The sequence below is a fragment of the Sphingomonas sp. UYAg733 genome (assembly GCF_054057355.1).
In genome coordinates this window covers 112,677-169,190 of sequence record NZ_JBSRZE010000005.1, presented here as the reverse complement: position 1 = coordinate 169,190, position 56,514 = coordinate 112,677, and the positions used below count along the sequence as shown (strand labels likewise).

Genomic DNA, 56,514 nt, shown 5'->3' with positions numbered 1-56,514 from the left:
TGCCTCGCTTCCGTCATTCCCGCGCTATCGCTCAGCGTTCGTCGTCTTCACGATCTCGGTATTTCGGGGTGGTGGCTGCTGATCTGGTTTGCACCGCTCATCGGTCAGATACTCGGCGGATTATTGTCGCTGATAATTATCTTCATCCCTTCGCCTGGCGGCGAAAACCAATATGGCTATGACCCTCGTGATCCGGCCGCGCCGGACGAAAACGAGGAACTCGACCGCATATTCGCGTAAGTGGAAGTCGATTTTTCGTCCCGTCACAAACGCTCGAAATAAAATGAACAGTGTTTAATTCAAATATTGAACAGTGATGAATTCATGCTATGATTGCGTCCGACACTGAAAATCGCGCCGCCGTCCATCTGTTGCCGCCCGTTAAGTTTTCGCCGCTACCCACCGTCCAAAGGGGAGTAAGAGCATGTCCGCACCAGATCTGTCGCTGCTGAGCAAACGCCGGTTCGGGCCGTTGTTCGTCGTGCAGTTCTTCGGCGCGTTCAATGACAATCTGCTCAAATTCGCGATGCTCTTCCTCGCCAATTTCACGATCTACAAGGCGGCGCCGGAAAAGGCCGAACTGCTCGCGACGATCGCGACCGGGCTGTTCATCCTGCCCTATTTCCTGCTCTCGGCGCTGGCCGGGCAGCTTGCCGACAAATGGGACAAGGCGGGGCTGGTACGCGCGGTGAAGTTCGCCGAAATCGGCATCATGGCACTGTCGCTCGCCGGTTTCTGGTTCCAGTCGGTGCCGGTGCTGCTCACCTGCCTGTTCCTGATGGGCGTGCATTCGACCATCTTCGGGCCGGTTAAATACTCGATCCTGCCGCAGCATCTCGGCCCCAATGAAGTGATGGGCGGCACCGGGCTGATCGAAGCCGGCACGTTCCTCGCGATCCTTGCCGGGCAATTGCTCGGCGGCGTGATCCCGCCCTGGGAGGCTGGCTTGGTCGCGACCGGCGTGGCGGTGCTCGGTTTCCTCACCAGCCTCGCCGTGCCGTCAGCGCCGGCAGTGGCGCCGGACCTCAAGATCGAGCGCAATATTTTCAAGGGCACCTGGGAGATACTCGCCGCGGCGCAGGCGGGGCGTGGCGTGTGGCTGGCGATCCTCGGGATCAGCTGGTTCTTCGCGGTCGGCGCGATCCTGTTGTCGGAATTCGCGCCGCTGGTCAGCGGCACGCTCGGCGCCGGCCCGCACGTCGTCACGCTGTTCCTGCTGGTCTTCTCGGTCGCGGTGGCGATCGGATCGCTGGTGGTCAACAAGCTGCTCGGCGGTCAGGTGTCGGCGCGATATGTGCCGGTCTCCGCGCTGGCGCTGTCGATCTTCCTGATCGACCTGTGGATTGCCACGCGTACCTTCACCATCGTCACGCCCAATGCCGATGTGCATGCATTCCTCGCCACGGCGGGGAGCTGGCATATTCTGTTCGCGTTGGTCGGCATCGCATTTTCCGGCGGCATCTTCATCGTGCCGCTTTACGCCATTCTGCAGACGCACAGCGCGCCCGAGAAACGGTCGCGCATCATCGCCGCGAACAACATCGTCAACGCGGTCGTCACGGTGCTGCTGGTCGCGGTGGTCACGGTGCTGCTCGCCAATGGCACCAGCGTGCCGGGGGTGATCGGCGCGACCGGCTTCGCGACGCTGGCGATCGCGCTGATCTCCTGCTGGCTGCTGCCCGAAACCATATTCAAGGCGATGATCCGCGGCCTGCTCGTGCTGCTTTACCGGGTCGAGGTGCATGGCACGGAGAATATGCCGCAGCCGGGCGAGCGCGCGGTTGTCGTGGTCAACCACGTCTCCTTCCTCGACGGGCTGCTGCTCGCCGCCTTCCTGCCGGGCAAGCCGACCTTCGCGGTCCATACGCGCATCGCCCAGGCATGGTGGGTCAAGCCGTTCCTCGGCATGTTCGACGCCTTCCCTGTCGATCCGACCAACCCGATGGCGGCCAAGGCGATGGTCAAGGCAGTGCGTGAGGGGCGCACGCTGGTGATCTTTCCCGAAGGACGCATCACGGTGACCGGCGCGCTGATGAAGATTTTCGATGGCCCCGGCATGGTCGCCGACAAGGCCGACGCGCCGATCGTGCCGGTGCGGATCTCGGGCGCGCAATATTCGCCCTTCTCGCGGCTCAAGGGCAAAGTCCGGCTGCGCGCCTTCCCGAAGATCGAGCTGACCATCCTGCCGCCGCTGCGCTTCGACGTGGAGGGCGATACCGCGCGCCAGCGCCGCGCCGCCGCCGGACGCAAGCTGTACGACGTGATGAGCGATATGATCTTCGCCACCTCGGACCTCGATCGCACGCTTTATCAGGCGCTGATCGATGCCAAGGACATCAATGGCGGCCATGCGGAAATCGTCGAGGACGTGAAGCGCGATCCGCTGAGCTATGGCCGGCTGCTGACCGGCAGCCTCGCGCTCGGCCGCCCGTTCGCGGCGCTGACCAGGCCGGGCGAGGCGGTCGGCGTTCTGCTGCCCAACGTCAACGCCGTGGTGGTGAGTTTCTTCGCGCTGCAGGCGATCGGCCGCGTGCCGGCGATGCTCAATTATACCGCCGGGCTGACCAATTTGAAGGCGGCGTGCACTGCGGCGGAGATTCGCACGATCCTGACCGCGCGCGCCTTTATCGATCAGGCCAAGCTGGGCGAGGCGATCGCTGGGCTTGAGGCGGCGGGCATCGCGATCCATTATCTCGAGGATATCGGCGCCGGTATCGGTCCGTTGGACAAGCTGAGGGCGCTGGTCGCGACGCGCTGGGCCGGGCGGTCGCATCGGCGTCACCGCGTTTCGCCGGGTGCTCCGGCGGTGATCCTGTTTACCAGTGGATCGGAAGGGCTGCCCAAGGGCGTCGTGCTGACCCACCGCAATCTGCTTGCCAATTGTCTGCAGCTTTCGGCGCGCATCGACTTCAATCGCTCCGACGTGGTGCTCAACGCGCTCCCGGTGTTCCACAGCTTCGGCCTGACCGGCGGCACGCTGCTGCCAATCCTGTCGGGGGTGAAGACGCTGCTTTATCCAAGTCCGTTGCACTATCGCATCGTCCCCGCGCTCGCTTATGATTCGAACGCGACAATCCTGTTTGGCACCGACACCTTCCTGTCGGGCTATGCGCGGATGGCACATGGGTATGACTTTTATTCGCTGCGTTACATCTTTGCCGGCGCCGAACGGGTGAGGGACGAGACGCGCAGGACTTATGCCGAGAAATTCGGCCTGCGCATCCTCGAAGGTTATGGCGCGACCGAGGCCGCGCCGGTGATCGCGGTCAACACGCCGATGCATTTCCAGGCCGGATCGGTCGGCCGCCTGCTGCCCGGTGTCGAAGCGAGGGTGGAGCCTGTGCCGGGGATCGAGGAGGGCGGGCGCCTGTCGATCCGCGGGCCGAACATCATGGCCGGGTATCTCAAGGCCGATGCGCCGGGCGTGTTGCAGCCGCCGGCCGATGGCTGGCACGACAGCGGCGACATCGTGACGATCGATGCCGCCGGTTTCGTCACCATCCGCGGCCGCGCCAAACGCTTCGCCAAGATCGGCGGCGAGATGGTCTCGCTTCCCGCGGTCGAGGGTTATGCGGCGAAACTCTGGCCGGCCGACGAGCATGCCGTGGTGACGCGCCCTGATGCGCGAAAGGGGGAGCAATTGGTTCTGTTCACCACCCAGGCCGGCGCGACCGCGGCGGCGTTCCAGTCATGGGGCCGCACCAACGGCGTGCCCGAACTGGCCATCACGCGCGACATCCGCATCGTCGCGGCACTGCCGGTGCTAGGCACGGGCAAGCTCGATTATGTGACGATGGAAAGCATGGCGGCGGAGCGCGCTGACGCGTTGGATCCTGGAACCGAACCCTGACGATTGGCAGTGAACGATCTCGATCCTCACCCGCCGACTTGCCGCATGGTCACTGACGGCTTGTTCGAACACCGTCGCTATAGCGAGCGGCCGCCGCGCGACGAAGATGTGTTGATCGTATGCGGGCGCGACTATCGGCCGATCCTGCAGGCCCTCGGCGCGTGGGGCAGGCGCTATTTCGGGGAACGGGAGCTGTCGCAACTGGTCGGGGCGGAAAGCGGGCGGGGGAATCGATCCTGTCGTGGTGGATCGGATCAGCGGCCAGCTGACTGACGGTCTGCACTGGTGGCCGGGCACGGCGGACCAGCTCAGCCGCCCATCTTCACGATCATCGCCCACTCAGCCGCGCGCACCGGGCTGACCGACAGTCGCGATTGCCGCAGCATTTCCATGCCCGCAAGTTTCGGCTCCGCCTTCATTGTCGCCAACGTCACCGGTTTGGCCAAAGGCTCGATCGGCTTGACCGCGACGGAGACCCAGCGCGCCTGGTCGCCATCCTGTCGCGCGGTCCGCGTCACCTCGACCATACCGACCGCCGCCTTGTCCTTGCCTGAATGATAGAACAGCGCGCGGTCGCCGACTGCCATCGCCTTCAGGTGCAGCGCGGCGGCGGGGTTGCGCACGCCGGTCCATTCGGTCTGTCCCTCGGTGAGCAAATCGTCCCAGCTATAACTGTCGGGTTCGGATTTAAGCAGCCAATATGCCATGCGATCCTCCACAAGCGTCCAAGGGCCTGATGCCAAGCTAAACCCCCGCTTAACACGTCATTCCGGCTCGGTTCAGCCCGACTCGATTATTCCATGCAACAAGCTGGGTGTTGCCGCGTTTTGGCACCGGCGAATAGCTTGGTTGATCTGAGGAGGTCGAAATGATGAATATGATGAAGAAGGCCGTGCTCGGGGCGACGTTGGCCGCTACCGCGTTGACCGTTGCCGCGCCCGCCGATGCGCAGCGTTATCGTCGCCATTATTACCATGACAATAACGACGCTGGCGTGGCTGTTGTCGCTGGTATCGCCGGCCTGGCGATCGGCGCCGCAATCGCATCAGACAGCCGCCGCGACCGCGAACGATATTATGACGACCGCGGCTATGATTATAATTACGACGACGGTTATTACCGTCAGCGCGGTTATTATCCGAACGACGGTTATTACGCTTATCAGTACCGCGATAATTACGCCCGCTGCCATGTCGAACGGCGCTGGGATCCCTATTATCGTCAGCGCGTGCGGGTTCGGGTCTGCAACTGATCCGGCAGTTATGAGATCGACGGCGGTGCGGGTAACCCCGCGCCGCTTTCATATGGGCTGGCATCCGGATCGATTTTGCGTCAAAGCCCGCCGCCATGACCGACACTCCACCAGACCGCCTGTCCTCCAGCCCGCGCAGCCCATTCTTCGACGAAGAAAAGCTGGCGCGCGGTATCGGCATCCGCTTCAAGGAGCGAGAGCGCCATGACGTCGAGGAATATTGCATCTCCGAAGGCTGGATTCGCGTCGCGCTTGGCAAGAAGGTCGACCGCAAGGGCAATCCGCTGACGCTGAAATATAGCGGTCCGGTCGAGGCGTGGTTCGAGCGCCCCGCCGAAGGGACTGAGGACTCGCCGGAAGCTTAAATCCGCCCGGGCAGCTGGTCCAAGCGCGGCAATTTTCATCATTACCTGAACTGGCCGCTGGCTCCGCCATCGGTCGCGGTTGATGCAAAATAGCCACGCCGCAGCGAAATCGCTGCAGCCAAGTTGCCACTCATTGCCGGCGCTTTTAAGCTCTCTCCATTCCAATGTCGCGCTGCGGAGACAGCGCGCATTCAGGAGAGGGAATAACCATGACTAACCGACCGGAAAATAAGCTGAAGACGCGGCTAGCTATTGGCGCCGCAATGATCGTTGTATTTGCAGCACCGGCTTATGCACAGGAAGCCCCCCAGGATAATAGCGACGATATCATCGTCACGGCAACCAAGCGCTCGATGTCGATCCAGGACGTGCCTTTCTCGATCAATGCGCAGACGGCCGAGGATATCGAGCGCGCTCATGCGAATTCGCTGGAGGATGTGTCGCGCAATGTCGCGGGTCTTGCGGTGCAGAATCTCGGGCCGGGCCAGAGCCAGGTGGCGATCCGCGGCGTTTCCGCCGGCCAGGTCGCGCGCGATCAGCCGGGCGTGAAGGAGCAGGTCGGCGTCTATCTCGATGAATCGGTGATTTCGCTCTCGCTGTTCACCCCGGACCTCGATCTGTTCGATCTCAATCGCATCGAAACACTGCGCGGGCCGCAGGGTACCCTGTTCGGATCTGGCTCGGTCGGTGGCACTTTGCGCTATATCACCAATCAGCCGCGAACGGACCGGGTCGAGGGCAAGGTGGAAGCCAATATCAACGTCGTTGGTGAAGGCGATGTCGGCGGTTCGCTCAAGGGCATGATCAATCTGCCCTTGTCGGATAAAGCCGCGTTGCGTGTGGTCGGCTATTATACCCGCTATAGCGGCTTCATCGATGCATTGCGACCGGGTGGCAAGGTCGATGAGAACGTCAATGATGGCTGGCGGGCCGGCGGACGCGCTTCGCTGCTGCTCGAGCCGATCGACGATCTCAAGATCACGCCGCGTGTGGTGTATCAGAAAATCCACGTCAACGGCTTCAATCGACAGGAAGTCTATAATCTCTTTGCCAACCCTTACACCACCACTGCCGGCGGACGGCCGCCGGTAACGCTGCAGGAACGCCAGCAATACCTGATGCTCGACGAAAAGTTCGAGGATAGGGTCCTGCTGGGCGACCTGACGATCGAGGCCACACGCGGGCCGGTCACCGTTACCTCGGTCACCAGCTATACCGACCGCAAGATACTGGTCAGCCGCGATGCCAGCGCGCTCACCAACAGCGTCTTTATCGATGTCGGTTTTGCGCCGGCAGGGCAGGCGCTGCCCTCCAATCTGGTCGACACCACCAAGGTGAAGCAATTCACTCAGGAGCTTCGCTTTGCTTCGAACGATAGCGGCCCGTTCCAGTGGCTCGTCGGTGGCTTCTATTCGTCCGTGGACCGCAAATATGCGCAACGCCTGCCCACGCCCGGCACCGACGCATTCGCCGATGCGCGGTTCGGTGCCGGCTTTTCTCTCTCGCAACGCAACGGATTTGCGGCGGATTCGCCCTATAACGCCGATATTCCCTATAAGCTGAAGCAGCTCTCGATTTTCGGCGAAGCGAGCTACGCGCTGACCGATGCGCTCAAGGCAACGCTTGGCGGCCGCTATTATACCTTCAATGAAGAACGGGTTTTCAAATCGGGCGGCTTCTTCACCAATCTCGACAATAATCGCGACAAGACCTCTTCCGAGGGCTTCTCGCCGCGCGCCCTGGTGAGTTTCGAGGCGTCCAAGAGCGTCACGTTCAACGCGCAGGTGTCGAAAGGCTTCCGGCTCGGTGGGGTGAACGACCCGCTCAATCTTCCGCTGTGCAGCGGCGGTGCGAGCGGCCCCGATGCCGCGACCTTCGGCAACCGGCCGCGCTATGACGATGAATCGCTGTGGAACTATGAAGGCGGGGTCAAGACGCGTTTTGGCGGGATCACCTTCAACGCGGCTGCTTTCTATACCGACATCAAGAATCTGCAGGTGACGGCGGACGCTGGAAGCTGTTCGTCGCGTGTCGTGTTCAACGTGCCCAAGGCGCATACCATGGGCGTTGAGGCCGAGTTTTCGATGAGGCCGGTCCAGGGGCTCGAATTGGCGCTTTCAGGGAGTCTACTCCGGTCTGAATTCGATTCCACGCTGGCCCGTCCCGATGGTTCGGTGATTGAGGGGATCAAGGACGGCAACCGCTTGCCGTCGGTGCCAAAGTTCCAGCTTTCGGCAAGCGCAAATTACAGCTTCCCGCTGGGCGCCGAAACCGAAGGCTATATCGGTGCGAGCTTCCAGCATGTGGGCAGTCGCTTTACGCAGCCCGGCGACCAGGAAAACAACCCGCGCAGCTTCGTGCATGGCCTGCCCTTTGGAGGTGCCCCGGCGAACGCAGCAACGGTGGTTGATCTGGAATTACCCGAATATCAGCTCGTCGGCCTGAGTGCGGGAGTCAATCTGCCGAACGATCTCGGCGTGTCGATCTATGTCAACAATTTGCTCGACGAAAATCCGCTGCTGTCGTTCGATCGTGAACGTGGCGGCCGCGCCCGGCTCGGCTTCGCCGTGGGCCAGCCCCGCACGATCGGGGTGACCGTTCGCAAGGGATTCTAGCGCGCGATCCGCTGGATTGGACCAGGTTTTCCGATGTGATCATCTCCACCGCCATCCCCGCTTTCGCGGGATAACGGTGGAGATGTAACTTTGTTCTGAAGGTAAAAAGGCACCGATAAAGCGCCGCGTCGATGTCCCTGGCGCGACGTTACCGCCAGGCGAACGCCACCTGCGCATCCGCCTCGATCGCTTTCATAGCCGACCGGTATGGTCCCGGGCCATAGCTGATCCGCGAGACGCCGGCATCGGCTAGCACCGAGGTCGAGGGCACGCCGGGAAACGCCATGATGTTGACTGGTAGCTCGACCGCATCGCACAGCCGCGCGATCAGCGCCGCATCGGTGAGGCCTGGCGCGAAGAAACCGCTAGCACCCGCCGCGGCATAGGCTGCGGCGCGCTTGATCGCGGCATCGACCATCACCTTGTCGTGTGTATCCTGGCTCGCCTGCAGGAAGATGTCGGTCCGGGCATTGATGAAGAAGTCCGCGCCGGCCCCTGTGCGCGCCGCAGCGATTCGCTTGATCTGGACGGGGATCGAGTGGAGCTTGTTCTTGCCGACGATCTGGTCTTCGAAATTGCACCCGGCGGCTCCGGTGGCGGCGAGCCGCGCGACATTGGCCGCGACATCGTCGGGTTTGACCGCATAACCGCCCTCGAAATCGATCGTCACCGGCAGCGACACCGCCCCGGCGATCCGCGTCGCGCTGGCCAGTACGAATTCGAGCGGCAGGGCCTCGCCGTCGTCGAACCCTTGCGCGGCGGCGACCGACCAGCTGCCAGTCGCGATCGCCTTTGCACCGGCCCCTGCCACCGCACGTGCGCTGCCGACGTCCCACGCGTTATATAGAATCAGCGGGTCGCCGGCGACGTGCAGCGCAGCAAAGGTCAGTGCTTTCGACATAAGGATGCGACCCCGGAGTTGTTTCTCGCGCCTTAGTGGACGAACCGCGCGACCACGTCGCGATAGCTTCGGCTCACCTTGACCTGCGCGCCCGACCCCAGCACCAGGAAACATTCGCCGTTGGTGTGCGGCTTCACTTCCTTGACCAGATCGAGATTGACGATGGTCGAGCGGTGTACCCGCTGAAAGCGGCGCGGGTCGAGCCGCTTTTCCAGATCCTTCATCGTTTCGCGCAGGATCAGCGTATTGTCGCCGGTATAGATGCACATATAGTCGCCGGCCGCGTCGATGCGTTCTATCGTATCGACATCGACGCGGAAGATCTGCCCGCGATCCTTGATGTTGATCAGCTTCTCGAACCGGTTCGACGATACCTGGTCGCCGCCGTCGCTCATATTCTCGACCGAATCGGGCGCGACCTCGGCGAGCACTTCCTTCAGCCGGTCGATCTCCTCGACGCCGCGCTTTTCGGTCAGGCGCTGGCGCACGCGATCGAGCGTATCGGCCAGCCGGCTCTCCTCGACCGGTTTCATCAGATAGTCGACCGCCTGCGCCTCGAACGCCTTCAGGGCGTGGTCGGAATAGGCGGTGACGAACACGAACAGCGGCGGTTCGACCTCCATCAGGCCCTGAACGACTGAAAAACCGTCGAACCCGGGCATCTGAATGTCGAGAAACACCAGATCGGGCTTGTGCGTCTTGATCGCGCGGATCGCCTCGCGGCCATTCTGGCATTTGTCGATGATCTCGACATCGTCATGCGCCTGCAGTCGAAGCTCCAAGCCCTGGATCGCCAGCGGCTCGTCGTCGACCAATATCGTTCTAATCGTCATGCAACCTCTCTAACCGGCTCAGCGAGCTGGAACGGAATCTCGATCTCGACCTCGAACCCGCCACTGGGCAAGGATCGGGTTTCGAAACGGTGGTCGGGGCCATAAGCTTGCGCCAACCTTTCCCTGATATTGGCAAGGCCGACCCCAGTTGAAAGGGATGGACGTGCTTTCATTTCATTCAAGCCCGGTCCGGTGTCGGATACGGCGATCTGCACCCGATCCCCGGCGAGCCGCGCAACCACGGCGATTTCGGCGCCTTCTTCCTTCGGCGTGACCGCATATTTGATCGCGTTTTCGACCAATGGCTGAAGCAGCAAAGAAGGCAGGCGGGCCATGGCGACGCGCGGGTCGACCTCGAAACTGGGCCGCAGCCGGTCCTCGAAGCGCATCTTTTCGATCTCGAGATAGAGTTTCAACGTCTCGACCTCCTGCGCGATCGTGACATGGGCGGTCGGTTCGTTGGCCAGCGTGTAGCGCAGGAAGGACGACAGCCGGCTGAGCATCGCATTGGCGCGTTCGGTCTGTTTCAGCAGCACCAGTGTCGAGATCGAATTGAGCGTGTTGAACAGGAAATGCGGATTCAACTGATAGCGGAGCATCGCCAACTGGGCCGATGATGCGGTGTTCTCCAGCGCCGCCAGCTGGTCGATCTGTTCCTCGACGATCAAGTAGAAATTGATTCCGAAATATAGCGCCGACCAGCCCGCCAGCACGGTGAAATTGAGGAATATGGTGCCCAATACCAGGTTCAGATTGAGTCCCGGATTGGCCAGTTTGATGAACGAAAAGGAAAAGGCGTCGAGCACCGAATAGAGGATCGTCGCGATCGCCAGCGTGATGATGGTCAGCAGAATCGCGCTGATCCGCGGCAGTCCGCGATAATAGCCGTACAGCGTCGAGAGCAGCAATGTGATGCAATAACCGACGATCGATTCGATGATCACCGGAATGATCACGTCAAGCGACGGCCCGTTCGAAATGCTCGAGACGCTGCGCAGGATGAGATAGCCGGTCCAGCCCGCGGCCTGCAGCGTCCAGAAGGCGCGGCTCTTCTCCTCGAAGAAGGGGCGCGAGAAGATATCGGGCTTGGTCAGCGCCGGGATCGCCGGAATGGGGAGGGCAGGCATCGGCCACTCCTTACAGTGACTGGGATGGCAGCGCAAAGTACGGTATGGGACGCCGAGCAGGAGAGACGCAATGACCGCAACCGCCGACCGTGCCCAGTTCACCGCCATGACCGAAGGTACCCAGCAGGACTGGACCCTGATCGGCAGCCATTTCCGTGAATTCTCAAAGGCGTTACCGGCGCGTGTCCTCACTCACCTGAAATTGCTCGACGGCGATTATGGGGGTTTCCCGGTCGATCGTCTGGAGCATTCGCTGCAGACCGCGACCCGCGCGCATCGCGATGGCCGTGATGAGGCCTATGTCGTGATGGCGTTGCTCCACGACATCGGCGACACGCTCGGTTCGTTCAACCATCCCGAGATCGGTGCGGCGATGCTCCGTCCGTTCGTGTCGGAGGAAGTGCATTGGATCGCCAACACCCACGGCGTGTTCCAGGGCTATTATTTCTTCCATTACATCGGTGGCGACCGCGACATGCGCGAACAATATCGCGGCCATCCGCATTTCGAAGCCTGTGCCGAATTCTGCGAGAAATACGACCAGGCCGCATTCGACCCGAACTATGACAGCGCGCCGCTCGACTTCTTCGAACCGATGGTCGGCCGGGTGATGTCACGCCCGATCAACAGCATCTATGCCAAGGTGAGCGAGGCGGCGTAGCGTCTGTTTGAAAACTTGCGGAAGAGCGAGTTTTGAAGCCGCCACCGCCGAAATGCGCTTTCAGCGCATTTTCAAACAGACTCCTAAGCGGTTTCGCCCAGGATATCCGCGATCAACCGCAGCACCTCCGGTCGCAACTGCACGCCCATATGGCTCGCGCGGATTTCGACATTGCGGCATTGCGGGTCGTCATCCACGTGGCAGATCATGCCGTTGACCAGTCCGTCGCTGCGGCTCCAGATGGCGGTCGACGGAACGGGCAGGGGGCGCACCACTTCGGCCGCCTTTTGCGTCACGCGCTCGCTATCGACCTTGTCGCCGCTCAGCAGTTCGAACGCGCGCCAGACATTGGTGGCGCGTGGCGATCCGGCAAATGGCGAACTGACCGTGATCACCTCACGCACCATATCGGGCAGGCGATGTGCCGCGAATCGCGCCATGATCCCGCCGAGACTGACGCCGATCAACGTCACCGGCACGCCCGTATCGGCATGGAGTGCGCGGATGCGGTCGAGCAGCTTTTCACCATCGTTGCCGACCGCGCGTCGGCCGATATTACGGCCAAGCCCCCAACCTTCCGCCCGATAACCGAGCCGCTCGAGATAGCGCCGCATGACGAAGTTCGAGCGGTCCGAATTGACCAAGCCAGGCAAGAGCAGCACTGGCCGGCCATCACCCCTCGGCGCCGCATCGAGCATCTTGCGCGCGCCGAGCAGCGACACGACGGCCCACGCCGCGCGCGGCAATTCCGCCGCCCAGAGCAGCTTGGATGGTGGGGCATGGCCGTTCCCCTGCGCGCTCACCTTGCGAACCAGCCAAGCACGTTGACCGGAAACGGCGTCCAGCCGCCGACCCGCACACCGGCATGGCGCAGCGCATCGCCGGTCCAGGCATTGCAGGTCGCGATCGCGCTGTATTTGCCCCGCGCATCGTAAAACGCGTCGTAACTGGCATAACCGAACTGGTGCTTGGTGCGGCCATTCTCGACCCGGAAGCTCGCCCGCACAAACGCGGCGAGCCTGCGATACTCCTCCGGACGCAGCACGATTTCGCGGACATCCGGACCAGGGCGAGGCATGGCGACATGCTCGACATGGATCAAGGTCCGGTCGCTGCCGATCGCCGCACCGAGGATCGTCGGGACCTTCACATCGGCCCAGGTTCTCGTTTCGAGATAAAAGGCCCGCTCGCCCCAGCCGATCGCGATATAGGGATGTGCGGCGAAGCGTGGGTCGGCGATATCGCTGGCTTCGGCCAGATCGCTCCAGTCCACCCCCTCGGCGACCACCGGCATGACCAGTCCGGTATGGATGCCATTGCTCTCGACGAAGATCCGCACGCCCGTCTCCGGCGCGCGCCAGCCGTTATTGGTCGGCAGTGCCCCGCCGACCATCCCGGCCGCACCATAGCTTGTGGAGAATGTCGCGAATCCCAGCACCGCCAGGCTGATGATCTTGTTCCAGCGCCCTGACATCGCACTCCATTTCCTGCCGCGTTCGCGCTGTGATATGCCATTTGCATGACAGAGGATATGCATGTGCTCGACGCCCCGCCAGAGGGCGCCGCGGGTGACTGGACGATAGCGCAGGATTGGTCGCACTATTCAGCCGAAGAGCATGCGACCTGGGATATTCTGTTCGAACGGCAGGCCAGACTCTTGCCGGGGCGGGCGTCGAATGCCTATCTGCGCGGGCTCGACGTGCTCAAATTGTCCAAACCCGGCATTCCCGATTTCGAGGAACTGTCCGAACAGCTGATGAAGCTGACCGGGTGGCAAGTGGTTGCCGTGCCTGGGCTGGTGCCGGACGAGGTATTCTTCGACCATATGGCCAATCGACGCTTTGTCGCGGGCAACTTCATTCGCCGGCCCGATCAGCTCGACTATCTGCAGGAACCCGATGTGTTTCACGACGTGTTCGGTCATGTGCCGATGCTCGCCGATTCGGTGTTCGCCGATTATCTCGAGGCCTATGGTCGTGGCGGGCAGCGCGCGCTCGGGCTCGATGCGCTGAAATATCTCGGGCGGCTCTATTGGTACACGGTCGAGTTCGGCTTGATCGCCGAGCCCGAGGGCCTGCGCATCTATGGTTCGGGCATCGTGTCGAGCTTTGCCGAAAGCCGCTTCGCGCTGGACGATCCGAGCCCCAACCGGATCGGCTTCGATCTCGCGCGGGTGATGCGCACCGAGTACCGGATCGACGATTTTCAGCAGAATTACTTCGTCATCCCGAGTTTCGACGAACTGCTTCGCTTGACCGTGGAAACCGATTTCGCGCCGCTCTACGAGGCGTTGAAGGCGCTGCCCGACGTTCCCGTCGCCGAAATCCTGCCGCAGGACGAGGTGATGACGCGCGGAACGCAGGCCTATATCAGTGGAAAGGCCTGCGCATGAAGACGATCGCTATTCTGGCTTGTTCGCTGATCCTGCCGACCGCCGCACCCGCGCAGGAAATCTCTAACCCGTCGACCGTCGCACCGCCGATTGGACGCTATTCGCATCTCGCAGTGGTGCCGGCGGGATCCGATATGCTCTACGTGGCCGGACAAGTCGGCAATGCGCCCGACGGCAGCATCGCCGCCGATGCGGAGGCGCAATATGAGCGCGCGCTGCGCAACGTCGTGGCGATCCTCGCGAGTCAGGGGGCGACCCCGCACAATATCGTCAAGCTGACCGCCTATCTGGTCAAGCCGCTCGACTATGAACGCTCATCGGCGATCCGCAAGGCGGTTCTCGGCGATGCGGTGCCACCCTCGACGCTGGTTTATGTCGTGCGTCTTGCCCGGCCGGAATTGCTGGTCGAGGTCGACGCCATCGCGGTCAAACCCAAGAATTAGAGCTCCTCCTCCCCGTGCCGGGGACGAGCAAAATCACCAATTCCCAAAGCCGGGCGTTTCGCCCGCGCCGCCCGGGCCGAGCCGCGTCACGCGATCGCGGCCATGGCGCACCCGCTTGCGCAGGCGGAGCGCCGGCCAGTCGCCGGTGTCGATCCGCCCTGCCAGGCGTAGCCCCTGCCGGCGATAGGCGCGGATCACCGCATCGGCCTGGCTCTTGAGCAGGCCCGCCAGCACCAGCGTTCCATTTTCGGCGAGCGCCATGCAGATATTTGGCGCGAGCGCGATCAGCGGGCCGGCCAGGATGTTGGCGACGATCAGGTCATAGGGCGCGCGGCCGATCAGCAAGGGATGTTCGAGTCCTGGCGCGGTGGCGAGCGCGAGCAGGCGAGGACCGTCTCCAAGCTTTATTCCATTCAGCTCGGCATTTTCCGCCGTCACATCGATCGACGCCGCGTCGATATCCGACGCGGTGGCATAGGCGCCGGGCCATAAATGCATCGCCGCGAAAGCGAGCAAACCAGTGCCGGTGCCGATATCGACCAGGTTGCGCGCGCGTTCGCCGCGCGCGCGCATCGCATCGAGTGTCAGCAGGCAACCAGTGGTCGTCTCGTGCTGACCAGTGCCGAAGGCGCGGCTCGCTTCGATGCGGAAAGCACGTGCGCCGGACGGAATGGCGCCCTTGTTGGCATCGGTATGGACGTAGAAGCGACCGGCATGGACCGGCTCGATTCCCGACTGGCTGAGCGTAACCCAATCCGCATCGGGCACGCGCTCGGCAGTCGCCTTAATCTTGGCCGAACTCGGCGCCAGCGCACGCACCGCAGCAAGCCCCGCCTTGTCCGGCTTGCCTTCGAAATAGGCATCGAGGCGCCAGCGAAGCGGATCGTCGGCAACCTCTTCGCTGGTCATCAGCACCGGTGCCGGATCGATGCCAAGATCGTCGGCCGCGTCGATCGCCTCGGCCTCGGCACGGGTGCAAGGGAGGGTGAGCTTCCAGCTATCGGACATAACTTGCCCCGTTCACGTCGATCACCGACCCCGTCATCGATGCCGGCGCTTCCAGCGCAAGGAATTTCGCTGCGGTGGCGATTTCGTCGGGCTCGGCGACGCGGCCGAGCGGAATGTCGGCGAGTAATTTGTCGCCGCCGCGGCTCGACAGATAATCGCTGGCCATGCCGGTCATGGTGAAGCCGGGGCAGATCGCGAAGGCCAGAATGCCTTGAGCAGCATAGCCACGCGCGATCGATTTGGTCATCGCGACCATGCCGGCCTTGGACGCGGCATAATGCCAATGTTCGGGTGAATCGCCGCGATAGGCGGCGCGGCTCGCGATATTGACGATCCGGCCGCCACTTGCGCGATCCTGCCAGTGGAGAACGGCGAGGCGGCACAGTTCGGCGGATGCGGTCAGGTTGATGCGCATCGTACGCTCCCAATCAGCGACCCAGTCGGCTTGCGCCCGGTCGATCGGGTTCGCTTCGAAGATACCGGCATTGTTGATCAGCACGTCGATCCGGCCATCGAGCTGTTCGAGCGCGGTATTCCACAAGGTTTGCGGGCCTGCTGGATCGGCGAAATCGGCCGGAATGCCGCTTTTGGTGCCGTGGCCGATCAGGCGGACGTCGCCGCAGTCGAGTGCGCCGGCGATCGCCGCGCCGATGCCCCGGCTGCTGCCGGTGAGGAGGATATTGGTGGTCATTCGCGCGGCATAGCTGTGCTGGCCAAAGTCGTCACCCCGTGGACGCTATCTGCGCATATTATCACCTTCCCCCGGGAGAGCGGTGGAGTCAGGTCGCCACGCTGGCCAAGAAGCTGTCGGCCGCACCGCGCAGCGTCATCAGCCGTTCGTTGACCTCTTCGAAATCGCGCTCGAGCGTGTCGATCTCGCTCGCAACATTCTCGGTGTCCTCGCGGATCATCGCGATAGTGTTCGACATAGAGTCCGCGGCGAGTGCGGTTTCGTCGACCGCTGCGGTGATCGCGGTGACGGTCTGTGCCTGTGCCTCCATCGCAAAGCGGATGCGGTTGGCGCTTTCCTGCACCTCGGCGACGGTCGCCTTGATCGATGCGTTGGTATCGACGGTCGAGCGTGTGGCCGACTGGATCGCGGCGATCTTGGCGGCGATGTCGTCCGTCGCACGTGCGGTTTGGCTGGCCAGCGATTTCACTTCCTGCGCGACGACCGCGAAGCCACGACCGGCATCGCCGGCGCGCGCCGCCTCGATCGTCGCATTGAGTGCGAGCAGGTTGGTCTGTCCGGCAATGTCGCGGATCAGCCCCAGGATCGATTCGATCGATTTGGCATGATCGGACAGCGTTTCCGACATGCCGACCGCGTCGCCGGCCTGGCCGGACGCGCGCGTCGCGATATCGGTCGCCGCCTCGACTTCGCGGCGCGCATCCTCGATCGCACGGATCAGGCCGGCGGCGGTGTGAGCCGCTTCGCGCATCGCGACTGCCGATTGCTCGGCGGCGGCGGCGACTTCGGATGTCTTGCCGATCATCCCGCGTGCTGAGGTCGAGGCGCCTTTCGCCTGGACGCGGATGCGCGTGCCGAGTGTCGCCGTACCCTCGATCGACTGGCCGATGCTTTCGCTGAACTGGGTCGATCGGGCTCGGCGTTCGTCGCGCGCGCGCTCCGCATCGCAACTACCCAGATAGGTGGTCATGACATCGGCCTCGACCAGCGCGAGGCGCTGGACGACGTCCGCTAGATGTTGCGCGCGTCCGGTGTCGCCGTTCAGCCGCCCGGCAATGATCTTCAGCGTCTGACTATGCGCAAAACTCAGTGACGAGAGCAAAGCGGGAAGCGGTACACTGGCTTCGTAGGATTCGCTGGCATGCCCGAAGGCGAGCGTCATCCACTGGTCGCCGAACGGGTCGGCATATTTGATCTTGGTATAGCGTGTGCTGCGCGCGATACGTTTCGCCAGCAATTCGCTGCTCATCAATGGCCTGATATGTGCCGTCGATGGTAGCGACATATAGTGATTCCAGAACGCGCGAGCGATCGTTTCCTCCGACCCTTCGACCAGAGTGGATATCTCGGCACTGGCCGCGGCGATCGCGCGGTCCCAGTCATAATCGCCGACGCGTTCGGCGGCGCTGCGCGCGCCGCCGCTCCAGCTGCCTAAAGCGCTGCTATTTGACTGTGCCAATCGATCGTCCTCTCAATTGCTCACGCAGCGACTTTGGCGAAGAACTCGCCTGCACTGTTCTTGAGTGTGCCCAGCCTTGCCTCGAGCGAATCGAAGCCCTTGCCGACGCGATCGATGTCCGATGCAACGGTTTCGGTGTCCTCGCGGATCGCGGCGATTGTGTTCGACATCGAATCCGCGGCGAGCGCGGTTTCGTCGACCGCTGCGGTGATCGCGGTGACGGTCTGTGCCTGCGCCTCCATCGCGAAACGGATGCGGTTGGCGCTTTCCTGCACCTCGGCGACGGTCGCTTTGATCGATGCGTTGGTATCGACGGTCGAGCGTGTGGCCGACTGGATCGCGGCGATCTTGGCGGCGATGTCGTCGGTCGCGCGCGCTGTCTGGTTGGCGAGGCTTTTCACTTCCTGCGCGACGACCGCGAAGCCACGACCGGCATCGCCGGCGCGCGCCGCCTCGATCGTCGCATTGAGTGCGAGCAGGTTGGTCTGTCCGGCAATGTCGCGGATCAGCCCCAGGATCGATTCGATCGATTTGGCATGATCGGACAGCGTTTCCGACATGCCGACCGCAGTGCTTGCTTGAGTCGAGGCGCGGGTGGCGATCTCGCGTGCCGCCTCGACTTCGGTGCGCGCATCTTCGATCGCGCGGATCAGGCCGGCGGCGGTGTGCGCCGCTTCGCGCATCGCGACCGCCGATTGCTCGGCGGCGGCGGCGACTTCGGACGTCTTGCCGAGCATGCCACGCGCGGAGTTGGAAGTGCTGAGCGATTGGCCGCGCAGTACGCCCGATTCCTGCGTCGCGCTTTCGACCATCTGCGCGATACCTTCGCGGAATTCTGTCGCGAGCCGGTCACGGCCGACCTGCGCGCTATGCTCGCGATAGGCGTTATAGATCGCGACGGTGATCTCACCCTCCAGCGCGGAGAGGCGCATCAGCGTGTCGATCAGGATCGACAGCTTTGGATCGGCATGATCGACTTTTTTTGTCATGATATTGAGCGCGGCGCGGTCGCTCGCGTTGATCATCGACAGCAGGGCGAGCGGCGATACGTCGTTGGTATAGGCGGCGGCGACCGATCGTTCGACCGATTCGACCCAGCTGCGGCCATTGGTGTCGAGGAAACGGTTCTTCAAAAAGGTGCAGCCAACCTCGATCATCTTGTCGGTTTCATGCGGTGCCCAGATGCGCTCATCGGCGAAGCAGCGCAACCATTGCTGCCAATAGGCCTCTGATACAGCACGGATATCGGGTTCGAGCACGGCCCAGGCCTCGCGGCTCGCGCCGGCCAGCGAGCCGTCAAAATCGAACACGCGCAGGCGCGCGGTCAGATCGATTTTCGCGGCGATCGTGCCGGGGGCAGGCAGGTCGTTGGCGTCCAAGAGCGAAAACTCCGTTTGTGCGACCCGGTATGGTCCCGTGGTTGTTGGCCAAGAGCTAACCGTATTTGGTTAAGGGGCGGTTAGGGTGCGGCTTGAAAATGGAAGCGGGCCGGCACCGCCAAAATGCGACCTCGGCGCATTTTCAAACAGCCGTTCTCGTCTTGCATCGCGGCACATGGCGACTAATAGGTCGGGCACCGCCTGACGAAGGACCAGCCCTTGGCCACCAAACCGCCCGCCGCCCGCCCATTAAGCCCCCATGTGTGGCATGTGCGCTGGCCGATCACGATGACCGTCTCGATCATCCATCGGATCACCGGCAGCGGTATGGCGACGGTCGGCACCGCCGCGTTCGTGTGGTGGCTTGCAGCTCTGGCCGGGGGCAAGGGCAGCTACGCGACCTTCATGCACGTCTTCACCGGCCTGTGGGGCGGCGCGATCGGTTATGTCGTCGGGATCGGGCTGACGCTGTCCTTCTTTCAGCATATGGCGACCGGCATCCGCCATTTCGTGCTCGATACCGGTGCTGGTTACGAGCTCAAGATCAACAAGATGGGGGCATGGCTGACCGTCGTGGCGTCGCTCACGCTGACCATCGTCTTCTGGCTCTATCTCCTGGGGGGCAAATAAGATGGGCAACGGCACCAATCTCGGTCGCGTACGCGGCCTGGGCAGCGCACAGGAAGGCGCGCATCACTGGTGGCACCAGCGGCTGACCGCCGGCGCCAATCTGTTCCTGACATTGTGGTTCATGGTCGCGATCGCGCAACTGCCGGCTTATGACTATGCCACGGTGCATGGCTGGATGTCGTCGGCCTGGGTCGCGATCCCGTTGATCCTGCTCGTCGCCTCGGTCTTCTACCATTTCCGGCTCGGCTTGCAGGTCGTGATCGAGGATTATCAGCATGATGAAGGTCGCATCGTGCTGATGATCGCGCTCAACTTCTTCACCGTTGGGACTGCCGCGGTCGCCATCTTCTCGATCCTCCGGATCGCCTTCACCGGGACGCCTTTATAATGCCCCCCATTTCTGGCTCAGCGTACAAGATCATCGACCATACCTATGATGCCGTGGTCGTCGGCGCGGGCGGTTCGGGCCTGCGCGCGACGATGGGTATCGCCGAGGCGGGCCTGAAGACCGCGTGCATCACCAAGGTATTCCCGACGCGCAGCCACACCGTCGCGGCGCAGGGTGGCATCGCCGCCAGCCTCGGCAATATGGGCCCGGATCACTGGACCTGGCACATGTTCGACACCGTCAAGGGCTCGGACTGGCTCGGCGACCAGGACGCGATCGAATATATGGTGCGTGAAGCGCCCGCCGCGGTCTACGAACTCGAACATGCCGGCGTGCCGTTCAGCCGTACCGACGAGGGCAAGATCTATCAGCGCCCGTTCGGCGGCATGATGCAGAATATGGGCGAAGGCCCGCCCGCGCAACGGACCTGCGCCGCCGCCGACCGCACCGGTCATGCCATGCTTCACGCGCTCTATCAGCAGAGCCTGAAGTACGACGCCGACTTCTACATCGAATATTTCGCGCTCGACCTGATCATGGAAAACGGCGTGTGCCGTGGCGTGATCGCCTTGTGCATGGATGACGGGTCGATCCACCGTTTCCGTGCCCATTCTGTCGTGCTGGCGACCGGCGGTTATGGCCGCACCTATTTCTCGGCGACCTCTGCGCATACCTGCACCGGCGATGGCGGCGGCATGGTGCTGCGCGCCGGGCTGCCGTTGCAGGATATGGAATTCGTTCAGTTCCACCCGACTGGCATTTATGGCGCGGGCGTGCTGATTACCGAGGGCGCACGCGGGGAGGGTGGTTACCTGACCAATAGCGAAGGCGAGCGCTTCATGGAACGCTATGCCCCGTCGGCAAAGGATCTCGCTTCGCGCGACGTCGTGTCACGCTCGATGGCGATGGAAATGCGGGAAGGTCGTGGCGTCGGCAAGGAGAAGGATCACATCTATCTCCATCTCGACCATATCGATCCCAAGGTGCTGCATGAACGGCTGCCCGGCATTACCGAAACCGGCAAGATCTTCGCCGGTGTCGACCTGACGCGCCAGCCGCTGCCGGTCACGCCGACCGTGCATTACAATATGGGCGGCATCCCGACCAATTATCACGGTGAGGTCGTCCAGTTGAGAGACGGCAATCCCGATACCGTCGTCCCTGGCCTGTTCGCGGTCGGCGAGGCGGCGTGCGTCTCGGTGCACGGCGCCAACCGGCTCGGCTCCAATTCGCTGATCGATCTCGTGGTGTTCGGCCGCGCGACCGGCCTGCGCCTCAAGGAAACCCTGAAGCCCGGCACCAGTCACGCGCCCTTGCCCAAGGGTTCGGAAGAGCTGGCGCTCGGCCGCCTCGATCATTTCCGTAACGCGACGGGTGGGTCGCCCACCGCCGAGATCCGGCTTGAGATGCAGCGCACGATGCAGAAGCATTGCGCGGTGTTCCGCGACAATGCGCTGCTCGGCGAGGGCGTCGACCTGATCGGCAAAACCTATCAGCGCATGACCGATATCGATGTGAAGGATCGCTCGCTGATCTGGAACACCGATCTGGTCGAGACGCTCGAGCTCGACAATCTCATCGCGCAGGCAGTGGTGACGATGGAGTCCGCCGCCAACCGGAAGGAAAGCCGTGGCGCCCACGTCAACGAGGATTTCCCCGAGCGCGACGACAAGAACTGGATGAAGCACAGCACCGCGACATTCGAGGGCTGGGGCGGCAAGGGCGGCACGACCACGCTCGGCCTGCGCCCAGTGCACGACTACACGCTCACCGACGATATCGAGTATATCAAGCCGAAGAAGCGGGTTTATTGAGGATCGCATGGCGGTCCTAACCATCCACCGCGAAGCGTCCTCCTGGGCTGATGGCGCGCGCAACTATCGCGTGAAGGTCGATGGTGAGGTGCCCTGCAACGAATATAAAGCTCTGGCGGAATGATCCATGCGACGGTTGAAACCATCGTAAGGAGATCGGGAGAAAGCGGCGATGGCTCGGTTTGAACTCGCATTCGCCTTGTTATTGCTGGCCCCGGCTTCGTCCTCTGCTACAAGCGGCAAGCCCCCGACAACGCTCCATCTCGACCCATTCTACCAGCGTTATGTCGATGCCAACGGCATTCCGATCGTGTCGTCGAAAAAAGTTTCCGGCGAAGCGCTGCTGAAGGCGCGCAATATCGTTTTGGCGATGCTCGCCGCGCGGCCCGATTTGAACCGGGCACTGATCGCGCGAGGACAGCGCGTAGCGATCATGGCCGCCGACGAGGGTACGGTCGATATTCCCGAACAGCGCGACTGGAAAAAACCGGTGCGTGGCGACCCGCGACTGACCTTTTGCGAGGCCAAGCACTATGACGAACGCATCGGCAGCATGACCGACCGCGATTACTGGAACAGCCGGGCGCGCGGCATGGCCGGGGTATTGACCACCGGTACGGTCGAGAACCTGCTCGGCTGGAAGAACTCGCGTTATTATGGCGAAAACATCTTCGTCCATGAATTCTCGCACAACATCCTCGCGGCGATCCACACCGCTGATCCGGAGCTCTATGCGAGGGTCGAGCAGGCTTATGCCGAAGCGCTGAAGCAGGGTTTGTGGAAGGGCGAATACACCGCGGTCAATATCGACGAATATTGGGCGGAGGGCACACAATTCTGGTTTAATTCGAACAAGGTGGCGACCTTTGGCGGGCGGGTCGTATTGTCGGACACTGACCTCGCTGCGTATGATTCGGCGCTGCACGATGTACTGGCGGCCGCCTATGGTACGAACCATCATCTGAGCGCAGACAGTTTCTACCTCTCGGCGGCGCGGGTGCCGCCGGGGCCGCTGCCCGCTTATACCGCAGAGGTGTGCTGACGGACGCGTGAGCGGGCAGCGGCTTCGGCACAGCAGGGGTGGACTGCCGTGAAGAATTCCCTTTGCGCGGGAACACCAGAAGCTCCGACTTGTTCGGCCCACATGCGTAACGACACCAAATACCCGCTGCTGGCCAAGCCGCACATCCGTCTGTCCGGCCCGGTCGACCAGTTCATGTATCAGAGCTTCCGCCAGCAGCTCGATGCCTGCCCGAAAGACGGCGCACTGGTCATTGCGCTGACCACGCTGGGCGGCGACCCTGAGGTCGCCCGCACCATGGCCGACGATATCCGCCTGCTCGAGGATCATGACGGGCGCGAGATCCTGTTCCTCGGCAAGGTTGCGGTCTATTCTGCCGGCGCGACCTTCATGGCCGCTTTTCCGGTCGATCGCCGCTTCCTGACGCGCCACACGCGACTGATGATTCATGAACGCACTATCTCGAAGACGATCAACCTCAACGGGCCGCTGCGCATGGTCGTCGCATCGATCAAGGCGGCGCTTCATGAAGTAGAGCATTCGATCCTGATCGAGGAAGAAGGATTTCGCGACATCGTCAAGAACAGCCGGGTGGAGTTCGAGGATTTGCGCGAAAAAGCGCCGTCGAACTGGTATATCGAGGCGGAGGAAGCACGCGAGTTGGGCCTGGTACTCGATGTGATCTGACGCTTGTCGCAAGCGCTTTAGCGCCATAAGACAGTGCATCAATCGATCCGAGGAAACAGCCTTGCGTTTCAAACTGCTGACCGCCGCCCTGCTCTGTGCCGCCGCTGCCACACCGGCTTTTTCGCAAGCGCTGCCGCCGCCCACGCCGATCGCCGGCGACGGCGCGGAGGACGCGAAGCTCAAGCAACTATTCTATGACAGCGACGAAGCATCGCTGAAGCGCAATCCGCTTTCGGGCATCTTTCGCGGTGATTTACGGTATGCCGACCGCTTGGGCGATTTTCTGTCGGATGCCTATATTGCTGGAGAGCGCAGCGCGGGGGAAGCTGATCTCCGCGCGCTCGACAAGATCGATCGCGGCAAACTGACCCATGTCGACCAGATTGCTTATGACGTGTTCCGCCATTCGGCCGAGATCGGCTTGCGCGGCCTGAGCCCGGAGATCGTTGCGCTGACCATCGTTCGACCGATCGACCATTTCAGCGGTTTCCAGACATTCTATCCCGATTTCGTATCCGGTCAGGGCGGCGCGCCGTTCAAGACGGTGACGGATTACGAGAATAACCTGAAGCGCGGAGTCGAATATGCCGCATTGCTCGACGCGGCGATCGTGCGCTTCCGCGAAGGCATGAAGGCCGGCGTGGTCCAGCCCAAGCTGACCGTACGCAACATGACCGAGCAGTTCGATAATATCCTCGCACAGGGCGTCGAGACCTCGGCATTCTACGGGCCGGTCAAGACCTTTCCGGCGGGCATTCCCGCCGCGGATCAGACGCGGCTGCGTGCCGCCTATACGACGCAGATCCGCGACGTCCTGTTGCCGGCGCATAAGCGGATGCGCGATTTCCTGGCCAATACCTATCTCGCCGCAGCGCGCGACAGCGTCGGCCTGTCCGGCATGCCCGGGGGCGACAAGCTTTATGCCTATCTGATCGAATCGAACACGACCCTGCCGCTCAAGGCCGAGGAAGTGCACCAGCTCGGCCTGTCCGAGGTCGCGCGCATCCTGAAGGGGATGGAGGTGCAGAAGGCGGCGGTCGGCTTCAAGGGCAGCTTGCCCGAATTCTTCACCTTCCTGCGCACCGATCCGAAATTCGCGCCCAAATCGGCCGACCAGTTGCGCGACGGCTATCGCGCGATCGGCAAGCGCATCGAGGCACGGATCAAGGAGCAATTCTCGCTCCTGCCCAAGACCCCGCTCGAAATCCGACCAGTCCCGGCTTACAAGGAAAAGACCGACGCGGGCGGCTCCTATCAGGGCGGTACGCCGGACGGGACGCGGCCCGGCGTGTTCTATTACAACACTTATGATCTTCCCTCGCGCTACATGTGGGAGATGGAGACGCTTTATCTGCACGAGGCGGAACCGGGGCATCATTTCCAGATCAGCCTGGCGCAGGAGAATGCCGCGCTGCCCGCCTTCATGCGCTTTGGCGGCAATACCGCTTATGCCGAAGGCTGGGGCCTGTATGCCGAGACGCTGTGGTCCGAGCTCGGCATGGAGACCGACCCGTATCAGCGCATGGGCGGGCTGAACGACGAGATGCTGCGCGCGATGCGCCTGGTCGTCGATACCGGCATTCATGCCAAGGGTTGGAGCCGCGAACAGTCGATCGACTATATGCTCGCCAACTCGCCGATGGCGCGGACCGATGCGACCGCCGAGGTCGAGCGCTATATCGCCATTCCGGGTCAGGCGCTGGCTTACAAGATCGGCCAACTGACGATCAGCCGCACCAAGGCGAAGGCCAGGGCGGCGCTCGGCGACAAGTTCGATCCGCGTGCCTTCCATGCGCAAGTGCTCGACACCGGCGCGTTGCCGATGCCGGTGCTGGAAAAGAAGATCGACGCCTGGATCGCGGCATCGGGTGGAGCAAAGGCGCCTTAACGCGGGGCGGCCTGCACAGTTTCTGCACGAAGCTTTCACTCGATCAACTTTGGCCCCTGGCCGGACCGCATCCTATCGCGGACCCTCCAACAGAGGGAGTTGATCATGTCGGGTTATGTCGTCGCCGAACGTCCGCCGGGACGCAAGCTGCTGTTCGCGATCCTGGTCGGGGCGCTGCTCGCGATTCCGCTCTTCGCTATTTATCTGCTGGTCTATGACCGGCAATCGCAATCGGAGACCGCGCGGTCCTCGATCGCCGACGGGTGGGGCGGGCCGCAGACCATTGCCGGTCCGGTGCTGATCATTCCCTATAGCGAGCAGGTCAGCGAGACCGTCAATGAAGGCGGCAAGCAGACCGTGAGGACCAATACCGTCTGGCGTGAACTGACCGTTTCGCCGAGCGTCGCGGACATCAAGTCGGAGTTGAAGCCCGAACGACGCCATCGCTCGATCTATGACGCGGTGGTCTATGAGGCGCGCAATACGGGCTATGCGAAGTTCGCGTTGCCCGCCGATCTGCAGCGCTTCGGTGTCACGATCGACCAGCTCGCGTTCGATCGCGCCGAGTTGCGCTTCGGCTTGCGTGATGCGCGCGGCCTTTTCGGGCCGCCGCCTTCGGTGACCGTCGATGGCAAGCGCTTGTCGCTTCAGCCGGGCAACGGCCCGTCCGAAACCAATGGCTCGGGTTTCTTCACCCGGCTCGACGCGGCACCGCTGCGCGAGCGGGCGATCGCGGTCAGCTTCGATTACGCCTTTCGCGGCAATGGCTGGCTGGCCTTGCAGCCGCAAGCCGGCGACACGCGCTGGACGGTCAACTCGAAATGGCCGCATCCCAGCTTCACCGGCGGTTTTCTGCCGACCACGCATGAGGTCAAGGACAGCGGCTTCACCGCGACCTGGCGCGTCGGCAACCTCGCGCTCAGCAGCGCGCTCGTCGCTGGCGAACAGATCAAGGCGGAGGTCGTTCAGAAGCCCTATGAACGCGGCACCGTGTCGTTGCGCCAGGCTGCGGGGGATTACGAGGCGCGAGTCGATCTCGTCACGCCGGTCGATCTCTACAGCCAGGTCAATCGCAGCGTGAAATACGGCTTCCTGTTCATCGGCTTCACTTTCATCGCTTTCCTGATGTTCGATGTGATCGGCGGCGTGCGCGTCACCGCGGTCGAATATCTGCTGGTCGGCGCGGGGCTGGTGCTGTTCTTCGTCATGTTGCTCGCCTTTGCCGAGGTGGTCGGGTTCTCGCTTGCCTATGTCCTGGCTGCGGGTGCGATCATCGGCCTGCTCACCGCCTATTCCTCGGCAGTGCTCGGCAGCTGGCGGCGCGGAGCCTATATCGCCGGGCTGCTCACCGCGCTGTACGGCGTGCTGTACATCCTGCTCAGCCTGGAGGCCTATTCCTTGCTGATCGGCTCGTTGCTGCTCTTCGCGGCGCTGGCGGCGGTGATGTATCTCACGCGCGGACTGGATTGGAGCAGCGCGCGACGGCTGATCGATCAGGCGTCCTGAAGAAAGTGTGACGGGGCCGTGACCTAGGGTTTGCGGCCCCGCCCCACCTCATGTATCGGCATGCCGACACGGGGTGCCGGCATGAGCGGTACGGCGCCCGCGACAAGCGATGGGACGTTGAAGCGATGGCCGAATTTGCGCTGCCCAAGAACAGCAAGATCAAGAAGAACGGCACGGTTCACAAGGCGCCTGCGGACGCGAAGACGGTCAAGAATTTCAAAGTCTATCGCTACGATCCCGATAGCGGCGAAAACCCGCGCTACGATACATTCCAGGTCGACCTCGATAGTTGCGGTCCGATGGTGCTCGACGCGCTGATCAAGATGAAGTCGGAACAGGACAGCTCGCTGACTTTCCGTCGTTCGTGCCGCGAGGGTATCTGCGGGTCGTGCTCGATGAATATCGACGGCAAGAATGGCCTCGCCTGCACTACCGCGATCGAGGATGTGAAGGGCGATGTGACGATCACGCCGCTGCCGCACATGGAAGTGATCAAGGACCTGGTCCCCGACTTCACCCATTTCTACGCGCAATATGCGTCGATCAAACCATGGCTGCAGACCGTCACGCCGCCGCCCTCGGGCAAGGAGCGCCTGCAATCGCCGGCCGATCGCGAAAAGCTCGACGGGCTGTACGAGTGCATCCTGTGCGCCTGCTGCTCGACCTCGTGCCCGAGCTATTGGTGGAACAGCGACAAGTTCCTCGGTCCGGCGATCCTGTTACAGGCCTATCGCTGGCTCGCCGACAGCCGTGACGAGATGACCGGTGAGCGGCTCGACGAGTTGGAAGATCCATTCCGCCTCTATCGCTGCCACACGATCATGAACTGCGCGAATGTCTGCCCCAAGGGTTTGAACCCGGCCAAGGCGATCGCTGAGATCAAGAAGATGGAAGTCGAGCGGGTAATATAGGTCCCGTGACCGAGATCGTCAGTCCGCCGTTCAGTTACGAAGACGACCCGAGCGAGCCCGGCTGGAAGAGCTGGCGGTTTCGCGATCCGACCCGATTCAACGGCTTCATCGAGCCGTTGCAGGTCAAGGTGGAGGGCGGCATCGCGCGGGTGCGCATGATGCCCGAGCACCGGCATTCGAATATGCGCGACAATGTCCATGGCGGCGCGTTGCTCGGTTTCATGGACGTTGCGCTGTTCGCCGCCAGCCGCGGGTTCGGTGTGTTGAGCGCGGGCGGCGCGGTGACGCTCGATCTGTCGGCGCAGTTCATCGGCGGCGCACGCGTCGGCGCGCCGATCGAGGCGCATATCGAACTGTTGCGTGAAACCGGCCGGATGCTGTTTCTGCGCGGCCTGATCGTACAGGAGGGCGAACCGACCATTGCCAGCTTCACCGGCACGCTGCGCAAATCGACTCCGCCCGCCAATCTCTTATGAACCCAGCCAACCTTCTATGAGTAAAGTCCTTGTCGCTTATCAGGCGCTGGTGGCGGCCGGCGAATTGCAAGTCGATCCGGCACAGGCCGATGCCGCGCGCCGACTCGACATCCTCGCCGCTGAACTCGAGGCGACGCCGAAACGCGGCAGCACATTGTGGCGCGCACTCGGCAAAAAGCCCGAGGCGCCACGCGGCATCTATCTCTGGGGGGGGGTCGGGCGCGGCAAATCGATGCTGATGGACCTGTTCTTCCACGCGCTCGACATTCGCCGAAAACGCCGCGTTCATTTCCAGGAATTCATGCTCGAAGTGCATCAGCGCCTTGGCGTCGAGCGGGCCAAGGAGAAGGGTGATCCGGTCCTTCCCGTTGCATTGGCGATCGCGGAGGAGACGCGTTGCCTCGCGTTCGACGAGATGATCGTCAACAACAGCCCCGATGCGATGATCCTGTCGCGGCTGTTCACCGAATTGCTCGCGCGCGGCGTGACAATGGTCACGACATCGAACCGGGTGCCGACCGACCTGTACAAGGACGGCCTTAACCGCGAGCATTTCCTGCCCTTTATCGATCTCATCCAGACCAAGCTCGACGTGCTCGCGCTCAACGGCCCGGTCGATTATCGCCGCGACCGTCTTGGGTCGCAGGAGACCTGGCTTGTCCCCAACGGCGCGGAGGCGACCGCGCAGCTTTCCGCCGCATTCTTCCGCCTGACCGATTATCCGCCGGAGGATCGCGATCATGTGCCGGCCGAGGATATCGCAGTGCAGGGCGGGCGTACCTTGCATGTGCCGAAAAGCCTGAAGGGCGTCGCGGTGTTCGCGTTCAAGAAGCTCTGCGGCGAAGCACGGGGCGCCGCCGATTATCTCGCGGTGGCGCGGAAATTCCACACCGTCATCCTGGTCGGCATCCCCAAGCTCGGCCCGGAAAGCCGCAACGAGGCGGCGCGCTTTGTCGCGCTGATCGACGCGCTATACGAACACAAGGTCAAATTGCTCGCGGCGGCCGATGCCGAGCCCGATCAGCTTTATGAGAAAGGCGATGGCCGCTTCGAATTCGACCGCACCGTCAGCCGGCTGGAGGAGATGCGCTCGGAGGAATATTTGGCGGCGGGGCACGGCGCGGCATAGCGCCCGGCGCTTCCGGCGGCCGGGCTGTCAAAGCGGCGTCTGGCGCCGCATAGCGGCGGCATTCCGGCCAGTCGCAATGGCCGTAACGGCCGTGTCGAGCGCCCGTGCGATCGCGCCTTTGACCATGGGTTCGGCGCGGCGCGCGACCCACCAGGAGAAGCCCATCGCCAGTACAAGCGTCGCGGCGAACGCCGGGGCCATCGGCACTCCGGCGTGCATCAATGCGGCGATCAGCGCCGCGCCGGCCTCCTGATGGATCAGATAGAGCGGATAGGTCATCAAACCCAAGGTCATAGCAAGTCGGGCGTCGATCAGTTTTTCGAGGATTGGCTGCAATCTGATCGAGCCCAGCACGACGATCAGCCCTGTGGCGAACACTGCGATCGGAAGTACCGGCCCGACCTCGATGCCGAGCGCCTGGGTCCGTTCGACCGTCCGTCCCGCGACCTCCGCGAACGCGGTCGCGGTGAGCAGCGTGAACAGCACCATCCTATGGCCGCTCACCCGGTCGTGGAGCATCGCCCAGGCGAGCACACCGAGCGCGAAGAAACAACCATGCGGCAGCATGGCGAGCTGGAACGGACGGTAATCCATCATCTGCGGCGCGTTCCAGTCGGCGAGTCGCGCGAAGAGCCAGAAGGCCGTGCTGAGCGCCCCGATCCAAAGCGCGCGGCGCTCGATTCCTCGGAGCGTACCGGCCCGGCCCAGGCCGGTTGCGATCAGCAGGTAAAAGGCCAGTTCGATGCCGAGCGTCCAATAGGAAGGATCGATACCGACACCGATCGGCCAGCAGCCAATCGAAACCAGCCATTGCCGCGGCAGGAAGGGGGAGGGTGCGGCGAGCCACAGCACCCCAAGTGTCACAGTCGCACAAATCCATGCGGCGGGCAACAGGCGCAATGCGCGGCGGCGCAGGAAGTCGGCGGTGCTCGCCCCTTGCGCCGACATTGCGATCACAAAGCCCGATATAACGAAGAACAGTTCGACCCCGACCCAGCCGAACCAAGTCGCGCCGACTCCGGCGGTCGATAGCCGCAGGCCGGCGAGCATTTCCGCGCCGGTCGAACTCGGTGCGAGCGCGAAGGCACTGCCGAAATGAAAGGCAACGACCATCAGCGCGCTGGCGAAGCGCAGCAGATCAAGTGCGATAATCGTGCGGGGTTTCGGTCCGGCCATGGCGTTGGCATGCCGGCAATCGGTTTAAGATCGAGTGTATTGCGCGCGCGAAATCTTCTATGCTGGCACATCATTTTAGGAGGGACTCGATGCTCGTCACCACTACCGAAAACGTGCCCGGCCATAATGTGAAGGCGGTACTTGGTCAGGTCTTTGGCGTTGTCGTGCGCAGCCGGGGTATCGGCGGCAATATCACCGCCAGCCTGCGCTCGATCGTTGGTGGCGAGATTCCCGAATATACCAAGCTGGTCGAGGAAACGCGCCGCCATGCAATCGACCGGTTGGTGCAGAACGCCGCGTTGATGGGCGCCAATGCGGTGGTGATGATGCGCTTCGATTCCGGAGAGATCGCCCAGGCGATGAATGAGGTGGTCGCATATGGCACCGCCGTCATCCTCGATCCGGCACCCGAATGATGCTGCGGACAATGGTGCTGGTGATCGCGGCGCTGGTGTTCACGATCGCGTTGATCGCGGCTTTTATCGATCCGGCGGCATGGCCGATCGCGCTGATCGTCGGGCTGACGCTCGCAGGCATTGGGTTCGAGCGGTCGCGCTATGGCGCGATACAAGCCCGGCCGGCTGACGGGAACTGGCGGGAGACGAGTGAACGGTTCATTGATGACGATAGCGGGCGGCCGGTTGCGGTCTGGTATAACGACGCGACGGGCGAGCGCCGCTATGTCGATATCGAGCGGATGTAAGCACATTACTGCAATTGCGAATGAGTTGCATCATGAGGCGAGAATGAGGCGCCTTTACCGGTTGCCCCGACGTCAAAACGCGCCTAAGTCGCGTCGCGCCAGCCGCTTTTCGCGGCACACTGAACCCGTCGCGTTTGCGGCACTTATTTCCGGTAAAGGAACATCATGGCCCGCAAGAAGATCGCGCTGATCGGCGCCGGTAACATCGGCGGCACGCTCGCCCATCTCGCGGCCCTGAAGGGGCTTGGCGATATCGTCCTGTTCGACGTGGTCGAAGGTGTGCCGCAGGGCAAGGCGCTCGATCTTTCGCAGTGCGGCCCGGTCGAAGGCTTCGACGCCATGATCACCGGATCGAATGATTATGCCGACATCGCCGGCGCCGACGTGATTATCGTCACCGCCGGTATCGCGCGCAAGCCGGGGATGAGCCGAGACGATCTGCTCGGCATCAATTTGAAAGTGATGAAGGCGGTCGGCGAGGGTATCGCGGCCAACGCGCCGAACGCATTCGTGATCTGCATCACCAACCCGCTCGACGCGATGGTGTGGGCGCTGCGCGAGTTCTCCGGCCTGCCGCATCACATGGTCGTCGGCATGGCCGGCGTGCTCGACAGCTCACGCTTCAGCCATTTCCTCGCTGATGAATTCAAGGTTTCGATCAAGGACGTCACCTCGTTCGTGCTCGGCGGCCATGGCGACACGATGGTCCCGGTCATCTCCTATTCGACCGTCTCGGGCATTCCGGTGCCCGACCTGATCAAGATGGGCCGGACGACCCAGGAGAAGATCGACGCGATCGTCCAGCGCACCCGTTCGGGCGGCGGCGAGATCGTCGCGCTGCTCAAGACCGGTTCGGCCTATTACGCCCCAGCGACCAGCGGCATCGCGATGGCCGAGGCCTATCTCTACGACCAGAAGCGCGTCCTGCCGGCGGCGGTGCATGTGCAGGGCGAATATGGCGTGAACAATCTCTATGTCGGCGTGCCGGTGGTGATCGGTGCAGGCGGCGTCGAGCAGATCGTCCAGATCGCGCTGGACGACGAGGCCAAGGCCAACCTTGCCGTGTCGGTCGAGGCGGTCAAGGAACTGCTTGTGGCGTGTAAGGCGATCGACGGCAGCCTGGCATGATCACTCGGACGTTAGGGAGGCGCGCGCTTGCTTCTCTCATTCCGATCTTCCTTCTAGCTGCAGGTACTGGCGCGCTTGCTCAAGAGGGTGAGCGAGGATCGGGAACTGCGGTAGTGGCGGCGTTTGAAAAATATTGTTTCTCGCAGCCATATACGGTCTCCGAAATTACAGCCGGACTGTCGAAGGATTCTTCCTTGCGGGAAACGGCGCTACCGTCGGACTTTGTCGTTAAAGACTTGGGTGAGAACCAGTCTTGGTCGCTTACTATCGACGGCAAGCCGTTTCAGTTGATCGTTATTAGGCGATTGGGATTCAAGAAATCTGGTATCCAGTGTTTCCTGAGGACTGAAGAAAACGAGGGCACGATCTTCCCATATTTCGACCTCTTTCGTGAACGAATGAAGGCCAATGGCTTGAGCGGCCGCGAGACGGACCTACCGGGATATTATCGCGCTAGCGGTAAGGTTGCTGATGGGCGCAAGGTGGACGCACGGATTATAACCCGCAGTGCGTGGCCCACAACGAGCACAAACCGTTACACAACGATGGCTGCTCTGTACGAGTAGAATTGGAGATATAATGAGCATCCTCGTCGACAAGAACACCAAGGTTATCACTCAGGGGATGACCGGCAAGACCGGCAGCTTCCACACCGAAGCGGCGCTGGCTTACGGCACGCAGATGGTCGGCGGCGTGACGCCGGGTAAGGGCGGTACGACGCATCTCGGCCTGCCGAATTTCAACACCGTGCACGAGGCGGTTCAGGCGACCGGCGCGACCGCCAGCGTCATCTATGTTCCGCCGCCCTTCGCCGCGGATTCGATCCTCGAGGCGATCGACGCCGAAGTGCCGCTGATCGTGTGCATCACCGAAGGCGTTCCGGTGCTCGACATGGTCAAGGTCAAGCGCGCCCTCTCGGGTTCGAAGTCGCGCCTGATCGGCCCGAACTGCCCCGGCGTACTGACCCCCAACCAATGCAAGATCGGCATCATGCCCGGCAGCATCTTCAAGCAGGGCTCGGTTGGCGTTGTAAGCCGGTCCGGCACGCTTACCTATGAAGCCGTGTTCCAGACGACCAATGCAGGGCTTGGCCAGACTACCGCCGTCGGCATCGGCGGGGATCCGGTCAACGGCACGAACTTCATCGACGTGCTTGAGCTGTTCCTCGCCGATGAAGCGACCAAATCGATCATCATGATCGGCGAAATCGGAGGCGCGGCGGAAGAGGAAGCGGCGCAATTCCTGCTCGACGAAGCGAAGCGCGGCCGCAAAAAGCCGATGGCCGGTTTCATCGCGGGCCGTACGGCGCCTCCGGGTCGTCGCATGGGTCACGCCGGAGCGATCGTCTCGGGCGGTCAGGGCGGCGCGGAAGACAAGATTGCGGCGATGGAAGCCGCCGGTATCCGGGTGGCGGACAGCCCCTCGGAGCTCGGCACGACCTTGCTCGCGGTACTGAACGGTTAACTACTTTCCTTCTCCCCTTGTGGGAGAAGGTGGCCCGAAGGGCCGGATGAGGGGGAGCCACGGGGACAGGCGTTTGAATGTCCCCCTCACCCTCCCATCGCTTCGCGATGGGCCCCTCCCTCTCCCACAAGGGGAGAGGGAAAAGAGGACGAAGACGATGGGCTATGAAGGCCAGGATTTCAGCGAGATCGCGGGCGGCGTGAGCCCCGCGTTCATCGAAACGCTGTATGCGCGCTACAAGACATCACCCGACAGCGTCGAGCCGTCGTGGCGCGCCTGGTTCGAAGGCCTGGAAGGGTCGGCGCAGGGGCCAAGCTGGGAACAGCCCAATTGGCCGCTAAGCACGACCGACGACCTGACCGCCGCGCTTGATCCGACGCAAATGGAGCCTGCGGCCAAGCCCACCAAGGGCGCCGCGCCCAAGCCGGTTGCCGCCACCGAAGCGACGCCGCAGGTTGATGTCACGCGCGCGGCCGCCGACGCGATCCGCGCGATGATGCTGGTGCGCACCTATCGCGTACGCGGCCATCTTGCTGCCAACCTCGACCCGCTTGGCCTGTCCAAGCGTGAGCTGCCCGCCGATCTGACGCCCGAATATCATGGCTTTTCCGGCGCGGATCTCGACAAGCCGGTATATATGGGCGGCACGCTCGGCCTGGAATGGGCCACTGTGCGCGAACTCGTCAGCACCTTGCGCGCCAATTACTGCGGCAATGTCGGCCTCGAATATATGCACATCGCCGATGTCGATGAGCGTCGCTTCCTGCAGGACCGCATGGAAGGCAAGGACAAGGCGATCGAGTTTTCGCCGCTCGGCAAGAAGGCGATCCTCAACAAGGTGATCGAGGCCGAGCAGTGGGAGAAATTCCTCGGCCGCAAATATGTCGGGACCAAGCGCTTCGGGCTCGATGGCGGCGAGAGCATGATCCCCGCGCTCGAATCGATCATCAAATATGGCGGCCAGATGGGCGTCCGCGAGATCGTCTATGGCATGGCGCATCGCGGCCGATTGAACGTGCTGTCGAACGTGATGGCCAAGCCGTTCCGGGTAATCTTCCATGAATTCGGCGGCGGGTCGGACAATCCCGATGACGTGGCTGGCTCCGGCGACGTGAAATACCATCTCGGCACCAGCACCGACCGTGAATTCGACGGCATCAGCGTGCATATGTCGCTCGTCGCCAATCCATCGCATCTGGAGGCCGCCGACCCGGTCGTGCTCGGCAAGACGCGTGCGATCCAGACCATTGCCGACGATTTGAAGGATCATACCGGGTCGCTGCCCGTCCTCATCCATGGTGACGCGGCGTTCGCGGGTCAGGGGATCGTGTGGGAGTGCCTCGGTTTCTCCGGCATTCGCGGTTACAACACCGGCGGTTGCATACATTTCGTGATCAACAACCAGATCGGCTTCACCACCAGCCCGCAATTCGCGCGCTCCTCGCCTTATCCGTCGGATGTGGCGAAGGGCGTCCAGGCGCCGATCTTCCACGTCAATGGCGATGATCCGGAGGCAGTGACGTTCGCCTGCAAGATGGCGATCGAATTCCGCCAGAAGTTCCGCCGCGATATCGTGATCGACATGTGGTGCTATCGCCGATTCGGTCACAATGAAGGCGACGAGCCGAGCTTCACGCAGCCGTTGATGTACGACCGGATCCGCCAGCATCCGCCGGTCAGCGAGATCTACGGCAACCGGTTGATCGAGCAGAAGGTGATCGATCGTGCGTGGATCGACGACAATATCAAGCAGTTCACGACCTTGCTCGAAGGCGAGTTCGAGGCTGGCGCAAGCTATAAACCGAACAAGGCCGACTGGTTCGCCGGACGCTGGTCGGGGCTGCATGCGCCTGCCGATGCGGAGAGCGCGCGCCGCAATCTCGAAACCGGCATCGAACTCAAGCTGTTCGACTCGCTGGGGCGCACGCTGACCACTGTTCCGGAAGACCTGACGATCCACAAGACGCTCGGCCGCGTGATCGACGCCAAGCGCCAGATGTTCAAATCGGGCGCCAATTTCGACTGGGCGACGGGCGAGGCATTAGCCTTCGGCTCGCTGCTGTCGGAGGGTTATGGCGTGCGCCTGTCGGGCCAGGATTCGGGCCGTGGCACGTTCAGCCAGCGCCATGCCGTATGGGTCGACCAGACCGACGAGCATAAATATCTGCCGCTCGCGCAGATCGAGCATGGCCGGGTCGAGATCCTCGATTCACCGCTGAGCGAATATGGCGTGCTCGGCTTCGAATATGGCTATGCGTTGGCCGACCCCAAGACACTCGTGTTGTGGGAGGCGCAGTTCGGCGACTTCATGAATGGCGCGCAGATCATGATCGATCAGTTCATCGCTGCCGGTGAGGCCAAATGGCTGCGTGCCAATGGCCTCGTGCTGCTGCTGCCGCATGGCTATGAAGGGCAGGGGCCGGAGCATAGCTCGGCACGTCCCGAGCGCTTCCTGCAACTGTGCGCGCAGGACAATATGCAAGTCGCGAATTGCACCACGCCGGCCAATTATTTCCACCTGTTGCGGCGGCAGATGCACCGGTCGTTCCGGAAACCGCTGATCGTCTTCACACCGAAATCGCTGCTGCGTCACAAGATGGCGGTGTCGAAGGCGACGGATTTTCAGGGCGATAGCCATTTCATGCGGCTGTTGTCCGATCCTTCGGCTCCGGCCGACGCCGATGTGAAGCGCCTCGTGCTGTGCACCGGCAAGGTCGCGTATGACCTGATCGAGGCACGCGACGCGGCGGGAGACAAGGACACCGCGATCGTCCGGCTCGAACAGCTTTATCCCTTCCCAGGCGAACCGTTGGTCAAGCGCCTAAAGGCGATGGCCAATCTCGAGGATGTGGTCTGGGCGCAGGAAGAGCCGAAGAACAATGGCTGCTGGTCGTTCGTCGAGCCGTTCATCGAGGCGTGCCTTGGCGAAGCCGCCGGACGGGTTCAACGGCCACGCTATGCCGGCCGCGCTGCTGCCGCATCGCCGGCGACCGGCCTGATGAAGCGTCACCAGATGGAACAGGCCGCGCTCGTCGCCGACGCGCTCGGCCATAATGTCCGCGAAGAAATCCGCCGCACGCGTAAATCATAAGTCCGCAGACGCGGATACGAGGAAGATACGATGGCAACCGAAGTCACAGTCCCCGTCCTGGGCGAATCGATCACCGAAGCCACGCTCGGCGAATGGCTCAAACAGCCCGGCGATGCGGTCGCGGTCGATGAACCAATCGCGAGCCTGGAAACCGACAAGGTGTCGGTCGAGGTGCCGTCGCCAGTCGCCGGCGTGATGGGTGCGCACGCGGTCAAGGTCGGTGATACGGTGCAGGTCGGCGCGATGATCGCGACGATCGACGCCGGCTCAGGCGCGCCCGCTCAGGCTGCGGCGCCGCAGCCCGCCGTCCTGGAATCGCCCGCACCGGAGGCCGCTGCGCCGGTCCTCGCGTCCGACGACAGTCCTGCGGCGCTTTCGCCCTCGGTGCGCCGTGCGGTGCTCGAACACGGTGTCGACCCGGCGACGGTCAAGGGCACCGGCAAGGATGGCCGCATCACCAAGGATGACGTGATCGCCGCCGCCACCACTCCGGCCGCCGCGCCCGCGCCCGTTGCCGCGCCGGTCGCGTCACCGTCGGTCGCGCAATCGACCGGACGCAAGGAAGAACGCGTTCGCATGACGCGCCTGCGCCAGACGATCGCCAAGCGCCTGAAGGAAGCGCAGAATACCGCGGCGATGCTGACGACATTCAACGATGTCGACATGACCGCGGTGATCGAGGCGCGGACCAAGTACAAGGACCTGTTCGAGAAGAAGCACGGCGTGCGCCTTGGCTTCATGGGTTTCTTCGTGAAGGCCGCGTGCATGGCGCTGAAGGATATTCCATCCGTCAACGCGTCGATCGATGGCGAGGATATCGTCTATCACGACTATGCCGATATTTCGGTCGCGGTATCTTCGCCGGGCGGACTGGTCGTGCCGGTGATCCGCGATGCCGACCAGCTGAGCGTCGCCGCGATCGAGAAGACGATCGGCGATTACGGCAAGCGCGCCAAGGACGGCACGCTCAAGATGGAAGAGATGAAGGGTGGCACCTTCACCATCTCCAATGGCGGCGTGTTCGGCTCGCTGATGTCGACCCCGATCATCAACCCACCGCAAAGCGCGGTGCTTGGCCTGCATCGGATCGAGGATCGCGCGGTGGTGGTCGACGGCCAGATCGTCGTCCGCCCGATGATGTACCTCGCGCTGAGCTACGATCATCGCCTGATCGACGGCCGCGAGGCGGTGACTTTCCTCGTCGCGCTGAAGAACGCGATCGAAGATCCGACGCGCATACTCATCGATCTTTAAATCACGTCTTCCCCGGCGCAGGCCGGGGCCCAGTCGGGAAGGCGGACGCGACGAAGCGCATCGCTCTCCCCATATGTCACCCGACTAGGCCCCGGCCTGCGCCGGGAAGCGAGAGAAGAGCAATGGCTGACTATGATTTCGACGTTCTGGTGATCGGCTCCGGCCCCGGCGGTTACGTCGCGGCGATCCGTGCCGCGCAGCTCGGCCTGCGCACCGCGTGTGTGGAAAGCCGCGAGACGCTCGGCGGCACCTGCCTCAATGTCGGCTGCATCCCGTCCAAGGCGATGCTCCATGCGTCGGAATATTTCGATGCGGCGGCCAACGGCACCTTCGCCAAGCTCGGCATCAAGGTCACGCCCGAGCTCGATCTCGAAGCGATGCATGGCCAGCGCCTCGACGCGGTCAAGCAGCTGACCGGGGGCATCGCCTTCCTGTTCAAGAAGAACAAAGTCGAATGGTTGAAAGGTCGGGGCAGCTTCGTCGATACGCACAGCGTGCAGGTCGGTGATAAGGTCGTCACCGCCAGGGATATCATCATCGCCACCGGGTCCAGCGTGACTCCGCTGCCGGGCGTCGAGATCGACCAGAAAATCGTGGTCGACAGCACCGGCGCGCTCGAACTTGCCAAGGTGCCCGAGCATCTGGTCGTCATCGGTGGCGGCGTGATCGGTCTCGAACTCGGCAGCGTGTGGCGTCGCCTCGGCGCCAAGGTTACCTGCGTCGAATTCCTCGACCAGATCCTGCCTGGCTTCGATGGTGAGATCCGCAAGGAATCGAACAAGATCTTCAAGAAGCAGGGCATCGAGTTCAAGCTGTCGACCAAGGTGACCGGGGTCACCGTCAATGGCGATAAGGCGACGCTGACGCTCGAACCCGCCGCTGGTGGCGAAGCGACGACGCTGGAGGCGGATTGCGTGCTGGTCTCGATCGGCCGCCGTCCCAACACCGACGGGCTGGCGCTCGACAAGGCTGGCCTTGCCACCAACCAGCGTGGTCAGATCGACATCGGCCATCGTTTCGAAACCAGCGTGCCCGGTATCTGGGCGATCGGCGACGTCGTTCCCGGTCCGATGCTCGCGCACAAGGCCGAAGATGAAGGCATCGCGGTCGCGGAGAATATCGCCGGACTGACCGGCATCGTGAACCACGATGTGATCCCGAGCGTGGTCTATACCTGGCCTGAGATCGCCGGTGTCGGTCTTACCGAAGAAGCCGCGAAGGAAAAAGGAGAGATCAAGGTCGGCAAGTTCCCGATGGCCGGCAACAGTCGCGCCAAGACCAACCATGAGCCGGACGGTTTCGTGAAGATCATTGCCGACGCAAAGACCGACCGCGTGCTCGGCGTGTGGTGCATCGCGGTGCCCGCCGGCACGATGATCGCGCAGGCCGCACAAGCGATGGAATTCGGCGCGACCAGTGAGGACATCGCCTATACCTGCCACGCACATCCAACTCATTCGGAGGCGATCAAGGAAGCGGCGATGGCCGTGCGGGGCAAGGCGATCCACATTTAAGGCGGATTGGCGTTCGAACTCATTTGCCGTCAGCGAAGAAGGTTCGCGCCAACACTCTTCTGCTTTACCCTTCGATCAACATTCGGCCGCATGTCGGTTTGATTCACATCGCTTGCCGGGGTGCCCATGCCTGTTCTCCGGCGCATGGGTTTGTCCGTCACGGATAGAGCCCATTCGACGGACTTTTGAATCAGCAGGCCAGAAATCGAGCAGACCATGACTCCCGTTAGCCATTTCCCGATACTCCCGTGAGCACTCGGAAAATTCCCATGGTGCTCCGACAAAATTCCCGCAGGATTTCCCGTAAATTCCCGCAGAACGCTCAAAAAAGCATTTGCCGTAAAAACTTCCCGCAGCGACGGGAAGTCGAACGATCGCGGCAGTCCCCAACGCGCTGAGGCTGGCCGGAATGAACCCGCCGATTCAATCCCGCATCTCGAACCGTTAGCACCACTCCCGGACGGCGCTTCATTTACCGCCGGTTCGCTCTTTCACATTATGAACATCAACACCCGCGCCCATTCCAACGATGAGGTCAGTTATCTCGAGCGCCCCGGCGTGAACGAAGCCATGCCTGGCGAACGGGAGATCGCCGAAGCGATGCTGCGGTTATGCGCCGATCGTCCGGCTCCCCAGGCTGCCGGACTGAGTGCGTGCCAGGCGGGTAAATCGTTCCGCTAGGAATTCCAGCACTACACGTACGCGCGGTGTATGGCGCAGGCGTTCATGCGTCAGCAGCCACAGGCCATGTGGATCGTCGCGTAGCGGCGGCAGGCATTGCAGCAGGTCGGGGTCATTGTCCGCCACGAGGCAGGGGAGAACAGCCAGGCCGAAGCCCGATCGCACCGCGGCGAGCAGGCCCGCCGCAGAACTGTGATGCATGGCCACCGCCGCTTCCAGATCATTGGCCTGCAGCCATTCGCGATATAGCCGCCACAGGCCCGCTTCGCCGCCCCCGATCAGCGGATGGCCGATCAACTCGCTGCGTCGTGTCGGGCGGCCATGCTCGGCCGCGTAGGCGCGGCTGCAATAGAGCGTCCAGACATCGTCGCACAGCCGGCGCCCGACCAGGCCGGCGCCCGTCGGGCGTATCGCGGTGCGGAGCGCCACATCGGCCGCACCCGCCGCGAGATCGCGAGATTCCTCGCTGGTATCGAGGTCGATGCGGATTGCCGGATAGGCCTGATGCAGGTCGCGCAGGATCGGCGCGAGAATGGTCACCGCAAAGATTTCCTGCGTGGTGACACGTACCGTGCCGCTGACTTCGCGTTGCTGCGATGCGGCGGCGTCGGTCAGCGTCTGGGTGGTACGCTGCACGGCGCGTGCATGGACCAGCAGGTCCGCCCCAGCCGCGGTCAGGCGATAACCACCGGGGCTGCGATCGAACAGCGCGACCTGCAGTGCATCCTCAAGTGCCGCGATTCGCCTCGCTGCCGTCGTCTGGCTGACCTTGAGCGCGCGGCCAGCGGCCAATGTGCTGCCCGTGTCCGCCACAGCCAGGAAATATCGGATGTCATTCCAGTCGACCATCTGGACGTTCTGCACTTTTGCATAACGGCAGTGCAACATCGTTGTTCGTCGAATGGGCAAAGGGGGGTGTAGAAAGAATTCGCACCGGTGCCGAATTCCCCCAGTTTCGGAGACAGAAAATGAAGATGCTTTTCACGCTGGTGGCTCTGGCCGCCGCGACCATCGTCGCGCCGGTGTCGGCGCAAGAGACGGTGCCCGGCAATTTGCCGTACCGGGTGAGCCATGCCGATCTCGACCTGCGCACTGACGCTGGCGTCAGGTCGCTCGACCGCCGCATCGACCATGTCGTCGGCAAGGCCTGCGGCTGGGCTTCCGATTTCGATCTTGCCGGCCAGAATGAAATCCGGCGCTGCCGGAAACAGGCTGTCGCGGCTGCTGCGGCGCAGCGCAACAGGGCGATCGACGACGTTCGCCAGCCCGATATGGCGTCGACCGAAGTCGCGCGCTGACTCTGCTATCTCGTGCCACCCATGCGCCTGGCGCGGGATAGCGATACGGCTTGTCGGGACGCCGAACTGTCAAGGATGCCCCTGAGAAACAAACACATGGCGCTAATAGAAAAATCCCTTGAACCCCGAAAACCACCTTCCTATATCAGTGTCACGAGGCCCCGTGTCCCCCCTTTCGCGCGGCCTCGCGATACACCCTCGGGTGTATCTCCTCCCTGAACCTTGGCCACCTCGGGCGTATGCCCGGGGTGGTTTTTTTATTGGCAAGGCAGATTATTCGGCGGCGAGTGCCGCGGGCGCGGCGAGCGCTTCGTCGGCGAGCGCATCGATCATGCAGCGCAGCAAGCGTGCCGCTTCCCGCAGGCCCTTGCCGGGGCCATCGAGGGCGGCATCCAGGTACAGTGATCGATCGAATTCGACCTGCACGGCATGGATGTTCTTCGCGGGCATGCCGTGACGGTCGAGGATATGTCCGCCGGCATAGGGCGTGTTGGTTGCTCCGCTCAGCCCCACCGCCATCGTCTCGGCTTCGAGCCGGTGGACGAAGCGCGCCGCCGCAGAGCGTCCAAAGCGATCGCCGAACACGATCTGGCTGCCCGAGGCGAGCGACGGCATCGAATGCAGGTCGAGCAGCACTGCCACCCCGAAGCGCGCCCGTGCCGCCACCAGCAACCGGCCGAGCAACTCGTGATAGGGGCGATGATCGCCGGCGATCCGCGCCATCACCTCTTCGCCGTCCAGCCTGCGTTGCCAGATCTCGCCGGCGCTGGCCAGGCGGCGCGGGATCAGCCCGAGTCCGCCGCGCAGCTTGGCCGACTGCAGGCCCAGCGCGCGCCGGTCCGCCCCGGCATCGATATGCGGGTCGCGTTCATTCTCGCTGCGATTGAGGTCGATCCAGGCGCGGGCGCGTAGCTGTACCAGCATCGTCTCGCTTTGCCGCGCCGCGATCGCCAGCGTATCGATATGGCGGTCCTCGAGCGGGCGGAGCGCGGTCAGTGGGACACGGATCGCCGCGCGCAGCGCCAGCGGATAATCGCGCCCGCCATGTGGCACCGACAGGATGACCGGGCTGACCGGCGCGAGCGGGCCGTAAAGATCATAGGGCAGGGCGGCATTGGCCATTGCGGTCACCGTAGAGAGGGCGCTTTATCATCGCAATGCGCGGACGCGGGCTGGAATTTCTTAAGGGCTTTGCGCATAGACTGGCGCTTCGCAAATGAGTGGGACCGAAATGATCAGGATTCTGCTGGCTGAAGACGACCGGGTGATGCGCGAATATTTGACGCGTGCGCTCGAGCGTTCTGGCTATGCCGTCAGCGCGGTCGACCGCGGCACCGCCGCGATTCCACTGCTTGAAACCGAGCATTTCGACCTGTTGCTGACCGATATCGTCATGCCCGAGATGGACGGCATCGAACTCGCCCAGCGCGCCGGTGAGATGCTCCCGGACCTGCGCGTCATGTTCATCACCGGCTTTGCGGCGGTCACGCTCAAGGCAGGCAAGCAGATGCCGCAGGCGCGCGTCCTGTCCAAGCCGTTCCATCTGCGCGACCTGGTGCTCGAGGTCGACCGGATGTTCGAAAAGGAAAGCGCCACCGGCGGGCTTTAAACACTTCATCCGCGCTTGCGCGAGGCGGCAACCCTCGCTAGAGCGCGCAACTCGCATGGCCTTCGGGCCCGCGCGTGGGCGTGTAGCTCAGTGGTAGAGCACTGTGTTGACATCGCAGGGGTCGCAAGTTCAATCCTTGCCACGCCCACCATCTAAAGCCCCGGAAATCCTCGGATTTCCGGGGCTTTAGTGTATCTGGGGCCCAGCGCGTCAGCCCTATCAATGTAATGTTGTATGACAAATTTGCCGATATCGCTGGCGTGGTTGCGAATTGCTGATATTTTTTTGCGTAGTGACCATCAAAGCCGTTTGGCTCGCCGACGAACTGGTCCGCGCACTCGATCAGCGCATCGATTCGGGAGAATTCCCGCTAGGCGCGCGCTTTCCAACCGAAAAGGCGATCACCGATACCGTCGGCGTCAGCCGCACCGCGGCGCGCGAAGCCTTTGCGCGACTGTCGGCCTGCGGGCTGCTGGTCTCGCGGCGCGGCTGCATATGCAGAAGAGCCTGGATCGGCATCGGCTGCTCGTGCAAGCGCATCAGCCGGCCGGTTGACCTTCATCGACGCGGCGTTGTGGCGAACCCGGAAAGTTATCATACAACTTTAACGCTGCTATATCAGTGTCATCACGATCGCGGTCGTCGCAGCCATGGTCGAATCGCTCCGGGCGTCGCCGCGTTCGGCACCAGCTGGCAGTCGGCACGGGATTCAAGCCGTTATGCCGGCGTCCGGCTCGACGCAGGATTTTAAGAGCCCCCACCTCCTGCCCGCTCCGCGCTTCGAGGCGCGAGTATTTGTTGCTCGGCACGCTGGCGGGTCAAGTGTCGAGACACCCTTGCGCTACATCGGCAAACTGTATTAGTTAAATGATACAGTTGAGCGAAAGCAGCGGGGTATGGTTATGGTGAATGCATGGATCATGGCGGCCATGGCCATGGCCGCGGGCACTGCAGTCGCTGCGGCCAACGCACAGCAATATCATACGGATTTCGACCCGGCGTCGCTCAAAGGGCCAAAAGTCGGCGGGGCGAGTCAGTTGCTCGTGCTTGGCTCGCCGCATCTGTCGCAACTGCCGGCTGCCTTTGCGCCCGCCGCGCTGGATTCACTCATCGATCGGCTTCGCGCCTGGAAACCGCAGGCGATTGCGATCGAAGCGCTTTCCGGCCCGCAATGCGATTTTCTCCGGCACTATCCCGATCGCTATCGCGATACGATTTCAAGCTATTGCTGGGACACATCGCCGGCAAATACGGCCACCCGGCTGAGCGTTACCCAGGCGACGGCCGAGATCGATCGCTCGCTGGCCGCTTGGCCGGCCAAGCCGACGCCGGGCCAGCGGCGACATCTGGCGGCATTGTTCCTGGCCGGCGGCGAACAGGCATCCGCACTCGTCCAGTGGTTGCGCTTGAGCCCAGCGGACCGATCCGCTGGCGATGGGCTTAACGCGGCACTCGTCGCGCATCTCGACGCGCTGCGGACTCGCCGCAACGAGACCATGTTGATCGCCGCGCCGCTCGCCGCGCTTCTCGGTCAGGAACGGGTCCATGCGATAGACGACCACACTGCCGATTCTGTCGTCGTCGACGAAGCTTATGGTTCAGCGATTTCGAAAGCGTGGGACAATCCGGCGACCGCTGCGCGGCACGCGACGAGTGCCGCGCTGGAGAAAGACAGCGGCACGGGCACTGGCATCCTGAACATGTATCGCGCCTATAACGCGCCCGGGCAGGGCAAGCTGGCGTTCGACAGCGATTTCGGTGCCGCGCTGGAAGAGCCGTCGCCGCAGAAATTCGGCCGCCACTATCTCGGCTATTGGGAGACGCGCAATCTGCGCATGGCGGGCAATATCCGCGATATGCTGGCGCCGCAGCCCGGAATCCGGGCGCTGGTCATCGTCGGCGCGTCGCACAAAGCCTATCTCGAAGCCTATCTCGATCAGATGCACGACATCCAACTGGCCGACAGCGCGGATATTCTTGGCTAAACCCATGGGGCAGGGGTCAGACCGGCAATGCAGTCTCGGTCTTGATTTCCTCCATTACCGCATAGGTGTGGGTTTGCGCGATGCCGTCGATCGAGCCGAGTTCGTCGCCCAGGATGCGGCGATAGTCCGCCACGTCGCGGCAGCGTATCTTGAGCAGATAGTCGAACCCCCCGGCGACCATATGGCATTCGGTGACCGATGCGAACGACTGGATCGCGGCGGCGAAGCGGCCGAACACGTCGGTGGTCGTCCGGTCGAGCGTCACCTGGACGAACACCAGCAAGCCAAGGTCGAGCAGGACGGGATCGAGCCGCGCCGCATAACCGCTGATATAACCGTCGCGTTCGAGCCGCTTGACGCGTTCCTGGCACGGCGTCGGTGTCAGGCCGACCTGTCGGGCCAGCGCCAGGTTCGACATGCGCCCATCCTGCTGCAGCGCCTTGAGGATGCGTCGGTCGATGGCGTCGGTCCTCGTCAAGCTACTCACCAGATAATATCCTGCAATTTTCCCTAATGGCAGTGAATATATCTGAATCTTCGGAAAATTGCAGTCTTTATTCTCTAGATGATAGCGCGATAAAGGCGGGCGTCACCAGCATCAAGACGAGTATTCGCCGATGTCCTCGATCGCACTTCCCGGCCTAAGCCGCGCCGCCGTCCACGCCGCCTATCGCATGGAGGAGGAGGCATGCGTCGCGCGGCGCCTGATCGAGGCTGAGAGTCCGGCCCCCGAACTCGCCGCCACCCAGGCGCTGGCACGGCAATTGGTCGAGGGCGTGCGGGCCAGGGGGCAGGGCAATGCGGTCGATAGCCTGTTGCACAGCTTCGCACTATCGACCGATGAGGGTATCGCGCTGATGTGCCTGGCCGAAGCATTGCTGCGCATCCCCGATGCAGCGACACGCGACCGGCTGATTGCCGACAAGATCGGCGGCAAGGAATGGAGTGCCAATCTCGGCCGCTCGCAGTCGCTGTTCGTCAACGCCTCGACCTTTGGCCTGATGCTCACCGGCAGCGTTGTCGGCCCGAGCGAGGGCGAAGATTGGGCGGCGGTCGCCAAGCGCGCTGTGGCGCGGCTCGGCAAGCCGGTGATCCGTCGTGCGATCTTCGAAGGGATGCGCATCCTCGGCCATCACTTCGTGTTCGGCCGTACGATCGGCGAAGGCCTGAAGCGCGGCGCCTCGGGCGTTGAAACGCACAGCTTCGACATGCTGGGCGAAGCGGCACGGACACAGGCCGACGCCGATTTCTATTTCAAGGCGTACAAGACCGCGATCGCGGCGGTCGGCAAGGCGCGTGGCGCGGGGCCGGTGGAGGGAGTCGATGGAGTCTCGGTCAAGCTTTCGGCGCTCCATCCGCGGTACGAATGGGCACAAGTGGATCGCATCAAGGCGGAGATGCTGCCACGCCTGCGCGAGCTTGTCGTGGATGCCTGTGCCGCCGACATCTGTCTCGCGATCGACGCGGAGGAAGCCGACCGGCTCGACCTGTCGATGGACCTGATCGAGATCCTCGTCGCCGACGACAGTCTGTTCAAGAATGGCTGGCGCGGTTTCGGGATCGTCATCCAGGCCTATCAAAAGCGTGCCGTGCCCATGATCGACTGGACCATCGCGCTTGCCCGTCGTTACCGGCGCCAGATAATGGTCCGGCTGGTCAAGGGCGCCTATTGGGACAGCGAAGTGAAGGTGACGCAGGTCGGCGGGTTCGCCGATTATCCGGTCTTCACGCGCAAGGCGTCGACCGACGTGTCCTATCTCGCCTGCGCGCGCCGTATGCTTGCCGCCGACGACGCGATCTATTCGGGTTTCGCCACGCACAATGCAGCGACCGTCGCGGCGGTCAAGGCGATGGCGGGCACGCGTGTGTTCGAATTCCAGCGCCTGCACGGCATGGGCGAGGAACTGTACGAAGTGCTGCGCGAAGGCGAAGGCAGCACGCCGACGGCCGTGCGCATCTATGCCCCGGTCGGCGGGCACAAGGAATTGCTCGCCTATCTCGTGCGCCGGCTGCTCGAAAACGGCGCCAACGCTTCGTTCGTCAACCGCCTCGCCGATGCCGATCAGCCGGTCGAAGCGATCATCGCCGATCCGGTCGAGGTGACGGCCGAACTCGATATACGCCGCAACCCGCGTATTCCGCTGCCCAGCCAATTGTTCGCGCCCGACCGGCTGAATTCGACGGGGATCGACCTGTCCGATCCGCTGGTGCGTGTGCCGCTGATGACGCGCCTCGCCACGCTCGAGGCATGGCATCCCGATGCGGTTCCGATGGTCGGCAAGGCGCGCCTGAAGGGCGCTCCCACGCCCGTCACCGCGCCGTTCGATCGCAGCATCACGGTCGGCAAGGTCATCGCCGCATCGCCCGATGCCGTCGCCAAGGCGGTGGCGCTGGCACAGGCCGCCCAACCGGATTGGGATGCGGTCGCCGCCGCGAGCCGCGCCATGACGCTGGAAACTGCCGCCATGCTTTATGAACGGCACACCGACGAACTGCTCTCGCTCTGCGTGCGCGAGGCGGGAAAGTCGGTGCCCGACGCGATCCTCGAACTGCGTGAGGCGGTCGATTTCCTGCGCTATTACGCAACCGAAGCCCGACGCCAGTTCGGGGCAGCCGATCCGCTGCCCGGCCCGACCGGCGAGTCCAACACATTGACCCTGCATGGTCGCGGCGTGATCGCGGCGATCAGCCCGTGGAACTTCCCGCTCGCCATCTTCACTGGCCAGATCGCCGCCGCGCTCGCGGCAGGGAATACGGTCGTCGCCAAGCCCGCAGGCCAGACGCCGCTGATCGCGGCGCGCGCGGTCGAATTGCTGCGTGAGGCCGGCATCCCCGCCGATGTATTGCATCTGCTGCCCGGCGGTGGCGATGTCGGTGCGGCGCTGGTCGCCAACCCCGGCATCGGCGGCGTCGTGTTCACCGGGTCTACCAATACCGCCCGGTCGATCAATCTCACGCTCGCGCAGCGGGATGGGCCGATCGTGCCCTTGATCGCCGAAACCGGCGGGCAAAATGCGATGATCGTCGACAGTTCCGCGCTGCCCGAACAGGTCACGCGCGATGTGGTGCAATCCGCCTTCCAAAGCGCGGGGCAGCGTTGTTCGGCGCTGCGTGTGCTGTATCTGCAGGATGATATCGCCGATGGCGTGCTGGAAATGATCGGCGGCGCGATGCAGGCGCTGACGATCGGCGATCCACGCAAGCTGTCGACGGATGTCGGTCCGGTGATCGACGCGCCCGCGCGTGAATCATTGCAAAAACATAGCGACAAACTGGCCAGCACCACGGTTTGCCGCCTAGCGGTGCCGGCGAGCCGGGGCGACTTTGTTGCGCCTGCCGCCTTTACTATTCCCGGTATCGCGGCGTTGAAACAGGAACATTTCGGCCCGTTGCTTCATGTCGTGCGTTTCCCCGCCGCCGGCCTGGATGCGGTGATCGATGCGATCAACGCGACCGGCTTCGGCCTGACTCTTGGCGTGCACAGCCGGATCGACACGACGATCGAGCGGATCGTCGCGCGTGCCCGGGTCGGCAACATCTATATCAATCGCAACCAGATCGGCGCGGTGGTCGGCAGCCAGCCATTCGGCGGCGAGGGGTTGTCGGGAACGGGGCCGAAGGCGGGCGGCCCGCACTATCTTGCCCGCTTGGCGGCCGAGCGGACGTTGTGCGTCGATACGACGGCAGCGGGCGGGAATGCGACTCTGCTGGCGAGCTAAAGCGGGCATCCCAACCGTTAAAGCGTCGGCAGTCACAACGCCGCGATAATTCCACCGATAGCGGCCCATAGCAGGATCGAAATAATGGCGGCCAGGACAAGGCCGGCACCGGGTGCCATGGTCCGTCCCACATCCTGGGGCGGTTGAGGTGGCAGATGCTTCAAATCTAACGTTCTCACGACCAGTTCCTTCAAGGAAATGAGCTGCGAATGGCTCGTTATCCTCTTTCTTTCCTCCAAATTTACTAACGCGTTCGGCGACAGTTGGTTGCACTGCGGCAACGGGCGGCGTAGGGGCCGCGTCGTGACGGGTTCCCGGAGACGGGAAGCAAAAGGGAAGTTCGGTGCGTGGGCCTGAGGTCCGCCAATCCGGCGCTGTTCCCGCAACTGTAACCGGATAGCCGGTGTTCCATTTATGCCACTGGGCCGATCGGGCCTGGGAAGGCGGAGCGCAGACGAAGACCCGGAAGTCAGGAGACCTGCCCGACACAGTCGATCCACTGCGCGGGCGGGAAGACCCGGGCGGACGAGGGTGTGGCCCGAAGGGGGCGAAACCTTTGAGCGAACGACATGGACCGGGCCATTGGCCGGCTGTCGTCCCGACATCCGGCAGTTGGCCCCATGCAAAGGGGCATACCATGTTTGATTACCGTAAGATTTTGCTGACCGGCGCGGCTCTGTTCGCCGCGACTCCCGTTTTCGCGCAGGAAGTGCCGGCTGAAGGCGAAGGCATAATCATCGCCGATGCGATGCAAAAGGAAATCGTTGTCACCGCGACCGGTGTCGAACAGCCGGTCGACCAGGTCGGTCAGGCAATCACTGTAATCGACGCCGACACGATCCGCCGCCGTCAGGAGATCAACGTCGCCGAACTGATCGCGACCACGCCTGGCGTGCGTTTCAACCGCGCCGGCACCACCGGGACGGTCACTGGCGTCTCACTGCGCGGTGCGGAAACCACCCAGACGCTGGTGCTCATCGACGGCGTCAAGGTCAATGATCCGAGCGGGATCGGCGACATGTTCGATTTCGGCAATCTGCTGGTCGGCAACATCAAGCGCATCGAAGTTTTGCGCGGTTCCAACTCGGTGGCGTTCGGCAGCCAGGCGATCGGCGGCGTGGTCAATGTGATGACCGCCGTCCCGACCGACGGCTTCGCAGCCAATGCCTCGGCCGACTATGGTTACAGCAACACCGTCAGTGCAAAGGCGGATATCTCCGGCGGCAGCGGAATGTTTTCGGGCGGCGCCGGCGTCTCCTATTTCGATACCGATGGTATCTCTTCGGCGAGCAAGGCATTCGGGGCGACCGAGAAGGACGGCTACAAGAACCTGACCACAAACGCGAAGCTGAAGGTCGCGTTCAGCGACGATATCAGCCTCGATCTGCGCGGCTATTATATCGATGCCGATCTCGATTATGACAGCTTCTTTGGCGCACCAGCCGACAGCACAGATGTTAGCAAGTCGAAGCAATATATCGGCTATGCCGGGGTCAACGCAGCACTGTTCAATGGCCTGCTCAAGAACCGCTTCGCGGTGACCTGGTTCAAGCATGACCGCGACTATTATTTCGTACGCTCGAATACGCCCGATTACGGCTATTCCGGGAAAAACCTGCGCTTCGAATATCAAGGCGTGTTGCAGCCGATCGAGCAAGCCAAGCTGATCTTCGGCTATGAGCATGAAAAGCCGGAGTATGATTTTGCCGGCTTCGGATCGGATGATCATCGGAAGGCCAATACCGACAGCGTCTACGGTCTTGCCGTGGTGCAGCCGCTTGCGGGTCTTTCGCTTACGGCTGGTGTGCGCCACGACGATCACAGCCAGTTCGGTGGCGCGACGACCATCGGCGCGAATGCCAATTATTCGCCCAATCACGGCGCCACCAATTTTCGACTGAGCTATGGCGAAGGATTCAAGGCGCCGTCACTCTATCAGCTTTACGACGGCTTCAGCGGCAATGATCTGCTCCGGCCTGAACGGTCACGCAGCTACGATGTCGGTGTCGACCAGTCCTTGCTTGCAGGGCGAGCAAAAGCATCTGTGACCCTGTTCCAGCGTGATACCCGCGACCAGATCGATTTTTTCGCTACGGGCCCTTTCACCGGCAATTATCGTAATATCGACAAGACCCGGGCCAAGGGTGCGGAATTCACGCTCGCGCTGCGCCCGGCCGATGCGCTGACCTTCACTGCGGCCTATAGCTATATCGACGCTCGCGATCGTTCACTCGATCCTGCGAGTTTTGATAAAAAGCTGGCGCGCCGTGCGGACAATGCGTTCAGCGTGTCGATGGACTATGATTGGTCTTTCGGCCTGTCGACCGGCGCCACATTGACCCAAGTCGGCGACAGCTTCGACGATGTTGCGAACACGCGCAGTCTCGATGGCTATGTGCTGGCGGGCCTCCATGCCTCGATCCGTATTGCCGACCGGTTCGAAATCTATGGCCGTGTGGATAACCTGTTCGATGAGCAGTACAGCACCGTTTATGGTTATGGCACCTATGGTCGCGCGGCTTATGGTGGCGTGCGCGTGAAGTTCGACTGATGAAACCGGCGATCCTGCTGCTCGCCCTCATGCTTGCCGGCTGCACCCAGCCCGCACATGTGGCGCGCGGCGGGATCGTCTCGACCAACCCTTGCGCCGATGCGATCCTGATCGAGCTGGTCGAACCGGATCGTATCACCGCGATCAGCCATTATTCGCATAATCCCGCCGCCAGCTCGATCGCCGCAGAGGTGGCGTCGCGTTTCCCATCGACGGCGGGTACGGCGGAGGAGGTCATCGCGCTCGACCCCGAACTGGTGCTGACCAGCAGCTTCACCCCACTTGCCACACGCGCAGCCTATGAACGTGCTGGATTGAAGACTTTAGTGATGAATTCACCGACAACCGTAGAGGGAAGCAAGGCGCAAATCACCGCGGTCGCCGCGGCGCTGGGCGCGGAAGCACGGGGCAGGGCGCTCAACGCGCGCATAGACGCGGCGGTCGCCGCTGCGGCCCAGCCCGAACGGGAAGGGAGTAGCACGCGACCTTCGGCGCTGCTCTATATCGCCGGCGATCTGGTCAACGGCTCCGGCACCTTGCTCGACGAACTCCTTATCACGGCCGGCTTCCGCGATGCGGCGGCGGATTACGGCCTTGCATCGACCGGTAACCTACCGATCGAAACCATCGCCGCACGACCGCCACGCGTAATCATGACGCCCGGCGATACCTCGCGTACCGCGACGCTGCGCCGTCGCGTTCTCATGCGTACGGGCGCAACGACGACCGAGGCGCATTTTCCGCGCAATCTGGTCAATTGCGGCGGACCGTCGATCATTCCAGCGCTCGGCATGCTGGCCAATATCCGACGGTCGCTATGAGGCTGAAGCTTGCCCTGCTGATCCTGCTCGTGGTCGTTGCGTTCGGCCTGTCGCTCGTCGCCGGCAAGGCTTGGGTGCCCTTGTCCGCCTGGTTCTCCACCGATCCACGCTGGGCGATCATCATCGAATTGCGCCTGCCGCGCGCGGTGCTCGGCCTGGCGATCGGTGCGGTACTCGGCCTGTCGGGCGCGGTGCTGCAAGGGTATTTGCGCAACCCGCTGGCCGATCCCGGCGTGGTCGGCGTCTCGTCGAGCGCGGCGCTCGGCGCGGTCGCGGCGATCGTGTTCGGCGTCGCCGCCAGTCCGCTGATCGTCTTCGCCTGCGCGATGGCCGGGGCGAGCGGGTCGATGATGCTGCTCGCCGCATTGACCTGGCGTCGGTCGAGCGCGGTGCATTTCATCCTTGCCGGCACGGTGCTCGCCAGCCTTGCGGGCGCGCTGACCGCCTTCCTCATCTCGGTCGCGCCTAACCCCTATGCGGTGGCCGAGGTGATCGAATGGCTGATGGGGGCGCTTACCGATCGCAGCCTCGACGATGTCACGCTGGCGGTACCGTTCATGGCGGCGGGCGCGGTGCTGCTGCTGTTCACCGGCCGTTCGCTCGACGCGCTGACGCTGGGCGAAGCCGCCGCCCGATCGCTCGGCGTGCGGCTCGGCCGGTTGCAGGCGCTGGTCGTGCTCGGTACCGGCCTGACGATCGGCGCGAGCGTTGCGGTGACCGGCGTGGTCGGCTTTGTCGGGCTGGTGGTGCCGCATCTGCTGCGTCCATGGTTCGGGCACAGGCCGAGCGCCTTGCTTTTGCCGAGTGCGCTCGGCGGTGCCGCGCTGGTACTGGTTGCCGACAGCCTGTGCCGCCTGATTCCCGGCGCGGGCGAACTGCGCCTCGGCGTGGTGATGGCGCTGATCGGCGGGCCGTTCTTCTTCCTGCTGCTGCTCAAGGGGCGGAGGCTGTCATGGAGCTGAGCTTCGACAGGCTCGGCGTCACGCTGGCGCGGCGGCGGGTCCTGACCGGCATCACCGCGACGCTAAGGCCTGGGCGCATCACCGCGATCCTCGGCCCGAACGGTGCGGGCAAGAGCAGCCTGGTCAAGGCCGCCGCCGCACTTGTCGCACCCGCCAGTGGTACCGTTCGCCTCGGCGGGCGCGATGTCGCCGCGCTCGATCCGCGCGAACGCGCGCGGCTGATCGGTTATCTGCCGCAGGACGCCGCCGTGCACTGGAACGTTACCGGCGCCGATGTGGTCGCGCTCGGCCGGTTGCCGCACCGTGCGCCTTACGCCGCGCCGTCGGCGGCGGATCTCGATGCTATCACGGGCGCGATGGCGGCGACCGGGACGATCGACTTCGCCGATCGCCCGATCCATGAATTGTCCGGCGGCGAGCGCGCCCGCGTGCTGCTTGCCCGGGTGCTTGCGGGTGAACCGCGCTGGCTGCTCGCCGACGAGCCGCTGGCGAGCCTCGACCCCGCGCACCAGATCGACATTCTCGACCGCTTGCGAGCGGTCGCCTCGACCGGGGCGGGGGTTGCGATCGTGCTTCATGATCTGGGCTTGGCGGCGCGCGCGGCGGACGATGTACTGCTCCTCAAAGACGGCGGGATGGTCGGCTTCGGCCCGGTCGCCGATGCGCTGACGCCCGAGGCGATCTGCAGCGTGTTCGGCGTCCAGGCGCGCTGGGTCGACACGCCTGACGGTCCTCCGCTGCTCGTGACGGTCGGACGCTGAAGGAGCGAGCGTTCGACGCACCACACCAACGGAGGTGGAGTGGTATTTACCCTTGCCGTGTCGGACGTCGCTTCTATCCTTCCGCGCATGACCGCCCATCTTGATCGCCGCACCTTTCTGCTCGGGCTCGGTGCTGTCGCCGCGACCACACCGGCGCACGCACAGCCCGGCGGCCGGACGGCCACCACGCTGATCGCGGCCGCGCGTCGTCAGGTCGGCGTGACGCTGCATTACGACCAAGCCTATACCTCGCTCGCCTTTCCCAATGGCGATGTTTCGCGCAGCAAGGGCGTCTGCACCGATGTGCTTATCCGTGCGTATCGCGATGCGTTCGGCATCGACCTGCAGGCACTGGTCAACGCCGATATGCGTGCGGCGTTTTCGGCCTATCCGACGCGATGGGGCCTGCGCCGGCCGGACCGCAATATCGACCATCGCCGCGTCCCCAACCTCCAGACGCTGATGACTCGCAACGGCGCGCGACTGCCGCTCCCGACATCGCCGCAGGGCTGGCGGTCGGGCGACATCTTCACCAGCCTGATCGCCGACAAGCTGCCCCATATCGGCATCGTTTCCGACCGGCGCGGGCGCAGCGGCAACTTGGCGGTGATCCACAATATCGGCGCGGGTGCACGCGAAGAGGATGCGTTGTTCGCGTACAAGCTGACCGGCCATTATCGCTTCATGCTCGACCGCTGATCCCCAAGTCAGCTGATCCCAGCCGCGCAGCCGCGCAGCCATTCGATCACCGCCTGGATTCGGGGAGTGGCATGCGTGTCCTCATGCGTCACCAGCCAGAAGCTGCGGCCGAGTGTCACCGACGGCAGGACCGGCACCAGCGTACGGTCGCGCGTGGCAATGAAGTTCGGCAGGATGCCGATTCCCGCGCCGGACCGGATCATCGCGTGCTGCACGTTGATGCTCGTGCTGCGTGCCCGCGCGACGAGTCCGTCGTGGATCTCCGACAGATAATCCAGCTCTACCGCATGGATATGTTCTGGCACATAGCTGATCAGCGTATGTCCTTCGAGCTCGGCCGCGCTTGCCGGCATGTCGTGCGCGCCGAGATAGGCCTGGGTCGCATAGAGCTTGAGCTGATAATCGGCGAGCCTGGTCGCGCGCAATTGCCGGTTGCGCGGCCGCGCCAGCATCACCGCGACATCCGCCTCGCGCTTCGACGGATTGAGGAAGCCCGAAGCGGTGATCAGGTCGAGCCGGATATTGGGATGCCCGGCGCGAAACGCCGCCACGCCCGGCGCCACGACATGCGTCGCCAGCCCTTCGGCGAGACTCAGCCGAACATGCCCGGCCAGGGCGCCGCTCGGGTCGCCCTCGCTCGCCGCGATCACTGCCGCCTCGATCGTCTCGGCATGGACGAGCATCGCCTGACCCGCCTCGCTCAGTCGCCGGTCGCCGCCCAATGTCTCGAACAGCGGCGCACCGGTCTCCGCACCGAGCCGCGTGAGCCGCCGCGACACGGTCGTCACATCGATCCCGAGCAGCCGCGCGGCGGGCGCGATCCGCCCGGCCCGCGCCACTGCGAGGAAAATTCTCAGATCGTCCCAGTTGCGCAACCGGTCCCCGCAAAAACCACGCCTAATGCAAAAATGCATATGGCAGCGGCGATTATAGGCACTTGAAGGCAGAAATGCCTAGTGAGATAAGCCACGCAACTAAAAAGCCGAGAGGATCGACCCGACGGCCGGACACCAAGGCATTACAGCCCGGCTCGCGAAACATCCTCCAGTCTCTCACTCGCCTCACGGTCGTGATTCCGCGGCCGACGGGGCACGCGACGCGCCAAAGGAACACGATATGGGCCAGGAAAACGTCAAGTTCGTCACCGAACAGGAAGCCGCCGATACCGCCGAAGTCGCGGCGCTGGTTGCCCGGTCACGTGCCGCCCAGACCCAGATCGAGAATTACACACAAGAGCAGGTCGATGCGCTGATCCGCGCAATGGTGTGGTCGGTCGCGCGCGAGGATCGCGCCAAGGAGATCGCCCAGTTCACCGTCGATGAGACGCAGCTCGGTAATTACGACGGCAAGTTCCTCAAGATCTTCCGCAAGACCCGCGCGACCCTGATGGACATCATCGACGACAAGTCGGTCGGCGTGATCGAGGAGGATCCGGTCCGCAACATCGTCAAGATCGCCAAACCGGTCGGTGTGATCGGCGCGCTGTCGCCCTCGACCAATCCCGAGGCGACCCCGGTGATCAAGGCGATCAGCTCGATCAAGGGGCGCAACTCGATCATCATCGCGCCGCACCCACGCGCCAAACTGACCAACAAGCTGATCTGCGATTATATGCGCGAAGCGATCGTCGCGATGGGCGCGCCGGCCGATCTGGTGATCAGCATCGATACGC

53 protein-coding genes, 1 tRNA gene and 1 riboswitch (2 of these 55 running past the window's edge) are annotated in these 56,514 nt (G+C 63.0%); of the genes, 39 read left to right on the top strand and 15 right to left on the bottom strand.

Annotated features, from left to right (window positions below):
- The 3 genes from ACVWZA_RS11370 to ACVWZA_RS11360 all read left to right on the top strand — a co-directional run.
- On the top strand, window positions 1-240 hold the 3' portion of the coding sequence (locus ACVWZA_RS11370; RefSeq protein WP_457311310.1) for a DUF805 domain-containing protein. It extends 195 nt beyond the left edge of the window; the window shows 240 of its 435 coding nt (coding positions 196-435); the start codon falls outside the window, past its left edge; the stop codon is at window positions 238-240.
- A 184-nt stretch (window positions 241-424) separates the two neighbouring features.
- Window positions 425-3,850 carry an acyl-[ACP]--phospholipid O-acyltransferase gene (locus ACVWZA_RS11365; protein WP_457311309.1) on the top strand — a complete coding sequence of 1,142 codons (3,426 nt, stop codon included), beginning with the start codon at window positions 425-427 and terminating at the stop codon, window positions 3,848-3,850.
- Between the two features lie 45 nt (window positions 3,851-3,895).
- Window positions 3,896-4,123, top strand: a complete 228-nt coding sequence (locus tag ACVWZA_RS11360; protein ID WP_457311409.1) for a winged helix-turn-helix transcriptional regulator — start codon at window positions 3,896-3,898, stop codon at window positions 4,121-4,123.
- Window positions 4,124-4,158: 35 nt separating this feature from the next.
- Here the strand turns inward: ACVWZA_RS11360 and ACVWZA_RS11355 are convergent, their stop codons facing one another.
- Window positions 4,159-4,557: an EVE domain-containing protein gene (locus ACVWZA_RS11355; RefSeq protein ID WP_457311308.1), complete on the bottom strand. Its 399-nt coding sequence runs from the start codon at window positions 4,555-4,557 to the stop codon at window positions 4,159-4,161.
- A 161-nt stretch (window positions 4,558-4,718) separates the two neighbouring features.
- Between ACVWZA_RS11355 and ACVWZA_RS11350 the strand changes: the two genes are divergently transcribed.
- From ACVWZA_RS11350 to ACVWZA_RS11340, 3 genes are all read left to right on the top strand, one after another.
- A complete protein-coding gene (locus ACVWZA_RS11350; protein WP_457311307.1) occupies window positions 4,719-5,102 on the top strand; it encodes a hypothetical protein in 384 nt (127 codons plus the stop codon).
- 95 nt (window positions 5,103-5,197) lie between these two features.
- Entirely contained in the window at window positions 5,198-5,467 is a 270-nt protein-coding gene (locus ACVWZA_RS11345) for a DUF3297 family protein (RefSeq protein ID WP_457311306.1), read from the top strand.
- Window positions 5,468-5,730: 263 nt separating this feature from the next.
- Complete coding sequence (locus tag ACVWZA_RS11340) at window positions 5,731-8,082, top strand: TonB-dependent receptor (RefSeq protein ID WP_457311305.1); 2,352 nt, start codon at window positions 5,731-5,733, stop codon at window positions 8,080-8,082.
- Between the two features lie 148 nt (window positions 8,083-8,230).
- Here ACVWZA_RS11340 and ACVWZA_RS11335 read toward each other — a convergent pair whose 3' ends face one another.
- From ACVWZA_RS11335 to ACVWZA_RS11325, 3 genes are read right to left on the bottom strand one after another with little or no spacing between them, the layout of a single operon-like run.
- Window positions 8,231-8,983, bottom strand: a complete 753-nt coding sequence (locus ACVWZA_RS11335) for an isocitrate lyase/PEP mutase family protein (RefSeq protein WP_457311304.1) — start codon at window positions 8,981-8,983, stop codon at window positions 8,231-8,233.
- Window positions 8,984-9,015: 32 nt separating this feature from the next.
- The gene (locus tag ACVWZA_RS11330; RefSeq protein WP_457311303.1) at window positions 9,016-9,816 is read right to left on the bottom strand and encodes a LytR/AlgR family response regulator transcription factor; all 801 of its coding nucleotides are present in this window, start codon (window positions 9,814-9,816) and stop codon (window positions 9,016-9,018) included.
- Window positions 9,813-10,943, bottom strand: coding sequence for a sensor histidine kinase (locus ACVWZA_RS11325; RefSeq protein WP_457311302.1), 1,131 nt, complete (start codon window positions 10,941-10,943; stop codon window positions 9,813-9,815). Before ACVWZA_RS11325 ends, ACVWZA_RS11330 begins: the two co-directional genes overlap by 4 nt.
- A 70-nt stretch (window positions 10,944-11,013) precedes the next feature.
- On the opposite strand from ACVWZA_RS11325, the gene ACVWZA_RS11320 reads away from it, so the two are divergent.
- Window positions 11,014-11,604 (top strand): HD domain-containing protein, encoded by a 591-nt coding sequence (locus ACVWZA_RS11320; RefSeq protein ID WP_457311301.1) that lies wholly within the window; start codon window positions 11,014-11,016, stop codon window positions 11,602-11,604.
- Between the two features lie 83 nt (window positions 11,605-11,687).
- On the opposite strand, the gene ACVWZA_RS11315 is transcribed toward ACVWZA_RS11320, so the two are convergent.
- Together ACVWZA_RS11315 and ACVWZA_RS11310 are read right to left on the bottom strand one after the other, a co-directional pair.
- Window positions 11,688-12,407 (bottom strand): esterase/lipase family protein, encoded by a 720-nt coding sequence (locus ACVWZA_RS11315; RefSeq protein WP_457311300.1) that lies wholly within the window; start codon window positions 12,405-12,407, stop codon window positions 11,688-11,690.
- The gene (locus tag ACVWZA_RS11310) at window positions 12,404-13,078 is read right to left on the bottom strand and encodes a TIGR02117 family protein (protein WP_457311299.1); all 675 of its coding nucleotides are present in this window, start codon (window positions 13,076-13,078) and stop codon (window positions 12,404-12,406) included. The genes ACVWZA_RS11315 and ACVWZA_RS11310 overlap by 4 nt, the downstream gene beginning before the upstream one ends.
- Before the next feature lie 45 nt (window positions 13,079-13,123).
- Here ACVWZA_RS11310 and phhA point away from each other — a divergent pair, with 45 nt between their 5' ends.
- Window positions 13,124-13,996: a phenylalanine 4-monooxygenase gene (phhA, locus tag ACVWZA_RS11305; protein ID WP_457311298.1), complete on the top strand. Its 873-nt coding sequence runs from the start codon at window positions 13,124-13,126 to the stop codon at window positions 13,994-13,996.
- A complete protein-coding gene (locus tag ACVWZA_RS11300; protein WP_457311297.1) occupies window positions 13,993-14,439 on the top strand; it encodes a RidA family protein in 447 nt (148 codons plus the stop codon). The genes phhA and ACVWZA_RS11300 overlap by 4 nt, the downstream gene beginning before the upstream one ends.
- A 33-nt stretch (window positions 14,440-14,472) precedes the next feature.
- Here the strand turns inward: ACVWZA_RS11300 and ACVWZA_RS11295 are convergent, their stop codons facing one another.
- The 4 genes from ACVWZA_RS11295 to ACVWZA_RS11280 form a co-directional block, all read right to left on the bottom strand.
- Complete coding sequence (locus ACVWZA_RS11295; protein WP_457311296.1) at window positions 14,473-15,447, bottom strand: 50S ribosomal protein L11 methyltransferase; 975 nt, start codon at window positions 15,445-15,447, stop codon at window positions 14,473-14,475.
- A complete protein-coding gene (locus ACVWZA_RS11290; RefSeq protein WP_457311295.1) occupies window positions 15,437-16,138 on the bottom strand; it encodes an SDR family NAD(P)-dependent oxidoreductase in 702 nt (233 codons plus the stop codon). The genes ACVWZA_RS11295 and ACVWZA_RS11290 overlap by 11 nt, the downstream gene beginning before the upstream one ends.
- 88 nt (window positions 16,139-16,226) lie before the next feature.
- Window positions 16,227-17,597, bottom strand: a complete 1,371-nt coding sequence (locus ACVWZA_RS11285) for a methyl-accepting chemotaxis protein (RefSeq protein WP_457311294.1) — start codon at window positions 17,595-17,597, stop codon at window positions 16,227-16,229.
- 20 nt (window positions 17,598-17,617) lie between these two features.
- Window positions 17,618-18,961, bottom strand: coding sequence for a methyl-accepting chemotaxis protein (locus tag ACVWZA_RS11280; RefSeq protein ID WP_457311408.1), 1,344 nt, complete (start codon window positions 18,959-18,961; stop codon window positions 17,618-17,620).
- Between the two features lie 234 nt (window positions 18,962-19,195).
- Between ACVWZA_RS11280 and sdhC the strand changes: the two genes are divergently transcribed.
- From sdhC to zapE, 10 genes are all read left to right on the top strand, one after another.
- Window positions 19,196-19,606 carry a succinate dehydrogenase, cytochrome b556 subunit gene (gene sdhC / locus ACVWZA_RS11275; protein ID WP_457311293.1) on the top strand — a complete coding sequence of 137 codons (411 nt, stop codon included), beginning with the start codon at window positions 19,196-19,198 and terminating at the stop codon, window positions 19,604-19,606.
- A gap of 1 nt (window position 19,607) precedes the next feature.
- Complete coding sequence (gene sdhD / locus ACVWZA_RS11270) at window positions 19,608-19,994, top strand: succinate dehydrogenase, hydrophobic membrane anchor protein (protein ID WP_457311292.1); 387 nt, start codon at window positions 19,608-19,610, stop codon at window positions 19,992-19,994.
- Entirely contained in the window at window positions 19,994-21,808 is a 1,815-nt protein-coding gene (gene sdhA, locus ACVWZA_RS11265; RefSeq protein WP_457311291.1) for a succinate dehydrogenase flavoprotein subunit, read from the top strand. Before sdhD ends, sdhA begins: the two co-directional genes overlap by 1 nt.
- A 172-nt stretch (window positions 21,809-21,980) precedes the next feature.
- On the top strand, window positions 21,981-22,850 hold the full coding sequence (locus ACVWZA_RS11260; RefSeq protein WP_457311290.1) for a glycoside hydrolase: 870 nt from the start codon (window positions 21,981-21,983) through the stop codon (window positions 22,848-22,850).
- Between the two features lie 102 nt (window positions 22,851-22,952).
- Entirely contained in the window at window positions 22,953-23,516 is a 564-nt protein-coding gene (locus ACVWZA_RS11255) for a ClpP family protease (RefSeq protein WP_457311289.1), read from the top strand.
- 61 nt (window positions 23,517-23,577) lie between these two features.
- A complete protein-coding gene (locus tag ACVWZA_RS11250; RefSeq protein WP_457311288.1) occupies window positions 23,578-25,404 on the top strand; it encodes a DUF885 domain-containing protein in 1,827 nt (608 codons plus the stop codon).
- A 105-nt stretch (window positions 25,405-25,509) separates the two neighbouring features.
- Window positions 25,510-26,910, top strand: a complete 1,401-nt coding sequence (creD, locus tag ACVWZA_RS11245; protein ID WP_457311287.1) for a cell envelope integrity protein CreD — start codon at window positions 25,510-25,512, stop codon at window positions 26,908-26,910.
- 125 nt (window positions 26,911-27,035) lie between these two features.
- The gene (locus tag ACVWZA_RS11240; protein ID WP_457311286.1) at window positions 27,036-27,821 is read left to right on the top strand and encodes a succinate dehydrogenase iron-sulfur subunit; all 786 of its coding nucleotides are present in this window, start codon (window positions 27,036-27,038) and stop codon (window positions 27,819-27,821) included.
- Window positions 27,822-27,826: 5 nt separating this feature from the next.
- Window positions 27,827-28,297, top strand: coding sequence for a PaaI family thioesterase (locus ACVWZA_RS11235; protein ID WP_457311285.1), 471 nt, complete (start codon window positions 27,827-27,829; stop codon window positions 28,295-28,297).
- Window positions 28,298-28,313: 16 nt separating this feature from the next.
- Window positions 28,314-29,426 (top strand): cell division protein ZapE, encoded by a 1,113-nt coding sequence (gene zapE, locus ACVWZA_RS11230; RefSeq protein ID WP_457311284.1) that lies wholly within the window; start codon window positions 28,314-28,316, stop codon window positions 29,424-29,426.
- A 27-nt stretch (window positions 29,427-29,453) separates the two neighbouring features.
- Here zapE and ACVWZA_RS11225 read toward each other — a convergent pair whose 3' ends face one another.
- The gene (locus ACVWZA_RS11225; RefSeq protein WP_457311283.1) at window positions 29,454-30,602 is read right to left on the bottom strand and encodes an acyltransferase family protein; all 1,149 of its coding nucleotides are present in this window, start codon (window positions 30,600-30,602) and stop codon (window positions 29,454-29,456) included.
- An 89-nt stretch (window positions 30,603-30,691) separates the two neighbouring features.
- On the opposite strand from ACVWZA_RS11225, the gene ACVWZA_RS11220 reads away from it, so the two are divergent.
- The 8 genes from ACVWZA_RS11220 to lpdA all read left to right on the top strand — a co-directional run bounded on the left by ACVWZA_RS11220 (window position 30,692) and on the right by lpdA (window position 39,756).
- Window positions 30,692-31,018 (top strand): YbjQ family protein, encoded by a 327-nt coding sequence (locus ACVWZA_RS11220; protein ID WP_457311282.1) that lies wholly within the window; start codon window positions 30,692-30,694, stop codon window positions 31,016-31,018.
- A complete protein-coding gene (locus tag ACVWZA_RS11215; protein WP_457311281.1) occupies window positions 31,015-31,305 on the top strand; it encodes a hypothetical protein in 291 nt (96 codons plus the stop codon). The genes ACVWZA_RS11220 and ACVWZA_RS11215 overlap by 4 nt, the downstream gene beginning before the upstream one ends.
- A gap of 165 nt (window positions 31,306-31,470) precedes the next feature.
- Complete coding sequence (gene mdh, locus ACVWZA_RS11210) at window positions 31,471-32,433, top strand: malate dehydrogenase (protein ID WP_457311280.1); 963 nt, start codon at window positions 31,471-31,473, stop codon at window positions 32,431-32,433.
- Window positions 32,430-32,999 carry a hypothetical protein gene (locus ACVWZA_RS11205; RefSeq protein ID WP_457311279.1) on the top strand — a complete coding sequence of 190 codons (570 nt, stop codon included), beginning with the start codon at window positions 32,430-32,432 and terminating at the stop codon, window positions 32,997-32,999. Before mdh ends, ACVWZA_RS11205 begins: the two co-directional genes overlap by 4 nt.
- A gap of 13 nt (window positions 33,000-33,012) precedes the next feature.
- On the top strand, window positions 33,013-33,897 hold the full coding sequence (gene sucD / locus ACVWZA_RS11200) for a succinate--CoA ligase subunit alpha (RefSeq protein ID WP_457311278.1): 885 nt from the start codon (window positions 33,013-33,015) through the stop codon (window positions 33,895-33,897).
- Window positions 33,898-34,054: 157 nt separating this feature from the next.
- Entirely contained in the window at window positions 34,055-36,988 is a 2,934-nt protein-coding gene (locus ACVWZA_RS11195) for a 2-oxoglutarate dehydrogenase E1 component (RefSeq protein ID WP_457311277.1), read from the top strand.
- Between the two features lie 30 nt (window positions 36,989-37,018).
- On the top strand, window positions 37,019-38,242 hold the full coding sequence (odhB, locus tag ACVWZA_RS11190; protein WP_457311276.1) for a 2-oxoglutarate dehydrogenase complex dihydrolipoyllysine-residue succinyltransferase: 1,224 nt from the start codon (window positions 37,019-37,021) through the stop codon (window positions 38,240-38,242).
- A 122-nt stretch (window positions 38,243-38,364) separates the two neighbouring features.
- Complete coding sequence (gene lpdA / locus ACVWZA_RS11185; RefSeq protein ID WP_457311275.1) at window positions 38,365-39,756, top strand: dihydrolipoyl dehydrogenase; 1,392 nt, start codon at window positions 38,365-38,367, stop codon at window positions 39,754-39,756.
- A 609-nt stretch (window positions 39,757-40,365) separates the two neighbouring features.
- On the opposite strand, the gene ACVWZA_RS11180 is transcribed toward lpdA, so the two are convergent.
- Entirely contained in the window at window positions 40,366-41,325 is a 960-nt protein-coding gene (locus ACVWZA_RS11180) for a LysR family transcriptional regulator (RefSeq protein ID WP_457311274.1), read from the bottom strand.
- A gap of 80 nt (window positions 41,326-41,405) precedes the next feature.
- Here ACVWZA_RS11180 and ACVWZA_RS11175 point away from each other — a divergent pair, with 80 nt between their 5' ends.
- Window positions 41,406-41,735 (top strand): UrcA family protein, encoded by a 330-nt coding sequence (locus ACVWZA_RS11175; RefSeq protein ID WP_457311273.1) that lies wholly within the window; start codon window positions 41,406-41,408, stop codon window positions 41,733-41,735.
- A 273-nt stretch (window positions 41,736-42,008) separates the two neighbouring features.
- Here ACVWZA_RS11175 and ACVWZA_RS11170 read toward each other — a convergent pair whose 3' ends face one another.
- Window positions 42,009-42,857 (bottom strand): N-formylglutamate amidohydrolase, encoded by an 849-nt coding sequence (locus ACVWZA_RS11170; RefSeq protein WP_457311272.1) that lies wholly within the window; start codon window positions 42,855-42,857, stop codon window positions 42,009-42,011.
- A 109-nt stretch (window positions 42,858-42,966) separates the two neighbouring features.
- Here ACVWZA_RS11170 and cpdR point away from each other — a divergent pair, with 109 nt between their 5' ends.
- From cpdR to ACVWZA_RS11150, 4 genes are all read left to right on the top strand, one after another.
- A complete protein-coding gene (gene cpdR, locus ACVWZA_RS11165) occupies window positions 42,967-43,344 on the top strand; it encodes a cell cycle two-component system response regulator CpdR (RefSeq protein WP_457311407.1) in 378 nt (125 codons plus the stop codon).
- 76 nt (window positions 43,345-43,420) lie between these two features.
- A tRNA-Val gene (locus ACVWZA_RS11160) sits at window positions 43,421-43,495 on the top strand.
- Window positions 43,496-43,636: 141 nt separating this feature from the next.
- Entirely contained in the window at window positions 43,637-44,095 is a 459-nt protein-coding gene (locus ACVWZA_RS11155) for a winged helix-turn-helix domain-containing protein (protein ID WP_457311271.1), read from the top strand.
- A 178-nt stretch (window positions 44,096-44,273) separates the two neighbouring features.
- Entirely contained in the window at window positions 44,274-45,329 is a 1,056-nt protein-coding gene (locus tag ACVWZA_RS11150) for a DUF5694 domain-containing protein (RefSeq protein ID WP_457311270.1), read from the top strand.
- Window positions 45,330-45,345: 16 nt separating this feature from the next.
- On the opposite strand, the gene ACVWZA_RS11145 is transcribed toward ACVWZA_RS11150, so the two are convergent.
- On the bottom strand, window positions 45,346-45,816 hold the full coding sequence (locus ACVWZA_RS11145) for an Lrp/AsnC ligand binding domain-containing protein (protein ID WP_457311269.1): 471 nt from the start codon (window positions 45,814-45,816) through the stop codon (window positions 45,346-45,348).
- A gap of 130 nt (window positions 45,817-45,946) precedes the next feature.
- On the opposite strand from ACVWZA_RS11145, the gene putA reads away from it, so the two are divergent.
- From putA to ACVWZA_RS11115, 6 genes are all read left to right on the top strand, one after another.
- Complete coding sequence (gene putA, locus ACVWZA_RS11140; protein ID WP_457311268.1) at window positions 45,947-49,048, top strand: bifunctional proline dehydrogenase/L-glutamate gamma-semialdehyde dehydrogenase PutA; 3,102 nt, start codon at window positions 45,947-45,949, stop codon at window positions 49,046-49,048.
- A 291-nt stretch (window positions 49,049-49,339) separates the two neighbouring features.
- A riboswitch (cobalamin riboswitch) is annotated at window positions 49,340-49,548 on the top strand.
- A gap of 137 nt (window positions 49,549-49,685) precedes the next feature.
- A complete protein-coding gene (locus ACVWZA_RS11135) occupies window positions 49,686-51,599 on the top strand; it encodes a TonB-dependent receptor plug domain-containing protein (protein ID WP_457311267.1) in 1,914 nt (637 codons plus the stop codon).
- On the top strand, window positions 51,599-52,420 hold the full coding sequence (locus ACVWZA_RS11130) for an ABC transporter substrate-binding protein (protein ID WP_457311266.1): 822 nt from the start codon (window positions 51,599-51,601) through the stop codon (window positions 52,418-52,420). Before ACVWZA_RS11135 ends, ACVWZA_RS11130 begins: the two co-directional genes overlap by 1 nt.
- Window positions 52,417-53,382: a FecCD family ABC transporter permease gene (locus ACVWZA_RS11125; protein ID WP_457311265.1), complete on the top strand. Its 966-nt coding sequence runs from the start codon at window positions 52,417-52,419 to the stop codon at window positions 53,380-53,382. Before ACVWZA_RS11130 ends, ACVWZA_RS11125 begins: the two co-directional genes overlap by 4 nt.
- Window positions 53,373-54,143 carry an ABC transporter ATP-binding protein gene (locus ACVWZA_RS11120; protein WP_457311264.1) on the top strand — a complete coding sequence of 257 codons (771 nt, stop codon included), beginning with the start codon at window positions 53,373-53,375 and terminating at the stop codon, window positions 54,141-54,143. Before ACVWZA_RS11125 ends, ACVWZA_RS11120 begins: the two co-directional genes overlap by 10 nt.
- 39 nt (window positions 54,144-54,182) lie before the next feature.
- Window positions 54,183-54,842 carry a DUF1287 domain-containing protein gene (locus tag ACVWZA_RS11115; protein ID WP_457311263.1) on the top strand — a complete coding sequence of 220 codons (660 nt, stop codon included), beginning with the start codon at window positions 54,183-54,185 and terminating at the stop codon, window positions 54,840-54,842.
- An 8-nt stretch (window positions 54,843-54,850) separates the two neighbouring features.
- Here the strand turns inward: ACVWZA_RS11115 and ACVWZA_RS11110 are convergent, their stop codons facing one another.
- A complete protein-coding gene (locus ACVWZA_RS11110; RefSeq protein ID WP_457311262.1) occupies window positions 54,851-55,717 on the bottom strand; it encodes a LysR family transcriptional regulator in 867 nt (288 codons plus the stop codon).
- A gap of 241 nt (window positions 55,718-55,958) precedes the next feature.
- Here ACVWZA_RS11110 and ACVWZA_RS11105 point away from each other — a divergent pair, with 241 nt between their 5' ends.
- Window positions 55,959-56,514, top strand: the beginning of a protein-coding gene (locus tag ACVWZA_RS11105) for an aldehyde dehydrogenase family protein (RefSeq protein WP_457311261.1). It continues 875 nt past the right edge of the window; only the first 556 of its 1,431 coding nucleotides appear in the window; the start codon lies at window positions 55,959-55,961; the stop codon falls past the right edge of the window.

What these genes read in the sequence shown, in the direction of transcription:
- ACVWZA_RS11310 (WP_457311299.1), bottom strand. Translation starts at nt 13,078, where the DNA reads ATGTCAGGGCGCTGGAACAAGATCATCAGCCTGGCGGTGCTGGGATTC.
- ACVWZA_RS11345 (WP_457311306.1), top strand. Translation starts at nt 5,198, where the DNA reads ATGACCGACACTCCACCAGACCGCCTGTCCTCCAGCCCGCGCAGCCCA.
- phhA (WP_457311298.1), top strand. Translation starts at nt 13,124, where the DNA reads ATGACAGAGGATATGCATGTGCTCGACGCCCCGCCAGAGGGCGCCGCG.
- ACVWZA_RS11215 (WP_457311281.1), top strand. Translation starts at nt 31,015, where the DNA reads ATGATGCTGCGGACAATGGTGCTGGTGATCGCGGCGCTGGTGTTCACG.
- ACVWZA_RS11260 (WP_457311290.1), top strand. Translation starts at nt 21,981, where the DNA reads ATGGCTCGGTTTGAACTCGCATTCGCCTTGTTATTGCTGGCCCCGGCT.
- putA (WP_457311268.1), top strand. Translation starts at nt 45,947, where the DNA reads ATGTCCTCGATCGCACTTCCCGGCCTAAGCCGCGCCGCCGTCCACGCC.
- ACVWZA_RS11340 (WP_457311305.1), top strand. Translation starts at nt 5,731, where the DNA reads ATGATCGTTGTATTTGCAGCACCGGCTTATGCACAGGAAGCCCCCCAG.
- ACVWZA_RS11125 (WP_457311265.1), top strand. Translation starts at nt 52,417, where the DNA reads ATGAGGCTGAAGCTTGCCCTGCTGATCCTGCTCGTGGTCGTTGCGTTC.
- ACVWZA_RS11175 (WP_457311273.1), top strand. Translation starts at nt 41,406, where the DNA reads ATGAAGATGCTTTTCACGCTGGTGGCTCTGGCCGCCGCGACCATCGTC.
- ACVWZA_RS11180 (WP_457311274.1), bottom strand. Translation starts at nt 41,325, where the DNA reads ATGTTGCACTGCCGTTATGCAAAAGTGCAGAACGTCCAGATGGTCGAC.
- ACVWZA_RS11130 (WP_457311266.1), top strand. Translation starts at nt 51,599, where the DNA reads ATGAAACCGGCGATCCTGCTGCTCGCCCTCATGCTTGCCGGCTGCACC.
- sdhD (WP_457311292.1), top strand. Translation starts at nt 19,608, where the DNA reads ATGGGCAACGGCACCAATCTCGGTCGCGTACGCGGCCTGGGCAGCGCA.
- ACVWZA_RS11120 (WP_457311264.1), top strand. Translation starts at nt 53,373, where the DNA reads ATGGAGCTGAGCTTCGACAGGCTCGGCGTCACGCTGGCGCGGCGGCGG.
- lpdA (WP_457311275.1), top strand. Translation starts at nt 38,365, where the DNA reads ATGGCTGACTATGATTTCGACGTTCTGGTGATCGGCTCCGGCCCCGGC.
- cpdR (WP_457311407.1), top strand. Translation starts at nt 42,967, where the DNA reads ATGATCAGGATTCTGCTGGCTGAAGACGACCGGGTGATGCGCGAATAT.
- ACVWZA_RS11255 (WP_457311289.1), top strand. Translation starts at nt 22,953, where the DNA reads ATGCGTAACGACACCAAATACCCGCTGCTGGCCAAGCCGCACATCCGT.
- ACVWZA_RS11295 (WP_457311296.1), bottom strand. Translation starts at nt 15,447, where the DNA reads ATGTCCGATAGCTGGAAGCTCACCCTCCCTTGCACCCGTGCCGAGGCC.
- sucD (WP_457311278.1), top strand. Translation starts at nt 33,013, where the DNA reads ATGAGCATCCTCGTCGACAAGAACACCAAGGTTATCACTCAGGGGATG.
- ACVWZA_RS11365 (WP_457311309.1), top strand. Translation starts at nt 425, where the DNA reads ATGTCCGCACCAGATCTGTCGCTGCTGAGCAAACGCCGGTTCGGGCCG.
- ACVWZA_RS11205 (WP_457311279.1), top strand. Translation starts at nt 32,430, where the DNA reads ATGATCACTCGGACGTTAGGGAGGCGCGCGCTTGCTTCTCTCATTCCG.
- ACVWZA_RS11135 (WP_457311267.1), top strand. Translation starts at nt 49,686, where the DNA reads ATGTTTGATTACCGTAAGATTTTGCTGACCGGCGCGGCTCTGTTCGCC.
- creD (WP_457311287.1), top strand. Translation starts at nt 25,510, where the DNA reads ATGTCGGGTTATGTCGTCGCCGAACGTCCGCCGGGACGCAAGCTGCTG.
- ACVWZA_RS11170 (WP_457311272.1), bottom strand. Translation starts at nt 42,857, where the DNA reads ATGGCCAATGCCGCCCTGCCCTATGATCTTTACGGCCCGCTCGCGCCG.
- odhB (WP_457311276.1), top strand. Translation starts at nt 37,019, where the DNA reads ATGGCAACCGAAGTCACAGTCCCCGTCCTGGGCGAATCGATCACCGAA.
- ACVWZA_RS11335 (WP_457311304.1), bottom strand. Translation starts at nt 8,983, where the DNA reads ATGTCGAAAGCACTGACCTTTGCTGCGCTGCACGTCGCCGGCGACCCG.
- ACVWZA_RS11220 (WP_457311282.1), top strand. Translation starts at nt 30,692, where the DNA reads ATGCTCGTCACCACTACCGAAAACGTGCCCGGCCATAATGTGAAGGCG.
- ACVWZA_RS11290 (WP_457311295.1), bottom strand. Translation starts at nt 16,138, where the DNA reads ATGACCACCAATATCCTCCTCACCGGCAGCAGCCGGGGCATCGGCGCG.
- ACVWZA_RS11240 (WP_457311286.1), top strand. Translation starts at nt 27,036, where the DNA reads ATGGCCGAATTTGCGCTGCCCAAGAACAGCAAGATCAAGAAGAACGGC.
- ACVWZA_RS11225 (WP_457311283.1), bottom strand. Translation starts at nt 30,602, where the DNA reads ATGGCCGGACCGAAACCCCGCACGATTATCGCACTTGATCTGCTGCGC.
- ACVWZA_RS11300 (WP_457311297.1), top strand. Translation starts at nt 13,993, where the DNA reads ATGAAGACGATCGCTATTCTGGCTTGTTCGCTGATCCTGCCGACCGCC.
- ACVWZA_RS11330 (WP_457311303.1), bottom strand. Translation starts at nt 9,816, where the DNA reads ATGACGATTAGAACGATATTGGTCGACGACGAGCCGCTGGCGATCCAG.
- ACVWZA_RS11325 (WP_457311302.1), bottom strand. Translation starts at nt 10,943, where the DNA reads ATGCCTGCCCTCCCCATTCCGGCGATCCCGGCGCTGACCAAGCCCGAT.
- ACVWZA_RS11150 (WP_457311270.1), top strand. Translation starts at nt 44,274, where the DNA reads ATGGCCATGGCCGCGGGCACTGCAGTCGCTGCGGCCAACGCACAGCAA.
- mdh (WP_457311280.1), top strand. Translation starts at nt 31,471, where the DNA reads ATGGCCCGCAAGAAGATCGCGCTGATCGGCGCCGGTAACATCGGCGGC.
- zapE (WP_457311284.1), top strand. Translation starts at nt 28,314, where the DNA reads ATGAGTAAAGTCCTTGTCGCTTATCAGGCGCTGGTGGCGGCCGGCGAA.
- sdhA (WP_457311291.1), top strand. Translation starts at nt 19,994, where the DNA reads ATGCCCCCCATTTCTGGCTCAGCGTACAAGATCATCGACCATACCTAT.
- ACVWZA_RS11350 (WP_457311307.1), top strand. Translation starts at nt 4,719, where the DNA reads ATGATGAATATGATGAAGAAGGCCGTGCTCGGGGCGACGTTGGCCGCT.
- ACVWZA_RS11320 (WP_457311301.1), top strand. Translation starts at nt 11,014, where the DNA reads ATGACCGCAACCGCCGACCGTGCCCAGTTCACCGCCATGACCGAAGGT.
- ACVWZA_RS11195 (WP_457311277.1), top strand. Translation starts at nt 34,055, where the DNA reads ATGGGCTATGAAGGCCAGGATTTCAGCGAGATCGCGGGCGGCGTGAGC.
- ACVWZA_RS11355 (WP_457311308.1), bottom strand. Translation starts at nt 4,557, where the DNA reads ATGGCATATTGGCTGCTTAAATCCGAACCCGACAGTTATAGCTGGGAC.
- ACVWZA_RS11360 (WP_457311409.1), top strand. Translation starts at nt 3,896, where the DNA reads ATGGTCACTGACGGCTTGTTCGAACACCGTCGCTATAGCGAGCGGCCG.